Here is a 57,671-nt window from a genome sequence, read left to right as displayed (position 1 = left end):
ATGTAATACTGTTTTAGAAGTCATAATATTCCTTCACTTTTAAATTAACCCATGTGTGTGGGCGTGGCCTCAATTGAATGAGGGGGAATAACATGGTAGCCATTAATACGCCTACCAAATTGTAATCTTTAACAAAAATATGTTTAACGAATTAAACAGCTTAGGTGTTAGTAACACTAAAGCCTTGTTGCTGCATATACTGCTGCCACTTATCAAGCGTAGGCGTTTTAGCAATCACTATAAACTGCTGCTCGTTGTTTTTATCTACCGCGGTAACAAACACTTCGCCACTTTGCGCGCCATAACAAAGCTGCGCATCAGCAAGGCGTAAGCCAGGGGTTAATTTAAACGCATCAACTAAGGTATCAAAGGCGTTGCTACCGGTTAAGGTAAAGGTTGCTAAATCGGTGCGTACCACAAAGTCGATATCGTACCTAAGCTGTTGCTCGTTAATGAGTGCTTGTAATTGCAAGCTGGCATTTACTGAGAGTACAAATCTAAAGGCGGTTTCGCTAAAGTAGTAAACGGCGTAGCTAAAATCAGAATTTAAATCGCCATCCAATGTGCCTTTAAAACCAAAGCCACTGGCGGTTAGTTTGGTGAGGTCATGACCTAAAATAGCACTTAAAAATACCGATGCTTCACTGCCGCTAAAATCAATAACAACGTGGCTGTTATTAGCTTGTAAGGCATTAATAACCGCGCTGTTAGCGTTGCTATGGCGGGCAAACATTATCGGGTTAAAAGTCATAACAAATACCTATCTATCTTTAATAGCAAAAGTATATTGCGCAAGGCTTACAACAACAAATTGTAATTACTTATCAATTGATAAATAATACTTATATATATAGCCATATAAATAGTAATTTTAAATATGAAAAACATTTCAACCGACAGTTTACGCACATTTGTTATGGTGGTTGAGGTAGGTGGATTTGCCAAAGCAGGCGATTTACTTGGCCTTTCGCAACCGGCGGTAAGCTTACAAGTAAAACGTTTAGAAGACTTATTAGGCTATAAATTATTTAAAAAGCAGGGACAACGCCAAGTACTTAATCAATATGGTGAACTGTTACTGCCTATGGCAAAACAAATGGTGCAACATAACGATGCCATTTTACAGTTGTTCACCTCCGAAAGTGTCACTGGTAAAGTGCGCTTAGGGATCCCTAGCGAATTTGCAGCACGTATTTTACCTTCTATTATTGGCGACTTTGTGGCGCTCTACCCTGATGTATCGTTAGAAGTGAAGTCACGTTTGAGTAAACACTTACTTTCGGATGAGCGCCAAGATCAATTTGATTTAGTATTGGCGCTAAATGAGCAGCTTGATTCAGAAAAATTCCCTATTTTTATTCAAGACCAATTAGTGTGGGTTGGCGATCTTTCACTGGCGCAAAATGAAACCGTTACCTTAGTAACAGCGCCTGAGGGCTGTATTTACCGACGCAGAGCAACCCAAGCGCTTGAAAAAGCAGGTATTAAATACCGTATTGTTTACAGCAACGCCGATTTAACCGGTTTAATTGCGGCATTAAAAGAAGGTTTAGGTATTACTGTATTGGCAAGAAGTACGGTGCCGAACGATTTAACCTATCAATTACACACTAAAAATTTACCTGCGCTCGGTAGCATTGGCATTAGTTTAGTTAAAACTGCCCGCGAACCTGAAAACGCCGTGTTTAAACTCGCTGAGTTTATTAAGCTGCGCTTAGGTTACCCCACGGCTTAAATAACCTGAACTCTGAATAATAAATCTATCTCAAGCAGCGTTCAGGTTAAATTAACCGCCACCAGCCAATACATTATCCCTGTTTTTATAAAACAAAAATAAACACCTAGTTAAAAATGTTATAAAAACAGCCTGTTTTTACGACAGATGTAAATTATAGTAAAACTTAATAATATTGATTCTCATTCGTTAACATGTTTAAATTACGCCAATTTCAGTAGTTGAACTATTTTTAGGGTAATCAATGTCACATAAATTTTTAGTTTCTTCGTTAACTGCAGCTGTTGCGCTGTCTTTGAACACAACAGCAATGGCAAAAGATGCCGACAAAGTTGAGCGTAACTTTGAACAAATTACCGTTATTGGCTCACAAGCCGCTATTAACGATATTCCAGGATCTGCTACGTTTATTTCAGATGCAGAATTGCAAAAATTCGAATTTACCGATATTTCTCGCGTATTAGCATCTGTACCAGGTGTATACGTGCAAGAAGAAGATGGCTACGGCCTGCGCCCTAATATTGGTATGCGCGGTACAGGTACTGGTCGTAACGACAAAATTTCTGTGATGGAAGACGGTGTACTTGTTGCTCCGGCTCCTTACTCTGCGCCATCGGCTTACTACTTCCCAACTATGGGCCGTATGGAATCTATTGAAGTATTAAAAGGTGCTGCCTCAGTTAAATATGGCCCGCGCACTACCGGTGGTGTATTAAATTTACTTTCTCGCAGCCTACCAACTGAAGCAAATAGCTCAACAGGCATGCTAGATGCTGCCCTTGGTAGCGATGGTTACTACAAAGGTCACGCTTACTTCGCAAAAGAAAAAAACAACACTGCAGGCTTAATTGAAGTGTTTTCTTACGGCGCTGATGGCTTTAAAGAATTGCCAGTAGGTGATGACAACACAGGTTTTGAAAAAAACGATGTATTGGTAAAGTTTGGCCATACCTTTGGTGAAAACGATGCGCATAACATTGAGTTCAAATTAAAGTACTCTGAAGAAACATCAGACGAAACTTACATGGGTTTAACCGATGCCGATTACCAACAAAACCCGTACCGTCGTTACGCAGCATCACAAAATGATGAAATGAACACTCGCCATAATGCATACCAAGTAAACTATGCATACCGTTTTGGTGAAGGTTATGAAGTTTTAGCAACCGCTTATCTAAACGACTTCCACCGTAACTGGTACAAAGCAAGCAGTGTTGGTTCAAGCACACTTGAGCAATACAGCGAGTTTGAAGCAAACCCAACAGCTGCGGGTATTGAAAACATCGGTGTTAAAGCCAATAACCGTGACTACCAAGCAAAAGGTGTGCAGTCTGAATTACACATCCCAGCGGGCGCTCACTACATTACGGTTGGCGTACGTTACCACGAAGATGAAATGGATCGTTTCCAGTGGGAAGACAAATACACGCTTAATCAAGATTTAAGCATGACTCTTACCTCACAAGGCGCTCCAGGCTCTAACAGCAACCGTTTAGACAGTGCAAAAGCAAGCACGCTATTTATTCAAGACGAATGGACAATGGATGCATTAATAGTGAGTGCTGGTCTTCGTTATGAAGACATAACTATTACCCGTGAAGAGTGGGCTAAGTCAGATCCAACCCGTAGCCTAGGCTTAACGAAAGATATCTCTAACGATACTGAAATTTTAGTACCGTCTTTAGGTGCTACTTACACACTTAACGACAATGTTACGTTACTTGCTGGTATTCAAAAAGGTTACGCCCCTGCAGCACCGGGTAATGCCGACCAAGACGAAGAAGAGAGCGTCAACATCGAGTTTGGCTCTCGTTTTAATGCGGGCGGTTTTAACGGTGAAGTAATTGCGTTTTACTCTGATTACGACAATATGCATGGTAACTGTACTGCATCAGTAGGTTGTAATGACGATAACATTGGTGACCAATACAACTACGGTGAAGTAGAAGTATCGGGCTTTGAATTTAGCGCAGGTCGAACGTTTAATACTGCATCGGTTGCGTTCCCAGTAAAATTAACTTACACCTACACAGATTCAGAATTTAAAAACACGTTTGATTCAGAAATTTGGGGCTCAGTAGAAAAAGGCGATGCAATGCCTTACGTACCTGAGAACCAGGTTGCTTTATCGTTTGGCGCAGAAGTGAATAACTTTGTGGTAAATAGCCAAATACGTTACGTGTCTGATGCACATGCTGATTTAACTAACTCAGGCTTAAATGCGATTGATAGCCGTGTTGTATGGGATTTAGCTGCTAAGTACTTAATCGACGAAAACCAAAAAGTATACCTAAGCGTAGATAACTTGTTTGATAAAACCTACATTGCTAACCGTGCAAATGGCGGTATTCAACCTGGTAAGCCACGTTCAGTACAAATGGGCTACTCTTACAGTTTTTAATAAAGTGCTAACTTAAAAGTACAAAAAAGCCGAGGTTGATTAAATCAATCTCGGCTTTTTAATGCCTATGTAATTAATAGGCTTAATTTGTTTCTGCGCGCTGGCGTAATACTTCAAATAAACAAATACCGGTTGCAACCGATACATTTAAACTTGAAACCGTACCCGCCATTGGAATTTTAACGAGTACATCACAGTGCTCACGGGTTAAACGGCGCATACCCTCGCCTTCAGCTCCCATCACAATCGCCATTGGGCCTGTTAAGCTGGCATCAAATACATGTGTGTCGGTTTCACCGGCTGTGCCTACAACCCATACACCTGCGTCTTTTATTTCACGTAATGTACGTGCAAGGTTAGTAACCTGAATAAGCGGTACTGTTTCAGCTGCGCCACAGGCCACTTTACGTGCCGTGCCATTAAGCTTTGCTGACTTGTCTTTAGGAACTATCACCGCATGAACACCGGCAGCATCGGCGCTACGTAAGCAGGCACCTAAATTATGCGGATCGGTGATGCCATCAAGTACCAGTAAAAACGGGGTGTCTTCGCGTTCAATGATCTCATCAAGATCTTTTTCGTTAAACACACGTGCCGCTTTCACGTTGGCGATAATGCCTTGATGTTGCTCATCTTTCGCTTTGTTATCAAGCGCTTTTCGTTGCATAAACTGTACTGAAATACCAAACTGACGCGCTTGCTCAATCACCGGCGATAAGCGCTTATCATCACGTCCTTTAAGGGCGTATATTTCTATAAAACGCTCTGGCTCTTTTGCCAAAATTGCTTCAACAGAGTGAAAGCCAAAAATTAATTCATTACTCACGAATTGTTTGCTCCTGGGCTACTACGTTTACGGGCATTTTTACCTGGTCTTTTAGGCTTTTTGACCGCTTTCTTTTTGGTTTTTTTCTTAGCGGTGGTGTCATCCGCTTTTACTTTTGATTTGCTCGCTGATTTGCCTTTTGCAGCAGGCTTTTTACTCGCCTTTGGCTTTTTGTCATCACTTGCTGACTTTTTACCCGGGATTTTACCGGCTTTAAGTTGCGAGCGAACACTGGTTGGAGCATTTTTTTTAGGTGCACGACGACGCGCATAACGATCTTGGGCAACATCGCCTTTAAGCGTTAAGTTTATACGACGATCATCTAAGCTTACCGAGGCAACCTGCACAGTGACTTTGTCGCCTAAACGATAAACCGTATGTGTGTGTTCACCCACCAAGCAATGTTTAGCTGCATCATGCTGGAAATATTCATCACCTAAATTGGTAACATGAATTAATCCATCAATTTGTAAGTCATCTAAACGAATAAATAAACCAAAGTTAGTAACCGATGAAATAACCCCGTTAAACTCCATGCCTACATGATCTTGCATGTATTCACATTTTAACCAATCGGCTACTTCACGGGTGGCATCATCTGCGCGGCGCTCAGTGGTAGAACATTGCTCACCAAGTTGATCGACTTCATCATCGCTATAAGCGTATTCACCAGAGGTTTGCTGCCCTTGTGCTTTTAATACTGCTTTAATTGCACGATGCACCACTAAATCGGGGTAACGGCGAATTGGCGAGGTAAAGTGCGCGTAAGCCGATAATGCTAAACCAAAGTGACCTATGTTATCTGGCTGATAAACCGCTTGTTTCATTGAGCGCAGCAGCATAGTTTGAATAAGCTCAGCCTCTGGACGGTCACCTAAACGAGCCAATACATGAGTAATTTCTTTCGGGGTTGGTTCATCACTTAGCGTGCTTTCAATCCCCAGCTCAGTTAAAAACTGAGTAAAGTTACCCAGCTTTTCGCTATCGGGCTCATCATGTACTCGATACAGTGCGCTGGCTTCGTGTTTTTCAAGTAACTTAGCCGCCGAAACATTGGCTAAAATCATACATTCTTCAATGAGCTTGTGCGCATCGTTACGAATAACCGGCACAATTGATTCTATTTTACGCTGTGCGTTAAATACAAAGCGAGTTTCGAGTGTTTCAAACTCAATGGCGCCACGCTCTTGGCGCGCTGCTTTTAATGCCATGTACATTTGCTGCAAATCAGTTAAATGCGGCACTACAGCTGCGTATTCTTTACGTAACTTTTCATCGTTTTGTAAAATGGCATTTACTTTGGTGTAAGTTAAACGTGCATGTGAGTTCATCACCGCTTCGTAAAACTTATAACCTGAGAGCTTACCCTCTTGCGATACGGTCATTTCTGCAACCATACACAAGCGATCAACCTCAGGGTTAAGCGAGCACAAACCGTTAGATAATACTTTTGGTAGCATTGGAATAACTTGCTCAGGGAAATACACTGAGTTACCGCGCTCTATCGCTTCTTTGTTAAGCGGCGTGTTCATACCTACATAATGTGATACATCGGCAATGGCTACCCATAAGCGCCAGCCACCCGACTTTTTAGTCTCACAGTATACAGCATCATCAAAATCACGAGCGTCTTCGCCATCTATGGTCACAAGCGGTAAGCCGCGTAAATCAACTCGACCTTGTTTATCGGCTTCTTCAACAAATTCACCTAAGTGGGCAACTTGTTGCTCAACCTCTTCAGGCCATACGTGTGGAATATCGTGATTACGCAGCGCAACTTCAATTTCCATACCCGGCGCTAAATGCTCGCCCAGTACGTCGATAACTTTACCTACCGCATTCATATTACGGCTTGGATTTTGGGTTATTTGCACTTGCACCATTTGGTTATGGCGCGCGCCTTTTTCGTTACCCGGTAGAATAATAATGTCTTGGGTAATGCGCGGATCTTCAGCCACAACAACGGCAATACCATGCTCAACAAAATAGCGGCCAACAATAGGCGCTCGCTCATTAGTAAGTACTTTGATGATGCGTGCGTCGCATTTTGAGCCTGAGCCGCGTTTAGTGCCTTTGGCAAGAACGATGTCACCGTGAAGCACCATATTCATTTGATGCTTGGCAATAAACCAATCTTTGCTCTCGCCTTCAACTTCTAAAAAGCCAAAACCGTCTCTGTGACCGACTACTTTGCCTTTGGTTAAACCGGCTTCGTCAATCAGGGCATAACATTTAAATTTATTAAAATACAGCTGCCCATCACGCTCCATGGCGCGAAGTCGGCGCTTAAATGCTATTTGTCGTTCTTCATCGTTGACTGCGAGTTCTTCACATAGTTGTGCGTAGTTAGCAGGTTTGGAACGCTCTTGCAGGTGAGTAAGTATAAACTCACGACTAGGGACTGGGTTTTCGTACTTTTCTTGTTCTCGACTGAGATTTGGATCTTGGTTTGACATTCACTATCTTGTTAGTTGGTTATGTAAGTATTTTAACTCATATACTCGCAATGAGACAGGTAAAAGCCATTAAACTTTTAATAAAGCGTTATTACCTTTTGCATTTTGTGAAAATATAAATAAATAACGCTTAACATGTACTTAATTTAAGAGCTTAAAAGTGAGTAAAATAGAAGTGCTGATGTTTACTCACTTTTATATAAACAGCTTACTTTTGCTGTAGTTTCTTCCACAATAGCGTGCTGATGTGTTCAATAAAAGCCGCATCTTGTGCAGCCATAACATCGAGTATTGGTTTGTTCATTTGGGTTTTGTTTTGAGAGTATATCCAGCGATTTTTATTAAAGCTTTGCGCAAACTCTAACACACCCGTTTGCAAGGCTTGCTCATCAGCAAAGGTGGCCTCTATAACGTTATGTTGTAATAATTTTTGCGCATCAACGCGCTCACCGGTCATGGCTAAGCGGTTAAAAAATTGCGGATTAATCGCTTTATTAATAATCGGAAACATAGACGGTACAAACGGCACTAATACATCGACTTCGGGGAAACAAAAGAAGCCTTTGTCTGATTTCATAAAACGAAAATCACAGGCACACGCCAGTACCGAACCATTACCATAAGTGTGGCCGTTTAGCGCGGCAATAATAGGCATAGGAAAAGTAACAATACGTTTAAACAAGGCACCTATCGAGTTCATAAAATCGGCAATTATTTGTGGTGTGTTGTCAGGGTTTGCCATCCACTGTAAATCAATGCCTAACGACCAACTTTTATCGCTGCTTGAAGTTAACACCACCGCTTTAATATGCTCGTTAGCCTCAATCGTATCTAGGTGTTGATTAAACTCGTTTATAAAGGTTGGATTATGGCGGTTTTCTGCTGTATTCATAGTAAGGATAGCCGTGCTTCCTTGCGTGGTAATTTCTATTAATGCTGTCATTAGACCCTCATTTAGTGCTTTTAGCTGCGCTTTTAGCACTTTTCATTACTTTTATAATTATAAATAGAATAGTAATACGTTGTATGAAATTTATAAAGCGTCTATTTTTGTAACCATTAAAGGAGCGAGAGCTTAAGCCATAGCGTTTAAATATTCGCACAATTACAACCACCCTTTTTGTCGGGCTATACGTGCTGCATCAATTCGGTTTGTGGCATTGAGTTTAGCAATTGCATCGGATAAATAATTACGCGTTGTGCCTTCACTTATATAAAGCTGTTTTGCTATTTCGCTGGTTTTTAATCCATCACTTGCAAGTTTTAACGCTTTGCGTTCTTTATCTGTGAGTGGATCGGTATCGTCTAATGCGTTAATTGCCAGCTCTGGGTCAATAACCTTTTGCCCTTGCATTACTTTTTTAAGCGCATTGATTAGCTCTTCGCTTGGCGCTTCTTTTAAAATAAAACCTTTAACACCCGCACTTAAAGAACGCCTAATATAACCGGCTCGCGAAAAGGTGGTCATAATTACCATGTTAATTGCAGGGTGCTTAGCGGCAATTTGTTCACTAAGCTCAATACCATTCATGCTTGGCATCTCTATGTCTGTTAAAACAATATCTGGGTGTAAGTCTTTACTAAGCGCGTTGATTTCATTTAACGCATCTTGGCCATTACTTGCTTGACCAATCACCTCAATATTGAAATCAAGGCTTAATAAGGCTGCAACTGCGTCGCGAACCAGCGCTTGGTCTTCAACTAAATATACTTTGATCATTTTAAATCCTCAGCACTCAGTGGCAGCACAACAGTTAAAGTAAATGTGTCGCCACAGGTAAATGTTGCATTGCCATTTAATTGCTCAGCCCGCTCTTTAATGCCATTTAAACCATTACCTGCTTTTAATGTAGTGCATGGCGCATTATCAATAACGTTAATAACTAATTGCTGCTTTGTTTGCTTTATATTGATAGAGCCGTTTTTTGTACTGCTATGGCGTAATAAATTAGTAACCGACTCTTTAATAATAAGGCTCGCAATGCCCTCTACTTTAACGGGTAAGGTCGCTAAATTAACGTTAAATTTTATGTTAAAACCTTGCGCTATAAGCGTTTGTTTTAGCTGTGCGATTTGGCTCACTAGATCGAGTTGCTTTAAATCGCTTACCGCGTTTCTTACATCACTAAGCAATTGCCTTGCAAGGTTTGCTACTTGGGCAATTTCGTTATTGGCCTGATCGTATCGCTCGCCTTGATTTAGTTTATTCGCAAGCTCAGCTTTTAAAGCTATTGATGACAATGAATGACCTAAAATATCGTGTAAATCTCGGGCTATGCGCTCACGTTCAGCAATGGCTGCTAGCTGCTCTAATTGCTTTGCGCTTTCTTGCTCACGAATTTTATGTAAATGCTCTCTTTTTGCCGCTATGCCATAGCTAAATAGGGCCGCACATAAAATTAAAGCCACCGCTAAAAAGTACTCAAGCTTGGCTATGTCACCCACATATGAACTTAGCAAAACAGTTAAAATTATCGCTAATGCGGCATAAACTCTTTGATAATTGCTATATGTATAGCCCGCTACATAAGCTATAAAGCCAAATAAGGTTGGTGTACCAGCGCTATAAAAAGTGGCACTAAAACACACCAGTAACATAGCGATAAATAACTTAGTTACTCCCCCATTTTTGCAATTTATTGCTTTTACATATAACAATATAAACGCAATATAAAAGGCTAAAGACAAGGTGATTTGATGAGCTGTAAAGTTAGCAAAATCAATGATCATCGGGAGTAAATAAAAACCGGTAAAAACTAAATGACCATATTTCCAAAAATCTTTATCGCTTTGCTGAGAAAACCTGTTAACCGAGCTCATACCAATACCTCTGGCCTATTATTTTTATTTATAGCACTCTTTTTATTAATAAATACAAATAACATAAAAATGCATACGAACATAAAACAATCTACATAAGTGATAGTAAAACTTAGTGTTTCTAAAAAATCGCTAATGCTTAAGCTTGTTAAAATTAAAGAATTCATAACACCCTCCAATATAAGTAAGGTAACTATGCCAGTGGGTAAAATAGATAAGAGTGTGAAGTGTCATTAACTTGGCTGACATTTGTCATGAAATAGAAAAATTCATCTTCTGAGTGTAAAAGCAATGCTAATATAGCCAAAAAAAGTGACCAGGAAATTTAATGCAGTCCCAACAACAAAGCTTAATTTACTTACACATTGCCGTACTTTTATTTGGCGGTACCGCCTTATTCGCAAAGCTAATTGGTTTGAATGCATTAGATATTACCGCTTATCGCGCGGCTATCGCTGGGCTGGCAATTTGTGTGCTGCTAACTTTGCAAAAAAAACCAATTAAGCTGCATCGCGCTAAAGATTATGTGATTGCCATTTTATTAGGCGTTGCCGTAGGTATTCACTGGGTAACCTATTTTGCAGGCATGCAATTGGCGGGAATTACCGTGGGCATGTTAGCCTTTTTTACCTACCCCGTGATCACGGTATTTTTAGAACCCCTATTTAATAAAAGTAAGCCCAAAACAAAAGATATAATAAGTGCTGTGGTGGTGATTTTTGGCATTTATTTATTGATCCCTAACGTTAATTTAGGCGATGACATCACTTTAGGTGTTGTGACGGGCGTGGTATCAGCATTATTTTTTGCTCTTCGTAATATTACTCATAAACGCTACTTTAGCGAGTATGGTGGACCGCAAACCATGTTTTACCAAACCTTAGTGGCAAGCCTGATGCTGTGTGCTTTTATTGAAGTACCCATAACAAAAATTAATGATACTGATTTAATATTACTGCTTATTGCCGGTGTGGTGTTTACTGCGATGCCGCATTCGTTATTTGCAGCGAGTTTAAAACATTTATCAGCAGCAACCGCTGGATTGATTTCTTGCTTACAGCCTCTTTATGGCACAATACTGGCTATAATTATTCTGCACGAACGCCCCTCAGTGATGACCCTGATCGGTGGCACACTGATTGTTAGTGCTGCGTGCTTTGAAACTTGGTCAATTTCACGGAAAAAGCAGCCATGAAAATATTTGCACATAGAGGCGCAAGCACACACTTCCCCGAAAATACGCAAAGCGCCATTATAGCGGCGTTAAAAGCGAATGTAGATGGCATTGAGGTTGATGTACAAAGCGCGCTTGATGATTACGTTATTATTCACGATACCTACCTCGATAGAACCACTAATGGCAAAGGCAAAGTGTGCGACTTTAGTGCCCAGCAAATTAAACAGTTTGATGCAGGAAATGGCGAACAAGTCCCTACTTTGCAGCAATTAATAGACTGGAATAATAACCAAACCTTACTCAATTTAGAGCTAAAGCATACCTTTGAACTTGAAAAGTTTGCAACCGTGCTTGAAAGTAACATTGCGAACAAAAAAATAACCGCTGACAATATTTTAGTTTCATCATTTAATCATCATCAACTACACTGGCTAAAGAGCCGTTTATCGTGGCTTAAAATTGGCGCACTTACTGCATCAATTCCATTGCAGTATGCAAAGTTTGCACAAGACTTACACGCCTACAGCATTCATATTGACAAAAACTTTATGAACAAACCGTTTGTAGACGATGCCAAAATGCGCGGTTTACAAGTATTTGCTTACACCGTAGATGAAGTCGAAGATATTAAACTGATGCTTGCCTGTGGTGTTGATGGTATTTTTACTAACGACCCTGAACGAACTAAGCATTATTTAGCGCAATTAAATGAACTATAACTAATTATTTAATTGCCATTTATGCTATAAAAACAATAATTTAGTAGGTCACTATTTAATGAGTAGCTACATGCGTATTTATAATTTTTTAGAACAAACACTGTTTTATACTTTAACCCGAAAAATAGTTGGGAATTTAAGTTTTGTTTTTTTATTTCAAGCCATTACTTTGTTTTGGTTACACAGTAGTTTAACCGAAAACCAGCAAAGCACTGGCTTATTTTGGGCACTTGCGCTACTTATTATTGCAGGCTTTATTTTTACTATTTTTTATATGCGCTTTTTAATTGTGCGCCCGGTAAAAGCAATGCGCGATACGCTCATTAATATTAATCAACAAGATGCGAATTTAGCAGCCAAATTACCCCATTTCACGTTTGATGAATTTAGAGACTTAAGTGAGCAATACAATCAATTTACTACCCATTTAAATAGTTTATTAAGCACTACCTATACCAGCGCCCAAGAGAGTGTGCAGAGTAACAGCCAAGTAACGCAATCAATGCAACACACTGAACAATTGAGTGAGCAGCAAATTAATTTAAGCCACACCATTATTAATGCCAGTAATCAAATTACCCAAAGCCTGCAGGCTATAGTAAGCAACACTGATAGCGTACATCAGGTCAATAATGAACACCTTAATTTTGTAAAGCTCTCTGCTGGTGAGCTATCAAAACTAGTTGAGCAGGTAAGGCTTATTAATGAAATGCTGGGTAGTTTTTCTAAAACGATTGCGGGCTTGAAAGAGAACAGCGAAAACATTCGCAGTATTTTAAAAATGGTTGAAGAGTTTTCGGATCAAACTAACTTATTAGCACTAAATGCAGCCATAGAAGCGGCACGCGCTGGTGAAGCGGGGCGAGGTTTTGCCGTGGTTGCCGATGAAGTTCGTACCCTATCGGTTAAAGTAAGCGACGCAACACGCCAAATTAGTGATTTTATTACCCAAATGAATGAGCTCGTTAATGAAACGAATAAAGAGTCAGAGCAATTAATAAACCACTCAAATAATGCGCAAACATCAATTAACACCACCTCTGATGGGTTTGGTAAAATGCTCAATGAGTTTGAACTTAATCAACAACAATTGCAGCAAATAGCCAATGCCGTACACTTGCTCGAAGATACCCAAAACCAAACGCATGAATCGGTTGAGCAAATTGTGGCGCTAGGCGAACAAGCCAAGCAACAAATAGATACAGCACTGCATGATTCTGAACAATCACAAAAGCTAAGCCAACAAACCCAACAACAGTTAAAACGCTTTGTAGATTAGGCAATAACAATTTCACCCAAGCCGCGATTATGCTAAATTAAGCGGCTTGTCATTTAACTGTGTGAAGTATGTGAGCGACGTAAAACCAAACTATGAACAGCTAGCCCAGCAAATAAAATTATGGGGCCAACAACTTGGCTTTAGTGAAGTGGGCATTACTGACATTGATTTAACTAAGCATGAAACACAGCTTCAGCGTTGGCTTGATGCAGGGTATCATGGTTCAATGGATTACATGGCTGCACATGGAATGAAACGCGCCCGCCCTAGCGAGCTAGTCCCTGGCACGCAACGAGTTATTTCAGTAAAAATGAATTACCTGCCGCCAGATTCAGGCTTTGCCAAAAACCTTAAAAATAACGAGAAAGCCTATATCAGCCGCTATGCGCTTGGCCGTGACTATCACAAATTAATGCGTAATCGGCTCAAGCAATTAGGTAAAAAAATTGAACAGCAGGTAGGTGACTATGGCTTTAGGCCTTTTGTTGATTCAGCGCCAGTGCTTGAGCGTCAATTAGCTGAAAAAGCAGGGCTTGGCTGGCGAGGTAAACATTCTTTATTAATTAATAAAGAGGCTGGCTCTTGGTTTTTTTTAGGCGAGTTATTTGTAGATTTACCACTGCCTATTGATGATGAAAACACGTTCGAAGGTTGTGGTAAATGTGTTGCTTGTATAACCCTTTGCCCTACCGGCGCTATTGTAAAACCTTATGTGGTAGATGCACGTAAATGCATATCGTATTTAACCATAGAGCATCAAGGGGCTATTCCAGAGCAATACCGAACCTTAATGGGTAACCGCATTTATGGTTGCGATGATTGCCAGTTAGTGTGCCCATGGAATCGCTATGGACAAATTACCGACGAGCAAGACTTCCACCCCCGTACACAATTAAAAAATAAAGACTTACTCGCGTTATTTGCCTGGGATGAAACTACCTTTTTAACAAATACCGAGGGCAGCCCTATTCGGCGCATTGGCCATGAGCGTTGGTTACGAAATATAGCGGTTGGCTTAGGCAACGCAGATTTTAGCCCAGCGATTATTCATGCACTTGAAGATAAACGCAAAACGGTCAGTGACATGGTGAATGAGCACATAGAATGGGCACTTACCCAGCAACATGATAAACAAAGACAAAAGCTGCGCAAAACAGCACGGCTAATACGGATTGTTGAAAAAGGCCTACCCAGAGACGCGTAAGCCTATTGCCTAAAAAAACGCGACATAATGTCGCTGATACAAGCTATCTGCCTAATCGTAGCGACGAGTTTAGCCCGCGCCTCGCAGCCCGTAACCCGCACCTTTAACCTTTCAACAATAAAGCAAGATCTTGCTCTATTTCTGCAAAGGCTTTTTTAACTTGATCCACTGACTCCTGACGTGCAACCGAGTTTTGTATGGTTTCGTCTACTTTTTTATAAATAAAAATTTCTTGGTCTTCATCCAATCCCATAGTTGGGATCCGCTCTTCGAGTTCTTCTTGTAAATGCTTAAATACTTTTTCGTTATTAATACGACTGTCGTTCAACATCCCAATTAAACGATGAAACTTACTATGCACAGTACCGGCAACTTTATTTAACCGCTCCTGCTGCGATACCAGCATCTGCTTGGTGGTAATGGCTCGTAATTGTTGCTCGGTTACACTTACAATAAAGCAAATATGATCACGTATGCGTCCGTGCTTTTGCTCGTCATGCTCTGGCATATTTAAAATCAGTAAACTCACAAGCTCGTAGTTAACCAAAATGCGATGAGAAAACTCATGCAATCGTCCTTTGCTTTTAAGCATTTCAAATAACTCAATTACAATTGGAGAACACACCCCATTGAGCGCAAAGTGCGACTTAGTATCGTTACATCTAAATTCAATATTACTTTGTAGGCCAAATGCCTGTAAGCATTCTACTAATGCTTTGCCAAGCTCTTGTATATCGTTAATAAAACCAATATTTTCAATGTAATTTACTATCTGACCCATTTCGCTGCTATTTGCCATGGCATTAAAGGCGGTAGAGGTCGCTTCTTTTACTTGCTTTTCAAGCTGTTGTTTTTCTATTAAGACTTGATTTAGTTTATTCAGTTTTTGCTTTAATTCGTCGTGCCCAAACGGTTTTACAATATAGTCTTCCGCGCCTACTGAATAACCTTCCATGCGCTCCTCAACCGTACCTCTTGCAGATACAAACATCACGATGATGTCATGGGTAATGGGGTTAGCTTTAAGCTCTTTACATACTTCATAACCATTCATTTTTGGCATACTTACATCAAGTAATATAACTTGAGGCATATACTCTTCAACCATACTTAAGCATTCAGGGCCGCTTGAAGCTAGCTTAAGTTCAAAATCAAGATCCTCTAATATTTCTTCAATTATTTCGAGGTTAAATGGTTCATCGTCGACTGCAAGAATTTTAGTTAAAGCCATAATTTTTCATCCATATAAATTAAAACAATTCGATTGTTAGCCGCTATTTTTCACTAATTGCTCATCAGCTAGGTATTCATCTAAGTTTATTTCTAAAGGAACTTGAATCGAAATTGTTGTTCCACCAAGGCTGTTATTGCATGCTTTAATACTGCCTTGATGCAATGAAACAAACTCACGACACAAGGTAAGACCCAACCCGGTTCCACCTGCACCACTATTCGTTTTACTGCTTTGCTCAAATTTATTGAAAACCGTTTCAAGTTCCTCTTCAGGTATTCCTATACCGCTATCTATCACTGCAATGTTTGCATTGTCATCGTCTCTTTGCATTACAACTTCAACAGTACTGTGCTCTTCACTAAATTTGAGTGCATTACTCAATACATTTCTCAAAACCTGATTTATTTGCTCTTCATCGCACTGTGCAACAATCGGCGCGTTATCAGAGCTAAAAACAATATTTATATCTTTTTCAATAGCAATACCGGCAACATCATCAATACTGGTTTTAACAATAGTCGCTAAATCATAAGCCCGTGGGTTGAATGGAAATTTACCAACATCTAATTTAGAAAGGTCGAGTAAATTATTAAGTAACGATAGTAGTCTTTGCCCACTTGACTCAATACGAGTTAAATACTTCAAAAGTTTATCTTTGCTAAAATCACCCTCTTGTAACTTGCTAATACCAAAACGTGAAAAGCTCAATATAGAGTGCATAGGGGTTCTTAGCTCATGCGACATATTTGCCAAAAACTCTGATTTACTTAGATTAGCCGCTTCGGCAATATTTTTCGCATGCTCAAGCTGTGAAGTACGTGCCCTTACTTGCTCTTCTAAAAGATCTTTGGCTTCCAACAGTAGATCTTCTTTTTGTTTTAAATGGCTAACATTTTTAAAAATAACCGCTAACGCTATTTCGCCATGGTGGTCTATTTCATTAAATGATCCAACTAGCGGAATTTTACTTCCGTCTTTATTTACAATGTGTAAGTCACAACTAAATTGACGATTACTGTTTAATGTAGAGATTTTATCTTTTATTGCCTGCACCGAGTCATCATCTAAAAAATGAAATAACGAGTGAGCAATGAGCTTTTTAAACTTTAAATTAAATAATTTTAAGCAGGCATCATTGGCCTCGACTATCTTGCCTTTGCGTTCAAATAATAAAATAGGATCGGGGGTATTTTTAAAAATGACCTGCAGTAGGCTGTCTTTTTCAATCAGCACATCAACTGTTTCTTGTAATCTTTCTACTAGCTCAGCATTGTGACGTTTTAGCAGCTCGGTTTGCCATAATTTATGTACAGCCTGTAGTAACACATTGTCATTTAAAGGCTTAATTAAAACATCTTCAACACCTTGGCGAATGGCTTCTAACATAGATTGTTCAGGGCGTGAGGTTACTAACAAGCAACGACTATGCGGTTGTATTTTTTTTAAACTCGAAAATATCTCTAAACCAGAACCCGGTTGTAAGCTAAAGTCACTGATTAAAATATCAATACTCCTGAGCTTGGCAATATTAATTGCTTCATCATGGTTTGTTGCGGTGTATACCTCAATATGAGCGCCATAAAGGCTACTTTTGAGTGACTCTAATCGCTCATTAACATGATCAACGAGTAAAATTGTCGGCAGTTTAAAAATGTGATCTGGACCTATCTCTAATAAGGCCTCAATTAAAGACGTTATTTCTTTATTGGAAAAGAAGGGGTAGATAATGGTGGCATTGGGTATCAAGTCATTTAATTTGGAAAATGCGCTAAGCAACTCCCCTGATTCTGCTTTTGGCGCTAATAACAAAAATGATTGATAAGTCGCTTTCTCAACAACTATCGATACAACATCGGTTGGCACGCCTTGAGAAAATACCAACAAGTCATAAATGTCTATGTCTGTATTTTCATCAAACATAGCAAAGTGGACTAATTCAACTTGGCAGCCAATTAGTTCTAATAACACTTTTAAGCGCATAGCAATCATGCTACTGCTATCAATAATAAGTATTTTTCTCGCCATTTAGACACACTTTAAAGAGTTAATTAAACACCTTTTCAGCATAGTCTAGAATTTTTGGTTTAGCATAATCACCTACGTAAAAGTGAATTTTGCTGCCTTTTGTTATGGTACTAGGTTAAATGCTTACCAAAAATAGTCAGGCTGTACAGCTGATTGTCCATTCTTGCTACGTTAGGCAGCTCTCCCCATACTGCAAAATCAAAATGCTTAAATAATTTAATGCTCGGTTCGTTGTGACTAAAAATAAACCCAAGTAATACTTCTATATTAAGCTGCTTGGCTTGTTGTTGTGCAAATTGCATCAGCTTTTTACCCAACCCTTTTCCTTGGGCTGCTGCCGTAATGTAAATGCTTAACTCAACGGTGCCATCGTAAGCTGGGCGACCATAAAACGATTTATAACTAAGCCACGCTAATACTTGGTTGTTCTCACAGTAAACAAAAATAGGGCGTTGAGCAGTATGGCTATCAAACCAAGGTTGTTTATCAGCGACGGTCACCTCTTCGGTATCGGCGGTGACCATTCGACTAGGGATAGTTTCATTGTAAATAGCAACAATGGCAGTTAAATCATCAGGTTTTGCTAAACGTATAGTCATAGAAAATAAAGTAAAATTGATCAATTTAGCCTATAGTAGCGTATGATAAGTTACATAAATACTCTAAAAACGCACTTAAGGTAATAGCATGATAAAAAAAATAATACTTGGTTTAACCCTCGCGTTAAGTTGTGTTTCGCTAAATACATATGCCGCAGACTCGCCCGCCCCTTCATTAGATGCAAACACCTGCAATGATTTCACGAATGTTTCACTTAGAAAGTTGCGCTCAACTGAAACCATTAACTTATGCGATTTTAAAAACCAGCCTCTTTTAATTGTTAACACTGCGAGTAACTGCGGTTTTACGCCGCAATTTGAAGGTTTAGAAGCGCTTTATAATAAATACAAAGACGAAGGCTTGGTGGTATTAGGCTTTCCATCAGATGATTTTTTTCAAGAAGAGAACGATGAAAAAGATACCGCAAAAGTGTGTTATGTAAATTATGGTGTTACTTTCCCTATGCTGGCCACCAGCGCAGTACGTGGTAGTGACGCAAACCCTATTTTCAAGCATTTAAACGCCCAAACCAGTTCACCAAACTGGAACTTTTATAAATACGTGGTATCGGCCGATCGCAAAACGATTACGCGCTTTAACAGCCGCGTAGCACCGGATTCAGCAAAACTAGAAAGCACAATCAAAAGTGCATTTTAACTTTGTGTTTTCAGTTTAACCTTACTAAGATGTTGCTATCAAATTTAAAAAACTAAACTTACAGGTAGGAGAACTTATGGCAGTTGCAAGTGCAAGGCACATACTCGTAGACAGTGAAGCACAATGTTTAGACCTTAAAGATAAAATTGAGCAAGGTGAAGACTTTGCAGAACTCGCTAAACTGCACTCTAATTGTCCATCAGGTCAAGATGGTGGTGCATTAGGTGAGTTTGGCCCAGGTATGATGGTGCCTGAATTTGACAAGGTGGTATTTTCAGCGCCGCTAAATCAAGTACAAGGCCCTGTACAAACACAGTTTGGTTACCATTTATTAGAAATAACCAGCCGCTCAGAGTAAGTAAATCGATTTATTAATAAAGCCGCATCAGCGGCTTTTTATTTATGTGGAGTTGGCAAAAGCCCCATTATGCAACTATTTGGCTCTATTCCTTCCCCTTATGTTCGCCGTATTAGAATCTGGGCACAACAAAACAATTGTGCGCTTGAATTTATTAATCTCGATATTTTTTCTAAAGACGATCGGCCGTTGGTGGTCACAAAAAATCCAGCAGCCAAAATTCCTATATTGGTCGATGACACGCTTACCCTAAGTGATTCAAATACCATACTGCGTTATTTACTTGAAAAAACCCAGCAACCCCCACTTACATGGCCTCAAGAGCACTTTTTAATTAGGGCCTGTTGATCTTTCAAGGTTAAATTTACAGCAGTCTGTTTGGTATTTAGGCAAGGCAGAGCCTATGTGGTGTGGTTATTCCCCATAAATAGGCGATAACGTAGCATTAATGCCAAACAGGCGCTGCCCGAAGGGTTCTGCCTAGGGGCGATTAACTCTTTGTTGCCTACATGGATGTAGGTAAGGGGCGTGAGCAGGACGCGGAAGCTTTGCTCGGTTTTTACTTAGCCCACTAGGTTACAAACCTCGCGCCGCGATTAAATCGCCCCTAGTTTGAAGAAATTTTAATCCGTAAAGGTCAACAGGCCCTAGCATCAATGCCTGCAATGATTCATTCGTTGAATTACTGTTATGCCAACGTTCTGGATTTGATACGCAAGCCGATAAGCTGTTTTTTAATCTGCAAAATGAGCGAGTTGCGCAAACATTACACTATTTAAATGATCATTTATGCGATGATGAATTTAAAAGCTGTGAATGCCTCAACATCAGTTTATACTGCTTACTTGATTGGATATGCTTTCGTGAACTCACTGATTTTAGCGCGCAGCCGCAATTAGTTAAGTTTTATGAAGCGTTTAGTCAGCGTCAAGCGGCTAAAAATACCAACCCTCGACTTAAATTTTAAAAGGTGGATACATGAGCGATATCGAAATTGAATCACAACTAGTTAGCTTTGTAGAAAAAGTACGTGTTAGTGAGCAGATCTGGGCACTGGGTGCCGATGATGGTGGCTTTGTTGTATGTGAGTCAAATCAGTTTGACGACACCGATGTACTTTTACTGTGGGAATCACAAGACGCAGCACAAGCACAATGTAAAGAAGAGTGGCAAGACTACAGCCCTGTAGAAATAAACCTTGATGAGTTTTTAGATGATTGGGTTGAAGACCTAAAATCTGATGATGCATTAGTGGGTTTAAATTGGAATGACGATCAGGTGTGTGTAGAAATTGAACCAGTTGGTTTAGCTCGCGCGCTAAGCGAATAAGTTTTAGGCGTTAGTTCGCTGACATTATCCCAACTAACAGCAACGGTTAGTTGGGGTATAAAAATAATAAAAACTGTCAAGGTAATACGTTGAAAACCCATCTTGGTCGTCGTCCATTTTCAGCTATGGAGCTGCATACGCTCTATAACGGATATATTTATAGTGATACACGGCTTGCCCGCGAACAAGCTAAACACTGGCATTTTTGGCTGCCCTTAATTGCTTATTACAGTGGCGCTTACAGTGATGAAATTGGCTGCTTAACCCTTGATGACCTAATACTTAAAAATAATATTCTCTGTTTTAGTTTTCATACCCACGGTAAAATTAAGCCACGTTTAGTGCCTGTTCATCACGCCCTTATTAGCGCTGGGTTTAATGACTATTTAGCTTATGTAAAAGCACAAAATCACTCCCGTTTAATGTTCGATCTTCCTGCTAAAACAGGGCGCTATAGCGAAAAAGTGCGCATATGGTTTTCGGGAGAAGGTGAACGCGCGGGGTATTTGCAAAAATGTGCAATTCCTTCGGTGGATCAACTCGGTATGAAAACCGCCATTAGTAGCTTACGGCTTAACTTTGAACAGCAAATTCGTATTTATGCCCTGCAAGCAGGCAACAAAGACTGCTTTAATTATTTAATGGGCTTTAATGATTACCCTCATGATAACTTTAACGATATAGCCTTGTTAAATAAGGTACTACAACAGATCCGGGTTATCAATTCCCATATTCATTGGCAGCGGTTTTTAGCCCGAGATAGCCACTGACAAACTTTGTTACTCTTTTCCTTAGCGATCTGCGCTTACTCTAGTAAAAAAAGCTGTTAGGATGAAGTGCCGTCTATATGACTGTTTCTAACAACAAAAAATCTAGGGATAACTATGTTTTTAAAAAGCCTCTTAACCGTGAGCGTTGCGCTTGCGATGAATGCTGCTCACGCTAACGAATTCGTCATTGAAAAACTCGCAAAGCCAAGTTCACAAAAAGTCGCTTTAACGCTCGACCCAAGTCAGGATACCTTTACAGGAATGACCGAGATCAGCTTAGAAGTGCTCAAACCAACACACTACATTGAGCTCAATGGTGTTGATTATGCAACTAAAATGGTGCAACTCCTAGGTGAGCAAAACTGTGATTTAAACAGCGAAATGCTTAAAACAGGTAAAGTTAAATTTAGCTGTGAAGAGCAAATTCAGCCAGGTAAATACACCTTAAAAATAGATTTTTCAGCGCCTTATAACCGCCAGAGTGTGGGGTTATATAAAACCCTAGATCAAGGCGTTCCGTACTTGTTCACGCAATTTGAAATGAGTGATGCGCGCCGTGCATTTCCGGTGTTTGACGAACCAAGCTATAAAATTCCGTTTCAGTTAACCATTACCGCCCCCACCTCACAAAAAGTGTATTCAAATACACCTGAGCTAAAAACGACGGTGAATGGCGATATGACCACCCATTACTTTGATAAAACGCCACCAATTCCATCTTACTTAGTGGCTATGGCTGTAGGTCCATTTGAAGAGCTAGAAATTAAAGGCATGCCTATTCCTGGGCGTGTGATCACCCCACAAGGTAAAATTCATTTAGCGCAATATGCAAAAGAGAACATGCCTAAAGTACTGGGCGCACTTGAAGAGTACTTTGGTATTCCTTATGTATATAAAAAGCTAGATTCAGTGGCTGTTCCAGAGTTTCCGTTTGGCGCTATGGAAAACTCAGGCTTAGTGACTTACCGCGAAGATATTCTTCTGGTTGATTTAGAAGCTGCAACGCGTAGTAAAAAACAACGTAATGTCTCTATTATTGCCCATGAATTAGCTCACCAATGGTACGGTAACTTAGTGACTATGAAGTGGTGGAACGACTTATGGTTAAACGAGGCGTTTGCAAGCTGGATGGCGGCAAAAATTACTAAGCAGCTTAATCCTGAGTTTGAATCACACCTAGATTTACCACAAAACAACGTAATGGCGTTAGATGCACGTTTAAGCACTAAGCCAATTCGTAAACCAATTAAAACCGAAGCCGATATTATGGACGGTTTAGGCCTTGCCTACAGCAAAGGCAGCTCAGTACTGGCGATGGTTGAAAACTGGATTGGCGAAGAGGCATTTCAAGCTGGTATTCAGAACTACTTAAAAGAATTCTCCTATAAAAATGCAGAAGCTGCCGATTTATGGGAAGCACTTGGTAAGGCTTCAAATAAAGATGTAGCGAGCGTTTTAAAATCGTTTATTGAACAGTCGTCATTCCCGCTAATTAACGTTAAGCAGCAAGGTAAAAGCATTACGATTTCGCAAAGTCGTTTTGCCAATGCCGGTGTTGAAGCCCCTGCTCAACTGTGGAATGTACCGGTTGCGATTAAATATGGTGCTGGCGATAAAGTACAAACAGCCAATGTATTATTAAATAAACAAAGCCAAACGCTAGCATTAGACTTTGAACCAGAGTGGATTTATCCAGATCAAGGCGCGCTAGGTTATTACCGTTGGGTAATGGATGATGCGCAATTTAATGCGTTAATAGATAATGCAGCTAGGGTATTAAACGACCGTGAACGCTTAGCCCTATTATCGGCAACAGATGCCCTACTTGATGCCGGTGTCATTTCAGCGGCTAAATTAATGCAAACGCTTGAAGTATTTGCCAGCGATAGTCATCCGCGTGTTGCTAATACTGCTTTAGGTTATTTAGCGTCACAGCAGCGTACTTTTAAAGACGATAGCAATAAAGATTTATGGCCTACGTTTATTCAAAATGCGGTGATGCCTGCCGCTAAAAAATATGGCCTAGAAGCAAAAATGGGCGAAGATGGCGCAGTAGCTCAACTTCGTGCCGCGGTGGTATCACGCTTAGGGTTTGATGGTGAAGATAAAAATGTGATCAATAAAGCCAAACAGCAAACACAAGCTTACTTAAACGATCCACAAAAGGTAGACCCTTATTTAGCAGGTACTTATTTACGTCTTGCGGCTTTTCATGGGGATAAGGCGTTGCTAGATCAGTTTATGACAACCTTTAAAACCACCAAAGATCCACAAGTGCGTACCAATATGCTGGCAGCAATGGGTTACTTTGGTAAACCTGAACTACAAAAAGCGGTACTGGCGTATAGCTTAACAGACGAAGTAACGGCTTCTGATATGCGTACTATTTTATCGGGTCAAAGTTACACCGATGAACGCCAAGCACTGTTTATTGATTGGATTTATAACAACTACGATAAAGTAACAGCAAGCTTGCCACCATTTTTTGTGCCAAACTTACCTTACTTTACTACCGCCAGCTGTGACGCTGACAGTTTAGCTACAACGCAAAGTTTCTTTGACGCTAAACTGGAAGCTGTACCCGGTTATGCGCGTACATTAAGTAAACTTGCAGAGAGTACCAATGACTGTATTGCACTTAAAAACCGTGAACTGAAATCAGTCAATAGCTTTTTAAATAGCAAATAAGTTAAAGTTTAAAGGATGGCGGGCTGCGGGCGACGAGTAACGGGCCGAAAACCTCAAACTCGGGCTAATGGCTGATGTTTTCTCATTTACTTCTCATTGTCTTCTCTTTGTGTAATAAGATCTTAAAAAATTTATTCACAAAGAGGTTAAGAGGCGCTGCGCTTTTAGAGGTAGTAATTAAAGACAAAGGTTAAGGGTTAAGGGTTAAGGGTTAAGGGTTAAAGATTTTATCTTGCACCTTTTGCCTTTAGCCCTGCACCACTCTATTAACCGCCAATAATCATCGTTAGCTTAGCTATAAACTCTTTTGCCGCTTGTTCAGAGTTAATTTTAAAAGCGACACCATAATGAATAGGCTGCGTACTTTTATAAATACGGGTAGGAAAACGGGTCATTTCACTGCTATGAAAATAGCCTTGAGTACGCACAACCCCATCAATATCAGTAAAGTCATCGCTAAACACTTCAAATGCCGGGCGGATCACAATTTTACCTTTACCTGCTTCAGCATGGGTATAAAACGCCTCTTTAGAGTTTACTAGCATATACTCAGCTATGTTTTTTATTTTAAAGTTACTTCTACACTCTAGTTTGATCAGCTGCTCGGTTAACTCGTCTGCACTAAATGCCACGTGACTTTCCTTTTTATTTAATAGGGGGTTAGGATCTGTTGACCTTTCAAAGTTAAATTTGCAGCAGTCTGTTTGGTATTTAGCCAAGGTAAAGCATATGTGATGTGGTTATTCCCCATAAATAGGCGATAACGCAGCATCAATGCCAAACAGGCACTGCCCTTCGGGTTCTGCCTAGGGGCGATTTACTCTTTGTTGCTCAGTTTTGACTTAGCCCACTAGGTTACAAACCTCGCGCCGCGATTAAACCGCCCCTAGTTTGAACAAATTGTAATCCGCAAAGGTCAACAGACCCTAGACTAACTCATGCATGAGTGAAAGTCCGAAATTTATTTATTCACTACACACAAACGCTAATTGCTGATTTTTATAACTCAACCGGCTTATTTCAGTATCGCAATATTGGCTTAAATCAAGCCACTGCGATATAGCAGAGCCGCGTGTTAATTTACGCTGGTAAACACGGTTTTTAATTGCGTAAGCAATGGTATTTTCATCTTTTAAGATGAAGTCTTGTACTTGGTTTGGCAGTCTAAGTATATCGGTAACTTGCTTAGTTTGTGGATCAAAACGCGCTAAGTGATGCTGCCCGTGTTTACTATGGCTAAATAAAAACTCAGCCTGCGCTTTATTATAAATAAGCGTGCGACCAATATCGCTTGCTACCACCTCACCTTTTGCCGCAGCAACCGAGGTATATTGCAAAGTGTGTGGTTCGCCTAAAATAAACATCACTAAATCGTTGTTACTTCCCCAAGCGTGATAGCCTACAGGTTCAATCCAATCAAAAATACGACTTGCAGCCAACTCGGGTGCCAACGGATATTGCCATAGCTTTTGTTTACCATCGTCTTCAACGACAATCGCCGATAAGTGCTGCCCATCCGGTGTTAAAGTGGGCGAGTATTCACTTTGTGGCGTATTAGTGACCATAGACGTTTGTTTTGATGATAAGCTGTAAAGCGCAATATCTGTTTGACTCTGGTCATTACTGATTATTTCTCGGGTATAGTATAGGCCGGTGTCGGTTAAATGGGGTTGATTGTTATAGCTCGTTTTATCACTAACAATGCTTACACGTATACCATGCGGAGTATTTAAATCGGCGAGCAAAATTTGGCTTTTAGGCATACTTGCCTGAGCAATATCTAGCGTTAAAGCATTTATAGCTATAAGCCCTAACAATGGTTTAATCAGTTTCATGCTTTCTCTCGTTTTAATTTTAAGCACCTCATGATAACGTTATTTACTAATGACGTCACTTGACCTAAGTCAGTCAACTCTTTATAACTAACGGGTCATAAAAAAGAGAACAAACATGTCAGCTAAACACCCTATTATTGCAATCACCGGTTCATCTGGAGCGGGCACAACGACCACCACTAACGCCGTGAAGCATATTTTCCGTAGCCTTGATATCAATGCGGCATTTATCGAAGGTGATAGCTTTCATCGTTATACACGTCCTGAAATGGACAAAAAAATTCGTGAAGCACAGCAAGAAAGTAAACACATTAGCTATTTTGGCCGAGAAGCTAACGACTTTGGCGCCTTAGAAGACTTATTTACTAAATACGGTGAAACAGGCGAAGGAAAACTTCGCCGTTATTTACACACCTTTGATGAAGCCGTGCCTTATAACCAGTTACCTGGGACATTTACCCCATGGCAAGAGCTTGAGCAAAATACAGATCTGATGTTTTACGAAGGTCTACATGGCGGTGTAGTTGATGAAGATCATGATGTTGCTAAACATGTTGATTTACTCATAGGCATGGTGCCTATTATTAACCTTGAATGGATCCAAAAGCTCATTCGCGACACCTCAGAACGCGGCCACTCTCGTGAAAAAGTCATGGACTCTATTGTGCGCAGTATGGATGACTACATTAATCATATAACGCCGCAATTTTCTCGTACCCATATTAACTTTCAGCGAGTCCCCACCGTTGATACTTCCAACCCATTTAGCGCTAAAGATATCCCCTCCCTTGATGAAAGCTTTGTTGTGATTCGCTTTAGGGGGATTGATGATGTTGATTTTCCGTATTATTTGCGGATGATTGAAGGCAGTTTTATGTCGCGTATAAACACCTTAGTGGTGCCTGGTGGTAAAATGGGTCTCGCGATGGAACTGGTGCTCACGCCTCTAATAAAAGATATTATTTTGAAAAAACGCGCCTTAGCAAAGTTAGCCCCGCCTGAAATTCCTATTTAGACTCTTTTTTGTGAACCCTAACTCACGTACACTGCTGATTTTAAGTATGACGAGTTTAATATGTCGCAATCAATTAAAATTATTGTTGGGTCTAAAAACCCAGTAAAAATCAATGCCGCTAAACATATTTTTGCGATGTATTTTCCTGAGCGTGTAATCGAATGTAGTGGTGTTCACGCGCCCTCAGAGGTACCCGATCAACCCTTAGGTGAAGAGCAAACCTGCTTAGGGGCACAAAATCGCGTTAATTACTGTAAAAACCACTATCAGGCAGACTACTATGTGGCGATGGAAGGTGGTGCAGCGCAATTTAGCTATGGTACGGCGACCTTTGCCTATGTAGTTATTGATGATGGCGCACAGCAAGTTACAGGCCGAAGTAGTAACTTACCCCTGCCCACTGTGTTTTATAAAGCATTGCTTCAAGGTGAAGAGCTTGGTGACGTGATGGATAAAGCTTTTAATACCACCAATATTAAACAGCAAGGGGGGGCTATTGGCTTATTAACTGATCATCATGCAACACGAGAAAGTACCTATACTCAAGCGCTGACACTCGCCATGGCGCCTTTTCTTAATCCCACTCTATATAATCAATAACGGATGTTTTAATGAAGTATAACTACGTATTATTTGATGCCGACGAAACCTTATTTAGCTTTAATGCCTTTGCTGGCCTTAAAAACATGCTAGCAACCTATGACATGGATTTTACCGAGGCAGATTATGCCCATTATCAAAACACCAATAAGTCATTATGGATTGCTTATCAAAACAACGAGATCACCTCAAGTCACTTACAAGTAACTCGTTTTAGCGAACTGGCAAATAAACTAGATGTGCCAGCTCAACAGCTCAATGATGATTTTTTATCAGCAATGGCCGAAATTTGTATGCCTTTACCCGGCGCCGTTGAATTATTAAATGCCCTTAAACCCCATGCCAAGCTGGGCATTATTACCAATGGTTTTTCTCAGTTACAAGCACGTCGCCTAGCGCATACAGGGCTGCAAGATATGTTTGACTGGTTGGTTATTTCTGAGCAAGTCGGCATTGCTAAACCTGCAAAAGAGATATTTGAGCACACCTTTAACTTAATGGGTAATCCACCGAAAGAGCAAATTTTAATGGTCGGTGATACCGCTAGCAGTGATATTCTTGGCGGTCAAAATGTGGGAATTGACACTTGTTGGCTGCAACATCCTGGCGTGAACTTGCCTGAGGGAATTAAACCAACATATCAGGTAACCCAGCTTAAACAATTGCAAACTATATTAGGACTTTGATAATAAAAGCCTGTGTGTAATTTAGCTGTTTAGCTAATTAACAAACAAAAAAATGACGCTAATAAGCGTCATTTTTTATAACTGTATATAAGTGATTAACTAATTAGGCGTTAGCTAGCTCAAGGCCGGGTGCAGGCATCGTCACAGGCGTTTCAAAGGTTGCCCACTCCCATGCTGACTCAGTTGCCATAATTTTGCGTAGTAACTTATTATTTAAATCATGACCTGATTTAAATGCGGTTACTTTGCCTAAAAGGTTGTGACCTGTCATAAACATGTCACCTACACAGTCTAGAATCTTATGCTTGACGAACTCGTCTGCGTAACGCAAACCGTTCGGATTTAAAACTTTAAATTCATCAAGTACAACTGCGCTATCCATGCTGCCACCTAGTGCTAGGTTGTTCGCATGCATGTATTCAATGTCTTTCATAAAGCCAAAAGTACGCGCACGGCTTATCTCTTCAGTAAAGCTTTGTGCCGTAATATCTAAACCAACACGTTGGCGGCTTTCATTGATTGCAGGGTGATCAAAAGCAATTTCGAAATCGATGTGGAATCCGTCGTAAGGTTCTACTTCGGCCCATTTATCACCTTCTTCAATACGTACTTTTTCTTTAATACGAATAAAGCGTTTTGCAACATTTTGCTCTTCAATGCCGCCTTTTTGTAATAAATAAATGAATGGCAATGCACTTCCATCCATTATTGGTACTTCTGAGCTATCAAGTTCAACAATTAAATTGTCGATACCCATTGCCGCAACCGCCGCAATTAAGTGCTCAGTAGTCGATAAGCGAACGCCATCTTTGTTAATTAAACAGGTACACAATTGCGTATCACCAACGGCTTCAGGTGTTGTTTCAAAATCAACAACCGGATCAAGGTCGACACGACGAAATACAATCCCAGTATTTGCGCTCGCAGGTCGGAGAGTTATTGTGACCTTCTCACCTTTATGAAGTCCAATTCCTATGGCTTTGACTACTTGTGCAATCGTACGCTGTTTAATCATAGGTTCGCTCACTTTAGTATATATTACAGTTAGACGGCGGAGTGTAGCATAAATACGGTATAACTACAATATTCGTTCACATTTCGCACAAAAGTACTGTTTTTTATTAATCTGCTTGTTTACGTAAAAAAGCAGGGATGTCGAAATAATCGCCACCTTCAGATTTATCTGTTTTCTTAGCACTGCTTGACGACGTATTCGCTGAAGAACTTGAAGAGCTCGTCGATGTGCTTTGCTCTTTTGATTCTGTTTGCGTAGTCGTTGCAGGCTCTTCTGTACTTGCGCCTTGGCTTGCAAAGCTAGGAACATACATGCTGCTGCTTGTTTGCGTGCTTGAACTGGCTACATCAGAACCTGATGCTTTTTTAAAGCCATTATCTACAATACCAAACTGTGGACGACGATCGCCGCCTAAGCCAGTTGCAACAACCGTTACACGTAGCTCGTCTGTCATTTCAGGGTCGATTACCGCACCCACAACCACCGTTGCGTTTTCAGACGCTAGCGCCTTAACGTGATTACCTACGATTTCAAATTCTTCAATCGCGATATCCATGCCGGCAGTAATATTAACCAAGATACCTTTAGCACCGGTTAAATCAACGTCTTCTAGTAATGGGCTTGAAATAGCCGCTTCTGCTGCTTCTTGTGCACGATCAGGACCCGAGGCAGATGCAGTCCCCATCATGGCTGTACCCATTGCAGACATAACAGTACGTACGTCGGCGAAATCCACGTTAATTAGACCCGAGCGTGTGATTAGCTCAGCAATACCCTGTACCGCACCAAATAATACGTCATTTGCTTTAGCAAATGCATCCAATAAAGTTGTCCCTTTACCTAATACTTTTAGTAATTTGTTATTTGGAATAGTAATTAACGAGTCCACAATTTCAGACAATTCGCTAATCCCCTGCTCTGCAGCAGCAGCACGTTTTTTACCTTCAAAATCAAATGGACGCGTTACAACTGCCACGGTTAGAATGCCCAGCTCTTTAGCAATTTTAGCCACGACTGGCGCTGCTCCGGTCCCTGTACCGCCGCCCATACCTGCCGCTATAAATACCATATCGGCGCCTTCAAGGCTGGCACGAATGGTTTCGGCATCTTCTTCAGCTGATTCACGGCCTACTTCAGGGTTTGCACCCGCACCTAACCCAGAGGTTATTTGCGTACCTAATTGTACCGTTACATCAGCGGCTGAATTACGTAATGCTTGTGCATCCGTATTCGCTGCAATAAAACGAACACCTTCTATTTGTTGTTTTACCATGTGCTCAACTGCGTTACCGCCGCCGCCACCAACACCGATTACTTTTATTACAGCTTCTTCGCTGTGTTGTTCCATTATATCAAACATATTTACTCTCCGACTTGAGTACTAAAACTCGCCTTGAAACCATTTTGTGATGCGGTTCCACCAATTATTATTATCATCCGCTTTCGACTTTTGTGCATTCATCGACTGCATAGTACGCCCGTATTGTAACAAACCTACAGCGGTTGCGTACGATGGATCATCAACATAATCAGTTAAACCTACTACACCAATTGGTTTACCTATTCTTACTGGCATCTGAAAAATATCTTCAGCCACTTCCATTGCGCCAGTCATTTTAGCAGTTCCGCCAGTAATAACGAGACCTGCTGCAATTTGGTCTTCTAATCCTGAACGACGAATTTCTTCCATCGCCAGTTCAAATAATTCTCTAAAACGTGGCTCAACCACTTCTGATAACGTGTGCCTAGACATCAGTCTTGCTGGTCGCCCACCTACGCTTGGCACTTCAATCGTGTCTTCGCTGCTCGCCATTTGGCTACTTGCACAGGCATATTGTACTTTGAGTGACTCAGCATGTGATATAGGTGTACGAAATATTTTTGCAATATCACCGGTTACTTGGTTACCTGCCACCGGAATAACCGCCGAATGACGCAGCGCACCATTAATATAAATAGTGATATCCATAGTACCACCACCAATATCAAGCACCGCAACACCTAACTCTTTTTCGTCATCCGTCAGTACGGAATAACACGAAGCAAGCGCTGTGAATATAAGTTGGTCAACTTCAAGCCCGCAACGTTCAACACATTTTTCTATATTTTTAGCCATGTCGTTGGAGCAGGTAATAATGTGCGCGCGTGCTTCCATGCGCACACCACTCATGCCGAGTGGGTTTTTAATCCCCTCTTGCATATCAATACTGTACTCTTGCGGCAAAGCATGCAACATTTTGCGTTCAGCTGAAATTGGCACTGAACGAGCAATGTGTATTACATTTTCAATGTCTTCATCGGTTACTTCGGTGTTATTAATAGCCACAACACCGCTTTCGTTCTGACACTGAATATGCTTGCCAGAAATACCCAAATAAACCGAGCTAATACGACAATCAGCCATCAATTCGGCTTCATCTATAGCGCGGCGAATAGACTCAGACACTAAATTTAAATCGTTAACACCGCCTTTATCCATTCCATGAGATACTTGGCTCCCCACGCCAACAATGCTGAGCTTGTTATCTGTGGTGATTTCACCTACCGTGGCCACTACTTTAGAAGTGCCAACGTCTAATCCAATCACTAGGTTTCTTTCTGCTGACTTAGTCATGCCTTACTCTTTATTATAATTGCTGTTCTTGCAGTGGCTTATAGCTCACTGCAAGGCCGGTATCGTAGCGTAAATCAATTGCATCTATCTGTGCATCAGCACGTTTTTCTATACGTGAATAAACGTCTATAAAACGTTGTACACGTTTGGCTTTATCTTTGCGTCCTAAATTTAAACGCACACCGTTATCTAACCAAAGTTGCCACGAAAACCGCTCAGATAGCGCAAGGCTAGTGAGCGTTAATGCATTGACTTTGAGCATTTCATCAAACTGTTTAAACGCTACCCATGCTTCTTTTTCACTGCCCTCTGGCCCATATAGTTGGGGTAAAGTGGCACTTAATTTATCACTTTTTGCTTCAAACGCGTCACCGCTTTGATTAATCAGCAAGTCACTATTCCAGTGAGCAACCGCTTGATGTTCTACCACGTAAACTTGAATGGTATCAGGCCATTGTTTTCTTACCGATACCGTTGCAACCCAAGGCAGCTCTTGTACTAAATGCTGAACTTGCTTTACGTTTAGCTCAAAAAAACTGCTTAAATCTGCTTTTTTTATTGCCGCTGTTATTGCTTTTTCATCGGTGTACTTAGGATTCCCCAACACCGTTAAATGCTTAATTTGTGCATCTTTATTTTCAACTAACCAGTGCGAAACCCCACTGGTTATTTCAATTAACCCTATCACCACGGCTAGAAAAAAACTCACTCCAAAAATCAGCGACCAGTTAAGTTGCTGTTTTAGTTGCTGCGCTTTCTCTAAAAAGGGATGCATATTAAAGGGTTTGCTCCAAAATGCGAACAACTAATTGCTCAAAACTTGCCCCGTTGGCTTTTGCTGCCATTGGCACCAATGATTTTTCTGTCATGCCCGGTACGGTATTCACTTCTAGTAAGTAAAAATGTCCTTGTTCATCTTGCATCGCATCGACTCGTCCCCAGCCACTTGCACCCACTAAATCAAACGCATCAAGCGCCATCGCTTGTAATTTTTGAGTATCCGATGGTGATAAATCAGCAGGGCAATGATATTGCGTACTATTTGACTGATATTTAGCTTGGTAGTCATAAAATCCATTTGGGGTGCTCATTTCAATCACAGGTTGTACTTCATCACCCAATACCGTAATGGTAAATTCGCGACCCGTGATCCACTGCTCTACCAATACTTGGCTGTCGAACTTAAATGCATTAGTGAGCGCATCTTCAAGTTCTTCTGCAGAGCTTGCTTGCGCCATACCGATACTGGAGCCTTCGTGCGATGGCTTAACCATTACCTTTTTAAATTGCGCCATAATGGCATTGGCATCAAAGCCTTTTTTAGCATCAACCACGGCATAAGGTGCGGTGCTTAAGCCTGCCGATTTAAACAAATGCTTACAACGAATTTTATCCATTGCCAGTGCCGAACCCAGAACATTACTGCCGGTATACGGCAGGTTCATAAATTCTAGAGCACCTTGTACCGTGCCGTCTTCACCACCACGCCCATGTAAAGCAATAAAAACGCGATCAACGTTTAACGACTTTAATTCCCATAACGAACGATTTTGTGGATCAAACGCTATCGCATCAATGCCAACTTCTAACAGCGCATTTAATACCGCTTGACCAGATTTTAATGACACGTCGCGCTCTGCTGAGTTTCCACCTAGCAGCACCGCTACTTTACCAAACTGGGAATTTACCTGTGTCATACTTCACCTTGCTTTAATTTTTCTATCGACATATTCGTGGCTGCTAAATTTTTAACAAGCTGACCTATGTTACCCGCACCTTGTGTGAGCACTAGGTCGTTATTTTGTAGGCAGTTGGCAAGTACGCCCGCAAGCTCTGAGCTTGAGGCTACATGTAATGGCTCTTTGCCACGCTGGCGCAAACTACGGCATAAACTCTTACTATCAGCGCCAACAATCGGCTCTTCGCCAGCACTGTAAACATCGAGTAATAAAAGCTGATCAACCTCAGCCAATACCTTAACAAAATCTTCGTATAAATCGCGAGTACGCGTATAACGGTGCGGCTGATACACCATCACTAAACGCTTATCAGGCCAGCCTTCTCGTGCTGCAGTGATAGTAGCGGCCACTTCTGATGGGTGATGGCCATAGTCATCAACAAGCATCACGCTGCCGCGTTCATTTTCAAATTCACCGTAGTGCTGAAAACGACGGCCAATACCTTCAAAAGTATCTAAAGCCGCTAAAATTGCATGATTCGCAATATTTTGATCTTTAGCCACGGCAATCGCTGCGGTTGCATTAAGGGCATTATGTTTACCCGGCATATTCAGCTTGGCGGTTAAACTCTCACCTTGTTTATTAGTCACCGTAAATTGGCATGTGTTCGCTGTTTGGCTAAAGTCACTCATTCGATAATCAGCCTCGTGTGACTCACCATAAGTGATCACCGGACGACCAAAACGGGGGATCAATTCAGCAGCAACGTCTGAATCAATACACACCACCGCTAACCCGTAAAACGGCAGGTTATGAATGAATTCAACATAAGTATCTTTCATTTTTTCTAAACTACCGCCGTAGGTTTCCATGTGATCTTCTTCAATATTAGTGATCACCGACACCATAGGCTGTAAGTGCAAAAATGAGGCATCGCTTTCATCTGCTTCGGCGATTAAAAAGTCACTTTTACCTACCTTAGCATTGCTGCCAGCACTGTTAAGCAAACCACCAATAATAAAGGTTGGATCGAGCCCGGCTTGTGCATAAATGCTCGCAATTAAGCTGGTTGTGGTCGTTTTACCATGGGTGCCCGCAATGGCAATACCGTGGCGAAAGCGCATCAGTTCAGCTAACATTTCTGCACGACGAACCACCGGAATACGCGCAGCTTGCGCGGCTTGAATTTCAGGATTTGTTTTATCTATTGCACTTGAAACCACCACCACATTGGCGTCTTTTACGTTATTTTCATGATGGCCAATAAATACTTCAGCACCGGCTTTAATTAAACGCTCAGTCATTGCGCTGTGAGCTATATCTGAACCGGTAATACGGTAACCTTCAAAAGCAAGTACTTCTGCAATGCCGCCCATGCCTGCACCGCCTATTCCTACAAAGTGAATAGTTTCAATGCGGCGCATCGCTGGGCGTGTATATTTTTCTTTTGCTAATGTCTGTTTCACTTATGTTCTCTTATTTGTTACTTGCTCACAGTGCATCGCTACGCTTGCTGTGGCATCTAAAATAGCCTGCTGTTTTGCTTTGCCAGCCATTTTAGTTATTAATAAAGGTTCGGCTAAATAGGGGCTTAAAAGTTCAACAATACTGCGCTTATTAAATTGCCCCTGTGGCATTAATAACGCCCCCTCTGCCATTACTAAATACTGTGCATTGGCTGTTTGATGATCATCAACCGCGTGTGGAAACGGCACAAATACCGCCATTTTACCCGCTGCGGCAATTTCACTTACCGTAAGCGCACCCGCACGACAAATCACAATATCTGCCCAGCTATAAGCGGTATCCATATCATCAATAAATTCAGCAACGGTCACTTGCTCATTGCCCATTTGTTGCTGCTGGTAACTTTCACTTACACTAGCAAGGTGCCCTTTACCGGTTTGATGCCAAATATTAATGGCACAAGTATCATTCAAGCGCTTAAATGCTTCTGGCAGTGTTTGGTTGAGTACTTGCGCACCTAACGAGCCACCCACAACAAGCATATTGATTGGGCTTGATACTTCCCGCTTAGGTATATCAACCACACTCTGACGCACAGGGTTACCCACCAGCTCAGCCTTTCCACTGGCAAAAGCACTAGGGAAAGCCGCTAACACGCGATTCGCAAATTTCGCTAGCCATTTATTGCTCATGCCTGCTACGGCATTTTGTTCGTGAATCACCAAAGGAATACCTAGGCTTTTTGCCGCAATACCTGTTGGGCCAGTTACATACCCCCCCATTGCTAAAACGACGTCAGGGCGTTGTTGTTTTAATACCTTACGCGCTTGCAATATTGCATTAATAACCATGAATGGCGCTTTAATAAGGCGTTTTAAACCATTCCCTCGCACGCCTTTTACATCAATAAAATCAATTTCTATGTTGTGCTTGGGCACGACACTGGCTTCCATTCTATCTGGGGTGCCTATCCAGCTAACTTGCCAACCTTGCTGTTTGAGATAATCAGCAACGGCAATCCCTGGAAAAATATGTCCACCTGTGCCCCCTGCTACAACGACTATTTTTTTACTCATCGCTTAGCTCCACCTGACGTGGCTTGTTTCGTTGCCATCTTGGTCTCAAAATCTACACGTAATAAAATACCGGTTGCTATGGTCATCATTAATAAACTTGAGCCACCATAAGAAATAAACGGCAAGGTTAATCCTTTGGTTGGCAAAATACCGGCACTGGCGCCCACATTAACCATGGTTTGAAACGCAAACCAAATACCAATTGCTAAGGCTAAGTAGCCTTCATATTCTTTGCCGTTTTTAAGCGCGTTTTGGCCAATGAGTAAAGCTCTAAATACTAAAGTACCGAGTACCATTAAAATGCTCAGCACCCCCATAAAACCTAACTCTTCAGCAATAACAGCAAAAATAAAGTCGGTGTGCGCTTCTGGTAAATATTGTAATTTTTGTACGCTGTTTCCTAGGCCTTGGCCAAACCAATCGCCTTGACTATAAGCCATTAGTGATTGCACTAATTGGTAGCCTTTGCCAAAAGGGTCATCCCAAGGTTCTAAAAAGCCAACCACACGCGCCATACGATATGGCTCTAACACAATAAGCCCAACCACTAGCGCAATACCGGTTAAAATAAGTGCAAAAAACTGCCAAAGCTTGGCACCGGCTAAAAACAACAAACCAACCGTAGTAACAAACATCACCACCACAGTCCCTAAATCGGGCTGCATTAAAATAAGTGCTGCATAAACTGCAAATACCGCTATGGGTTTAGCAAAGCCTTTTATGTTTTCTTGAACTTCATTGCGCTTACGTACTAAGTAGCCTGCGATATAACTAAAGAAGAACAACTTAGCGAGCTCCGAGGCTTGAATATTAAACGGTCCTACGGGTATCCAGCGGGTCGAACCATTGACTTCACGTCCTACAATAAGTACCACTAATAACAGTACTAAACCGATTAGTAATAAATAGGGGTTAGCTTTTTTCCACCACGACATAGGTACTTGAGTACTAATGCAAAATAAACAAAACGATAGCCCTAAAAAAATGCCATGGCGGATAGTAAAATGATAAATATTACCAAACAGTCTATCGGCTGTCGGCATTGAGGCACTGGTTACCATCACAAAGCCCACACCAATCAGCATTAGCATGCAATAAAGCAGTGGCACATCATAAAGCTGCGCTGAAGGTTTAGGGGTGAGAGCCTCTTTAATATCCGCAAAAGCAATCATGACTGCCCCTGCAATACACATTGCACAAAATCATCGCCGCGTTGCATATAATTGTTATACATATCAATGCTGGCACAGGCAGGTGCGAGTAAAACGGTATCGCCCGATTTACTTAATTGCTTTGCAAGCGCCACAGCCTCAGACATATTATTGGTTAAATGACCTTTAGCACTCAGTGCCACTAAATCTTTGGCATCTTTACCAAAACAAATCAGCGCTTTTACATGCTTTTCAATATAAGGCTTTAACACCTCTAAATCAGCACCTTTAGCATCACCACCAGCAATCACCACTAGGTTTTCGTGCTTACCCGCTAAACTATCTATTGCCGCCACTGTTGCGCCTACGTTGGTGGCTTTAGAGTCGTTAAAGTATTTAACGCCATTAAACTCACCCACAAACTGACAACGGTGCGCTAAGCCATTAAATTGAGATAATGCGGTTTTGTAATGCGCCTTAGTAATTGTAAATGGGCTGAGTAACGCCATCACTGCCAAGGTATTTAAATAGTTATGCTTACCCACAACGGCTAAAGTACTTACTGGTAAATAAGCTTCGTCCTTTACCATAAAGTGCGCTTCGTTATTGTGCTGTGCTAAGTGGTAATTGCCTTGTGTTTCACCAAAACTCAGTTGTGGTGCTAACGTGCGACTCACAGGGTGTGTTTGTATGTCATCAGCATTAATCACTAAGTGTTCAGCACCGTTATAAATACTTAATTTTGAATCTATATAGGCTTGGTAACTATCATAACGATCGAGATGATCTTCTGAAATATTAAGCACGGTTGCACTGGTGGTTTTTAGGCTGCGTGTGGTATCAAGCTGAAAACTTGATAGCTCCAATACAAATACATCAAAGTCACCGTCAAGCAAATCCAGTACCGCTGTGCCAATGTTGCCACCGAGTGCCACCTTATAACCTGCGGTTTTTAATACTTCGTAGGCAAGTGTTACTACGGTTGATTTACCATTAGAGCCGGTTACAGCAACGACTGGTTTGCTATTAATGCGCGCAAATAACTCAACATCACCAATCACTTCAACGCCTGCGTTAATTGCCTTAACAATTGCTGGTGTTTTTAAGCCCAGCCCAGGACTAATAATAATCATATCGCAAGCACTGAGCGCCGCATTTTCTAGGTCACCAAAGTGCGTTTTTAATTGAGGTGCGTGCTGATTGAGCCAATCAACACCTGGCGGATTCTCTCTGCTATCGACCACATAAGGCTGTATTGATTGAGATAATAAAAAACGCACAATGCCCAGACCGGTTACACCGAGTCCGAGCACTGTTATGTGTTTATTTTTTATCTCGTTTAAATACTGCATTTATCGGATCTTTAATGTCGCAAGGCCAGCGAGTACCAGCACAATAGAAATTATCCAAAAGCGCACAATAACGCGTGGCTCCGGCCAACCTTTAAGTTCGTAATGGTGATGAATAGGCGCCATTCTAAAAATGCGTTGCCCACGTAATTTGTAAGAGCCAACTTGTAAAATTACCGATAGCGCTTCCATTACAAACACGCCCCCCATAATAATCAGTAACAGCTCTTGGCGAACAAGTACGGCAATAATCCCCAATGCACCACCCAGTGCTAATGAGCCTACATCGCCCATAAATACTTGCGCCGGATACGTGTTAAACCATAAAAAACCTAACCCAGCCCCTACAATAGCGGTACATACCACAACCAACTCACTCGCCAGTGGTAAATGCGGAATATGCAAATAAGCCGAAAAATTAATATTACCCGTTAAGTAAGCAATAATGGCCAGTGCTGCAGCCACTAAAATAGTAGGTACAATGGCTAAACCGTCTAGACCGTCGGTTAAATTAACCGCGTTGGACGTGCCCACCAACGCAAAGTAGGTGATCACGATATAAAACAGCCCCAGCTGTGGCAGTACATCTTTAAAAAATGGCACAACAAGAGATGTTTCTGTCGCTTGTGTGCTGCTCATGTAAAGCGCAGTGGCTACAACCAGTGCAATTACCGATTGCCAAAAGTATTTCCACTTTGCAATAAGTCCTTTTGGATCTTTGCGGATCACCTTACGGTAATCATCAATAAAGCCCACAATACCTAATGAGCCAATTACAAATAAAGTGGCCCATACGTATTTATTAGACAAGTCTGCCCATAATAATGTGCTGGTAAAAATAGCTCCTAAAATAAGTAAGCCACCCATGGTCGGTGTACCCGATTTAGATAGGTGCGATTGCGGACCATCATCACGTACTGTTTGCCCTATTTGCATGCGTTGCAACGCACGAATTAACTTAGGACCAAAATACAACGACATCATCAATGCGGTTAAAATACCTAAAATGGCACGCAGGGTTAAATACGAAAAAACATTAAAGCCACTATAATATTGAGTTAAATACTCAGCCAGCCAAACTAACATGATGATACTCCATTGATGGCTTGTTGCTGGCCATTAACTAAATCGGTTACTAAAAGCTCCATGCGAGAACTGCGTGATCCTTTCACGACAAGGGTAATTTTTTTATCTACTTTGCTAATGCTGTTTTGAATTTGCTGCAGCATTTGCTCACGATTAGAGAAATGGCGATTTGGCAGCCCAAATACATCACTGGCACATTTACTTAATACTCCGAGTGTAAATAACTCATCAATGCCTTGCGCTAATGCGTATTCACCGACTTCTTGATGATATTTACGGGCATCTTCGCCAAGTTCACCCATATCACCGAGTGCCAAAATACGATGACCTTGAATATCACTAAGTAAATCAATCGCAGCTTTCACCGACTTTACGTTGGCATTGTATGTATCATCGATAATGGTGAGTGAATCACTGGCTTCAATTAGGTTAACCCGTCCTTTAACTTCACCCATTGTCGCTAACGCGCTGGCAATGTCCTCAAGTGACACGTCAAACTCACTTGTTAACGCCGCAGCAATAAGCGCGTTACTAATATTGTGTTTACCTGGCAGTGCTAACTTAACCGGCACACTGTGTTGCTTGGTGCACAAAGTAAAGCTTGCGCGAGCTTGTGCATCTAGGCTGATGTCTTCAGCCCAAATATCGAGCTTTTCACTACTCGAAAAACATTTAATATTGCGCGTTGCTAACTTATCAAGCCAATATTGACTAAAGTCACTATCACAATTGACGATGGCGATGCCATCCTCTTTTAATCCGTCGTAAATTTCACCTTTTGCTTGTGCCACACCTTGCAGGCTACCAAAGCCTTCCAAGTGGGCAGCAGCAACATTACATACCACAGCTACATCCGGTTTGGTCATCGCGGTGGTGTACGCAATTTCACCTATGTGGTTAGCGCCTAATTCAATAACCGCAAAGCGATGTTGTGGCTCTAATCTGAGTAAAGTTAACGGTACGCCAATGTCGTTGTTAAAATTACCTTTAGTGGCTAATACATCCCCTTTACTTGATAAAATAGCGGCACACATTTCTTTAACTGTTGTTTTACCTACACTGCCAGTAATAGCGATAGTTTTAGGTGCAACTTGCGCCATCACTGCTGTACCAATTGTGCCTAATGCAATACGGGTATCGGCAACTACAAATTGAGCAATATCGGTATCAACAGCGTGATCGACAATCACGCCTATAGCGCCTTTTTGTTTTGCTTGTTCAATAAATTTATGGCCATCAAAATTTGGGCCCTTAAGCGCCAAAAACACTTCACCATCACACAAAGTACGGGTATCGGTGTTTATATTTATCACCTTGCGATTATCACCTTGATAATCGGTTGCTAGCACATTAGCTAGCCAATCAAAATCCATTGGGATCATGCTTGAGACCCTCTTACTGCTTTTTTTAATTGTTGTTGTACAAATTGGCGGTCGCAAAAATCGATGCGTTTATCGCCTATAATTTGATAGTCTTCATGCCCTTTACCGGCAATTAAAATAACCTCACCGGCTTTTGCGTTATCTATAGCAAATTGTATCGCGGCACCGCGATCGGCCTCTAAATGAGCGTTTTCTGGATGCTCTAATCCCGCAGCTACATCATTAATAATTACCTTAGGGTCTTCAGAGCGTGGGTTATCACTGGTAATGATCACTTTGTCTGCAAACTGCTCAGCAGCTTGTGCCATTAGTACACGCTTTCCTTTATCTCTGTCGCCGCCACAACCAAACACACAACTCACTCCACCTGGTACATGTTGCTGCAGCGCTTGTAACGCTAAAGCCAACGCATCTGGCGTATGCGCATAATCAACAACGCAAGTAGGCATACTTGGCGCTGTAAATGCTTGCATCCTGCCGGCTACCGGCTGTAAATACTCACATCCTGCTACTAACTGTGTTAATGGATAGCCTAGCGCTAATAGCGTTGCTAACGCAGCCGTTAAATTATAAAGATTAAATTCACCAAACAGCGGTGATTTTATGGCAACATCACCCCAGCTAGTAGTTAATTGCGCCGAAATACCGGTTGCTGAATACTGAACATCTGAAAAATACACAAACTGTGCATTTTTAGGGGCTAAGTTTTTACGGCCATAACAAATAAGACTATTAAAGCTGTATTTTTCAATCCATTGCTCTGCTTGTCCGTCATCCTGATTAAGAATGACATGATCAGCATCAAAATCACGAAACAGCATTAATTTAGCATCACCATAGCTTTGCATATCGCCATGGTAATCTAAGTGATCGCGCGACAAGTTAGTAAACACTGCAGCTTTAAAATGACACTGATCAACACGGTGCTGTACCAAACCATGCGATGACACTTCCATAGCAACCAATTGGTGTTGCTCATTTTTTAAGTCGCTTAAAATACGCTGTAAATCGACTGCTGAAGGCGTAGTATTTTGCAGTGGTGTTAAGTTATCTGGATGGCCGTAGCCTAAGGTGCCAATAATAGCGGCTTGGGTATGACAAAATTGCGCTAAATGAGCAATCATTGCTGTGGTAGTCGATTTACCATTGGTGCCCGTTACGCCAACTAAATCTAAGTGCTTGCTCGGTTGTTGGTAAAATTGACTCGCCAATACAGGCAGTTTCTTATTCAATTCTGAGACTAAATAAAGCGGCTCAAAATCACTTTCAAATTCACACAGTCTGTCGGCAATAATTGCACTGGCACCATTTTCAATTGCTTTACTAATAAAGTGCCCACCATCTAACTGGTGCCCTTTTATCGCCACAAACACATCACCTGGTTTTACATCGCGGCTATCTAAACGCAGCTCGCTTACCATTAAACGTGCTGCATCTATTTCTAAATGTTTTAAAATTGTGTGTAAATCACGCACCATCATCTTTGCCCTTTACGTATGCCACCGAGTCTTTGTCTGGGGCAACGTTTAAAATTCTTAATGAATTAGAGATTATTTCTGCAAACGCTGGACCTGCCGTTGCGCCGCCATAATAAACATCTCCACCGGGCTCGTTGATTAATACCACAACGGCTAATCGCGGGTTACTCGCAGGGGCAATGCCCGCAAAATAACCTACATATTCGTCACCATAGCCCCCTGCGGCGGCTTTTTTAGAGGTGCCTGTTTTACCAGCAGCGCGGTAACCATCCACTTTAACGCGGCGTGCGGTACCGCCTTCTTCAAATACGCTTTCCATCATATGGACAACGGCTTCAACATCTTCTTGTTGAAAGACACGCTCACCTTCAGGTATAGAATCTTGCTTTAGTACAGTAAGCGGACGATTAACCCCGCCTGCCCCTAACATGGCGTAAAAACGTGCCATTTGCGCGGTACTCACGGCAATATTGTAACCAAACGAGAGCGCTGCAATTTCGTGATCTGACCAACGGCGATTAGGGTAAAATAAGCCACTACTTTCGCCTACCATGCCAGTACCACTATCACTGCCAAACCCCACTTTTTGATACAAGCCCACAAAGTACTCTTTGGGTACTGTTTGGCTTATTTTGGTTACTCCCATATTACTGGAGTATTTTAAAATTTCGCGCAGCGTCATTTCGCCATGATTACGGGTATCTTGTACTAAGCTGCCCCCTAAGCGCATCCAGCCTGGGTAGGTATCAACTTTGTCATCCGGTTGGATTGTGCCGTAGTCTAATCCAGCTAAAATGGCTAGAGGCTTAACAGTTGAGCCGGGTTCAAACAAATCGGTAATAGCGCGGTTACGACGTTTATGAGGAGCCGCCCCGCTTAAGTTGTTAGGATTAAATGATGGGCTATTGACCATGGCCAAGACTTCACCGGTTTTAACATCTACTACCATGGCAGAACCTGAGGTCGCTTTATAAGTTAATACCGCTGATTTAACTGCTTTATAGGCAATGGCTTGAATTCGCTGATCAATACTTAGTTGAATGCTTTCAGGCTCTACTCGCTCGCGTTCATCAAGCACTTCAACTTCACGCCCTTGCGCATCTTTGCGAATGGTACGGCGACCTTCTTCACCGGTTAACGCGTTTTCATAAAGCTTTTCTATGCCCTCAATGCCTTTACCATCAATATTGGTAAATCCAATAACATGTGCGCTTACTTCACCAGCAGGGTAATAACGTTTTGATTCATCCAATAAATGAATACCAGGTAGGCGTAAATCACCGATGTAATTAGCCACAGCGGGAGTCACTTGGCGTTTTAAATACACAAAGCGACGAGTAGGATCATCAAGTAATCGCGTGTTAATTTTACTAGGCTCAATGCGCAACACATCAGCCAATTCACGCCAGCGTAAATCATTTTTATAATACAGGGCGGTACGCTTATTTAACTCAGCAACATTTTCACGAAGCGTTTGCTGATCTTCACCGTTTTTGCGTGCTTGCCTAAGTACTTTACTAACCAGTGATTTATGCAGGGCTTTAGGATCCGCATACACGCTTACCACAGGCACACTAACGGCAAGCTCTTTACCGTTACGATCGAAAATCATCCCGCGTTGCACATGCAGTTTTTCAATCCGTACCGTACGTTTATCGCTTTCAGAGCGCGCTTTATCAGGTTCAATTACTTGCAAGTACGCAGCACGCGATACCAAGGTCACAAACACTAAAAAAATCACCGCGCACACTAAAATAAAGCGCCATGCTATTAGGTTATTGACTGGTTTTTTGCCTCGCATTCTCATTGTAATATAATTACCTGCTCATCTTGGCTGGTTGGCCGCTTCATTTCGAGTTGTGACGTTGCCACTTCTTCAATGCGCGCATGTTGTGAATAAAACTCTTCTTCCACTAAAAAATAACGCCATTCTAAATCCAATTCGTCACGCTCTTGGAGCAACGAATCTTGCTCAATTAATTGCGCTCGAGAGAGATGAGTTACTTGCACCACACTCAAGCTTGATGCGAATATCACAACCAACAAGGCCAAGGTGATCTTGTTCGCACCTAGGCCTTTAATTATTTCAAGAAATAAATTGGGTTGGCGATAGCTCGCTTTTTTACTCATCCCAACCTCTGTGCGATCCTTAGCACTGAGCTGCGAGAGCGTGGATTACGCGCCACTTCATCAGCACTTGGTTTAATAGCTTTACCCACTGCTTTTAACGTCAGATTTTTATTTATTTGTGCGTCGGTTAAAGGCAGACCTCTGGGTATCGCTTCTCCCTTACTCTGTTTTTTAATAAATTGTTTAACAATGCGATCTTCTAAAGAATGAAACGAAATAACCACTAAGCGACCACCCGGCTTAAGAACTTTAATCGCCGCTTGTAATGCCGTTTGAATTTCCTCTAATTCGCTATTGATATAAATACGAATAGCCTGAAAAGTCCGCGTTGCAGGGTGTTTAAACTTATCTTTCACCGGTACGGCTTCATCGACTAAATCAGCGAGCTGCTTAGTGGTAGTGATTGGCGTGTGTTCACGCACTTCTAAAATTTTGTGCGCAATGCGCTTACCAAATTTTTCTTCACCTAGCTTTTTGATCACATGAGTAATGTCATCTAATTCAGCCTCAGCTAACCACTGCGCTGCGCTGCGACCTGTACTTGGGTCCATTCTCATATCAAGCGGACCATCTTTCATAAAGCTAAAGCCACGCGCTGCGTCATCTAGCTGCGGCGACGACACACCAATATCAAGTAAAATGCCATCAACCTGACCAATAAGATCGTTTTGCTCAGCTACCTCGTATAACTTTGAAAAACGAGAATGAGCAATTGAAAAACGCGGGTCATCAGCAAACTTTTCAGCAGACTTTATCGCTTGTGGATCTTGGTCAATGGCCTGCAAACGACCGCTTTCACCTAAGCGCGCTAATATTTGCCCTGAATGTCCGCCACGTCCAAAGGTACCATCCATGTATATGCCGTCTGGCTTAATTGCAAGTGCATCTATGGTTTCGTCCATTAATACGGATACGTGTTCAAATTGCGCTGTCATTAGCTGTTATTTGCCTTTTATTTTGCTGCTAGAGGGTGAAGTTATCTAAATCGTCATTCGGTTCAAAATCACCGAGCCTTTCAAGCTCAGTGTCTTGGCGCATCTGCTCGTGCCAACGTGCTTCATCCCAAATTTCAAATTTATTCATTAAACCCACCAGCATAATTTTTTTGCCAAGTTCTGCATGTGAGCGCAATGAAGGCGCCAACAAAATTCGACCGTTTTTATCAAGCTGATATTCTGTCGCATTACCTAACAACATACGTTGCATCCGTCGTGCTCTAGGATTCATATTAGATATTTTTGCTAAACGGCTTTCTATTTCTAGCCATTCAGCAAGAGGGTATAACCAAAGGCAAGGCTCATTGAGTGCAACTGTGCAAATTACCGTTCCCTGATCTTCAGACAATAGCGTATCTCGGTACTTTGTCGGTACCGCAAAACGTCCTTTATCATCCAAACTCAGTGAACTTGCGCCACGAAACATAAAAAGCCTATTGTAAATTTATTTTAATCAACTTTTTGATTAACCCGATCCAGTTTGATCCACTAAACACCACTTTTTACCACAGTGCTCCAGTTTAGGGCTTGACAAGCCTTTTTGTCAAGTAAGTCACCCAGCTTTAGCACCCCGCGAAGCCTGAAAAAATAAGGCTCCGATTAAAGCGGTTGAATTGTTTAATAAAAAATCTGATCAGCCAGTAAAAAATTTTTTATCGTGCTTTTTATTAGCTCGTTGGCATTATTTGCTTAATGAATAAACAGTGAATAATTACAATTTATTTGAGCCCTGCTGACCTTTGTGAATTAGAGTTTGGTCAAACTAGATGCGGTTTAATCACGTCGCGAGGTTTGTAACTGAGTGGACAAAGAAAAAATCAATCTCGAATGATCAACACGTCCTAGTTTGTAAAAATTACAAACTGTTGTCGCAATAGTTACAGCTATAAACCCACTCAAAATTCGTAAATAAAATACAATTCATATAAAACAACAGGTTAAAGACTGGTTTAATCATTGCATCTAAATAATTACTTTTAAAAAACTATTAAGGATTGATTATGGCTACGGCAACAAAGAGCAAAACTCCTATTGATGCAAAACAAGAGATTGAAGCACCGCTAACAGATAAAGCGACATCAGCAGCGCATGACGCAGTTGATGCATTATCAAGTAAAGCGGCGGTAGCTGAAAATGGTGTTCGTAAAGGCGCAAGCAGCTCAGCTGAAACGCTTAATGAAAAGCAGTTAGCCGCTCGTGAGAAACTAGCAGAGTGTTCGTCTAAAACGCGTCAACTCGCATCAGAAAACCCATTAGCAACGGCGGGTCTGGCGTTTGCTGCTGGTATGTTAGTTACAGCACTGTTTCGTCGTAAGTAATACTAATGCAAAACCAACACTCAACACCAAGTGAATCACAAGGGACAGATTCGGCGTCATCGGCAAAACACGCCGATGACTGGCAAGATCATGTTGCTAAGCTTGCTGATTATGCAGCGCAGCTCAAGGATGATTATCACCAACAAGGAAAGTTGACACATCAGCTGGCTACAGCTGAGTGGAAGCTGTCGTTAAGATCCTTAGCACTGATCACCATTCTACTAGGATGTTTTGCCAGTGGCTTGGTGTTACTGTGGGTGGGGTTTTTAGGTATTGTAGGCTTTGCCACCTTTGATCTGTTTAGCTCTATCTGGCTGAGCATTGCAGTGGTGATCAGCCTACAAATTTTATGCTTAGTTTGGCTGTGGCGAAACGCCGTTTATCTAAGCAAAAAAATTGGCTTTACTAAAACGCTAAATAGCCTAAAGCAGCTGCTTAAATTATAAGGCACACACAATTATGTTAATCAATTATTTGATCAACTCACCGAACGCTCGCGTGCAACAGCTAGATAAAGAAGTTGTTATGCGATCAGAGCTAAAACGTCAGCATCTTGCAGCTATAAAATACAGAGCCAAGCGCTTTGCAGCAACAAAAGTGGGGCTCGCCAGTGCGTTTGCAGCTGGCGCTGTAGTTGAGTCTGCTAAAGGTGATGCTAACACGATAAAAAAATACACTTGGTTATTAAAGCTACTTGCTTAAAAGTCATTCGCGCATCGATTTATCACGACAATGAGCCAAAAAAACCATTTTGATAATCGCTAACAGCCTGGCGAATTTCAGCCTCGGTGGTCATTACAAAAGGTCCCATGTGCGCAATTGGCTGGTTAAGTGGATCGCCTGCGAAAATAAGAACCCCCGCCGCTTTCTTTGCCTGTAATGCAATGTCACTCAATGGTTCTAATATAAGTAACTTACCCGCATTAAACACGTCATCGGTCTGAGATATTAATGAGCCTGTATGAATATAAATCATCACTTTTTGCTGTTTTAAAGCCGGTAAATTAAGCCCTTCACCCGCAGGCAAAGCTACATCAGCTATAGCACCATTAGCAGCTAAATTTTGTAAGCTTGCAGCCAATTGGTGTGATTCAAATTGCCATGTACCTGCTAAGGCTTTAAGTGAAACACCTTGTTGATTAGTAAAACTCGGTGCTGGATGCTCTGTGGTATCTTGGTATTGAGGCTCACGCATTTTTTGAGCACTTGGCATATTGAGCCAAATTTGAAAACCATGTAAGCCTTGTTCAGCATCGGCAAGGGGCATTTCACTGTGCATAACACCGCTACCGGTACTCATCCATTGTACGTCACCCGCACGAATCGCCTTTTTGTTACCCATTTGGTCTTGATGTTCAAACCCGCCTTTTAAAATATAGGTAAAGGTTTCGATCCCCCTATGAGGATGAGGAGGAAAGCCACCAATATAATCACTTTCATCGTCAGATTTAAGTTCATCTATCATTAAAAATGGATCTAAATATTTACCATCAAATCCTGGAATACGACGAATATTAACACCATCCCCATCTTGGGTAGCATAAGCAGTTAGTACTTTGGTTATTTTCATTTTTGTTGCCTAAAATAGGTTAAGTAAAAGTATAAAATATTAATTTATTATTATGACTCTACCCGAAAATTAATTAATAAATTTCAGTTATATACAATAAAAGTAAATTTAATATTTGCGATATAACCTTAGTACATTAAAGGTTATTTATAGTAGAATTATTGGTCAGAGTTTTACCCTATATTTATTTGGATACGATTATTTTTACTGCATCATTAAAACATCAGCTTTATCGACTACTTATGCTAATTTGCATGCCTGTAGCTGCTGTCATTTTAGTAACCTTGTGGTTTAGTCGTGACGCGGCTATTAAAGAGCACGAGAAAAAAGTGCGCTCTATCACTGAGCACCTAATTATCAAGCAGCAAAGCATGATTAATGATGTAGAGCATATTACTGAGTTTTTAGCAAAAAAGCAGAAAGACATTAAGTCTTTATCTTCTCGCTGCCCTTCGTATTTTTTAGATGTTAAGGCACTCAATGGCAATATCGCGAATATTGGTTTAGTAAACAAAGACGGCGATTTAATTTGTTCCTCAAATAATGGTGCCCCTAATATCAACGTTAGTGATCGTCCCTACTTTAAAAACGCACTCGCCAGTAAAGAGTTTAGTATTGGCCATTTCCAGCACGATCGCAGCCTTGAAGCCCAGAGCATTAACTTTGCTTCCCCTATTCTTAATGAAAACAATGATATTGAAGGCGTGATAGTAACTGTAATTGCTTTAGACTGGTGGAGCTCGGCACTTAATAGCTTGAATTTACCGACAGAAGTTCGAGTCGCCATCACTGACTCTAATAATCTTATTTTAGCCAACTCCCCTTTTTCAGCCGATAGATTAGGTTATAAATTGGAAGAGTTTGATTTAGAACATAATTTACAAGCAGGTGTCATTTTTAAAGGAAAAGATGGTATCCGTAGAGTTTTTCATCAAACGACTCTCTATCGAGATGGCAATGACAATAAGCTCTCTATTTATATTACTCAACCAATAGATAAAACACTTGAGCGGATAGATATTAACTTTGTAAAAATGGTTTTAGGATTTTTAATGACCATTCTTCTTTTAGCTGTATTAGCTAGACGACTGGTCAATAAAAGCATTTTAAATCCGATTAAAAGTTTAACGCAGGCGGTTAACCGCTTAGCGGCCGGTAATATGCCTCATGACGATGAGCAGCCCAATAGTCCTGAGCTAAATAGACTTTACCATCGTTTTAAATACATGGCCGAGACTCGCTTAACGGCTGAAGCATGCCTTAAACATAAGCATGACGAGCTCAATAGCCTGCTTAATGCATTACCCGATGCTTTTTTACGCGTAGATGCCAATGGCAATATTCTTGATACCGGTGGACGTATTAAATCGTTAAATTATAGCCATTCAACACCCCCTAAAAAATTATCGTGTTTATTCTCTGATGCTAATTTAAAACAAGTGCAAGGGTACTTAATACCCCTGAACGCCCCTGTCACTGTTGAGCTTGAACATAAACAAGATAATCATTTTTATGAAGCTAAAATTAGCCCAATGAAAAAAGCCGATGAGTTTATTATCGTTATTAGTAACATCACGCAACGAAAGCAAAATCAAGAATCGTTGCATTTAGCGTCATTAGTTTACAACAACAGCAGTGAAGGCATGGCAATCACGGATGAAAATGGGGTTATTTATGATGTGAATCCTGCGTTTTGTGAAACAACTTTGTATTCTCGAAAAGAAGTACTCAATCAAACTATTGGTATTTTATCATCGGGTAAACACGATAAGCAGTTTTATAATTACATGTGGCAATCGCTCAATAAAACAGGGCGTTGGCAAGGTGAAATAACCAATCGTCGTAAAAATGGCGAGCTGTATGTTGAATGGTTAACCATCGATACTATTTACGATAAAAATAAAGCCCCGACTAGTCGTATTGCTATTTTTACCGACCTAACCGAGAAAAAACAAGCAGATGAATTAATTTGGCGACAAGCGCACTTTGATCATTTAACCGACTTGCCTAATCGATTAGAACTAAAAGAGCGCTTAAACCTACGATTCGCAAACCTTACCAATGCAGATCAAAAACTGGTCATTATGCTATTAGATATTGATCATTTTAAAGATATTAACGACACATTGGGCCACCATTACGGCGATAGATTACTTAAGTTAGTATCTGAGCGAATTGTGCAAACGGCCAAAGAGGCTGACTTTGTAGCACGAATTGGCGGAGACGAGTTTGTTGTTGTATTTAGTGATTTACATGGCAGCGATAATATAAAGCAAATGGCAAAATCACTTTTGCTTAGCCTTGCCTCCACTATTTTTATTGAAGATGAAAAAGTGTATATCAGTGCCAGTATTGGTATTGCCTGCGCGCCAGATGATGGCCAAAATCCAGAGCAATTACTTAAAGCCGCTGACCAAGCTATGTATAAAGCAAAAAATAGCGGTCGCAATGGCTTTGAATTTTTCTCACATGATATGCGTGAAGATGCAAACGCAAGAATGCAACTACTCAAAGAGCTTCGCTCAGCTATAGAGCTAGAACAATTTGAGTTATATTATCAGCCTATTGTATCCCTTAATGATTTACACGTTCATAAAGCTGAGGGACTTATTCGTTGGCAACACCCAGAAAAAGGCCTGATCAGCCCTGCTGACTTTATTCCTCTTGCTGAAGAAACCAGACAAATAAATGCGCTGGGTCAATTTGTATTTGCTGAGGCACTACAAACACTTAATGATATTAAAAAACACATTCAAGATGAATTTCAAATAAGCATTAACGTTTCACCAGTGCAATTGGCAACCGTCGATAGCGGCATAGACGAATGGTACGATATGCTAGCAACGGCAAATATACCAGCCTCAGCGATTGTGGCCGAAATTACTGAAGGCTTAATGGTTAACCCTGAAGAACTTACCCAAAGTCGTTTGAAAGCCTTGGTTAAGTCAGGGATGCAATTGGCCCTTGATGACTTTGGCACCGGTTATTCATCGCTTGCTTACTTGCAAGAAATGGATACCGACTACCTAAAAATAGATAAACGCTTTGTTGATAATATTCAAAAAGGCAGTCAAGAGCTGGCTTTGTGTGAAGCAATTATCATGATGGCTCATCAGCTTGGTTTAAAAGTGATTGCCGAAGGCATAGAAACAAAATTACAAATGGATTTATTACTTGAGGCCGGTTGTGATTATGGCCAAGGCTATTTGTTTTCAAAGCCGCTGCACAAAGCCTCGTTTATGCAGCTGATAACAACAAATCAAGTAATTAGTTTGAAATAAAAGTCATTTAGCCCTAATACTGGTTATTTTGTGTCGAGGTGGTCTGCTACATACGCACCTCGCTGCCCTCTTTTTTTATCTGGTCCAATGGTGCTGTCTTGAGCGGTTTGCTGCTCTAACGCTGAATTAATTGTAGCTCCTAAAATAATGATATAAGCGCTAATAAATAGCCACATAAGCATAATAACCACTCCACCTAAAGAGCCATATGTTTCGTTGTAACTAGCAAAATGAGATACATAAAATGAAAAGCCAAAAGATGCCACAATCCATAATACGGTGGCGGTGAATGAGCCCACGGTAACCCAGCGCCATTTAGCTGCTTTTCTGTGAGGCGCATAACGGTATAAAATTAATAATGCAAAGTTAAAGGTCAATGCCAGCAACGGCCATGATATAAGCATGATTAAAAAATCAATACTCTCTTTAATTCCGAGTAAATTAAGCGCTAGCGGTAATATACCTATAATTACCAGTGCTATTACAGCCACCACAATTGCACCCACTGAAAATAACAAACGCACAAGTTGCGCCTTTAAGAATGAGCGTTTTTCGTATTCGTGATAACTAATATTACATGCTGTGATCAACGCTTGGCTGCCCTTAGAGCTACTCCAGATAGTTAACAGTAAAGTACCCAGCGCACTAAGGCTTAAACTAGTTTGTGACTTTTGCGCAAGACTTGAAACTTGAGATAAAATAATTTCTTGAGTGCTTTGTGGTAATAACGCCATAAACTGACTTAAATACACACTAATATCATTCGGTGATGCAAAATAAGCATACACAGACACCAATGCCGCAATGGCGGGAAAAATAGCCAGTAACGCATAAAATGCCACGCCAGCCGCCACTAAAGATAAATTATCACGGCTCATTTGTTTTACTATTCGCCTTGTAATATCCCACCAGCCACGCAGAGGGATATGGTTAGGCTGCTTGGCTCTTTGGCCACGCTTAAAGTCACTCATAGTTAACTCCCTTTTTCTAATTAAGTAGCAAAATGTTTGCCAAACAAATACTGCTTGGTATTAGGGTCTGTTGAACTTTCAAGGTTAAATTTGCAGCAGTCTGTTTGGTGTTTAGGCAAGGCAGAGCCTAAGTGGTGTGGTTACTCCCCATAAATAGGCGATAACGTAGCATTAATGCCAAACAGGCGCTGCCCGAAGGGTTCTGCCTAGGGGCAATTAACTCTTTGTTGCTCGGCTTTTACTTAGCCCACTAGGTTACAAACCTCGCGCCGCGATTAAATTGCCCCTAGTTTGAACAAATATTAATACGCAAAGGTCAACAGACCCTAGACTTGCTGCTATTGTTTAACACAGACCCTAATTACTTCGACCTAACACGGATGACCTCTATGCTCAGTGCTTTAATTGCAACACTCGCTAATAACACATCAATTCCAGCAATCGACACCGTTAAGCCAAACTCAATTTCTTGGAGCTTTTTAAAAGATCAAAGCGTGCAATTACTACACACATTCATGCAATTACTGCCCACTTTATTATTAGGGATTGTTATTTTGGTGATTAGTTATTTAATTGCCACACCATTATCACGCTTGTTAATAAAGCCCGTTACTTACATGACCAACAGTAAATTAGTACACCTAGTTGCTAGGCGTGGTATTAGTACCTTAATTATTTTACTTGGGTTTTACCTATTCTTACGTTTGGCTGGCTTGACTGAATTCGCGGTCGCTATTATGAGTGGCACTGGGTTAATAGGGCTTATTTTAGGGTTTGCCTTTAGGGATATTGCTGAGAACTTTATTGCCAGTTTACTTTTGAGTGTACAACGTCCATTTAAAATTGATGATGTAATAGAAGTAGATGGCAGAATAGGTATAGTTAAAAAAGTAACGGCAAGAGCAACTACTTTAGTTGACTACGATGGCAATCATATTCAAATACCCAATGCGACGGTGTATAAAAATACCATTAAAAACTTAACCGCTAATCCAAAGATGCGCGGTCATTTCACAATTGGTATTGGCTACGATAATGACATTCGCGGCGCACAAAGTCTTGCTATTAGTGTTATAAAAAATCAAAACTCCGTGCTTAGCGATCCACCTCCCCAAGTATTGGTTGATAACTTAGGCTCCGCCACTATCAACTTTACCGTTTACTTCTGGGTCAACGGCGAACAATACAGCATTGTTAAAGTAGCCTCACAGCTAATGCGAGAGTTAATTAACAGTTTTATGCAACATAATATAAGTATGCCTGACGATGCTAGAGAGCGTGTATTACTCAATAGCCAAGGTGAAGATATTTATCCCATAGCAAACGAAGCTAAAACAAAGATAACAGAAAAAACTAAAGAGAAACCACATACTCAAAAACATAAAACCACAGAGCATGAACACAGTATTGATGATGTAAGTAGTGATACGGATGATATTCGCGAGCAAGCCGATGAATCACGCGACCCAGAGCAAGGTAAAAATATTATATAGAGAGGTTCGAGGTTCGAGGTTCGAGAAATTTAAAAGCCTTGCGGTTAACATTACAAGGTTTTTTATGCCTGAAGGCGATAGTTAGTCTCGCGTCGAGTTTAGGTTTTAAGCCCGCAACCCGAAGCTCGCCGCCCGCAACCTGACAGCTTATTCCAAACACAAAAAAGCCCGCAGCGTTAACTGCGAGCTTTTTTATTGAATGAGTGAGTCAGCCGGTAAGCCGGGTTCTGTCCTTTCCGAAGAAAGTGATAATCATTCGTCTAGGCCATAAATCGCTCTATGGCTCAAGCAACCTACCCGGTTCCAACGTGGGCCACGCCATAAGGAACCCTATTTGGTCTTGCTCCGAGTGGAGTTTACCTTGCAACCGACTATTACTAGCGGCCCGGTGCGCTCTTACCGCACCCTTTCACCCTTACCAATCCGAAGATTGGCGGTCTTCTCTCTGCTGCACTTGTCGTGGGCTCACGCCCCCCAGCCGTTAACTGGCACTCTGCCCTGTGGAGCCCGGACTTTCCTCCCCCTGCGCATTTTCGTTGCAGGCAGCGATTATCTTGGCTAACTCGGCGCGCAGTATACATGAGAGCACAACACTACGCAGTAAACATTTACTGTTTTTCTTCAATAATTGTTTTATACAGCGCGTTTTTCTTCATACCAAAGTAATCGGCCACCACGCCACAGGCTTTTTTCATTGGCATTTCGTTTTCAAGTAGCGCTAACATTTTGCGTGCCTCTGGCGGAATATCGTCAACTACCTTAGGTTTACCCGGCAGCATGAGTACTATTTCACCGCGCTGTTTAGTAGGATCGTCAGTTAAAAACTGCTTTAACTCAGTCACTGTGCCATTAAAAAAGGTTTCAAATGTTTTAGTGAGCTCTTTGGCAAATACCACTTGCTGCTCACCACCTAGCGCTGCTTCTAAATCGTCTAAGCTTGCCATAATACGGTGGGTACTTTCATACATAATACTGGTAATACTTGAGTTAACCGCATCAATAAAAAAGTCTTGGCGTGCTTTACTTTTAGCGGGCGTAAAGCCAACAAACTGAAAACGGTCGGTTGGCAGCCCTGAACAACATACCGCCGTAATAGCAGCGCATGCACCAGGTACAGGTGTGACAAGTGCGCCCTGCTCACGGCATAAATTAACAACGGCATAACCAGGGTCGCTTATAAGCGGCGTGCCGGCATCGGATACTAACGCAATATTTAACCCTTGATTAAGTTGGTCGATAATTTGCTGCGCTTTTTGCTTTTCATTATGGTCATGTAACGCAAAGGTTTTAGCCTTAATACCAAAGTGGCTGAGTAGCTTGCCAGTATGGCGAGTGTCTTCAGCAGCGATTAAGTCAACCTGCGATAATGTCGCGATTGCACGCTGACTTAAGTCGTCATAATTGCCGATTGGGGTGGCAACAACGTAAAGAGTGCCAATTTTCTGTGAATTCTCCTCATTTAACATTGAGGTCTCCTGCGTCAGTCAGTAATATAAGCAAATCGCGTTAACGTATGGGAAATCATTGTGCGACTTAAACTAGTTAGTCTATTAATTATATTGTCAGGGTTATCGGCGTGTAGCACAACCGAAAAACCAACTAAAACCAGCGATAACTTAAATAGCAGTGCCAATACGCTGAAAAATGAAGCACTGAACGCGCAATCGATTTATCAATTAGCGCAAAACCGTTTTGGTGCAGATAAAATTCAACTGCTTTACAGTGCCCGTGATAGCGCCATTACTGAAGAAAACTGGCCGCTACTCGAAACAATATGTAGCGAACTTGCACTTACTGCCAGTGTTGATCAAATTCAAAACCGTTTATATATTGCCTTTGCACAAAAAGAGCAGAATAAAAACCAGCAAGCACTTGAAGTATTAAACTCACTTGAGGGACAACTCAAGCAACCCGAACATTTTGCCTGGCACCAATTTTTAACTGCCAGCATTTTTGCTTCTCAAAACTTGCCAAAACGTGCTGCACCCTATTTTTTTGCGGCGTCAGAATCTGCAACTAAAAACACTATTTCAATTCCTCAGCTTAGTGATGCACTTTGGAAAAATTTAAAGCAACTCTCATCTTACGCATTAGAACGATTTAACCGTGGTTCTGTGATCCAACAAGGTTGGGTTAACTTAGCTTTGTATCATCAAGTTTACGCCAACAGCTCGGTTGATTTAGACCAAGCCATTAATAATTGGCGCCGCCGTTACCTGGGGCATCCTGGTAACAATGTACTGCCAAAACAAGAAACGTATGCTAATGAATTAGCGCCAATTAATATTGAGCGTTTGGTTGTTTTACTGCCTCAGTCAGGTGCTAATAAGCGCCTTGGGGATGCCTTAAAAGCCGGTATATTGGCAGCGCTTGATAAAAAAGAGATCAACGAAACACTGTTTATAGATGAAAACACTGAAACAGAAGCGTTGAGCGCACAAATTTCTCAGTTACAGCCTGACTTTGTTATTGGTCCACTATTAAAAGCCAATATAGATAAGCTCGCTAATACCAATACATTACTCGATATACCCACCTTACATTTAAATACCTTTGATGGCGAAAGAACCTCGCTGCAACATTACTTTTTTGCGCTTAATCCTGAACATGAAGTACAGCAAACGCTAGAGCACTTTTTAGCACAGGGTTATCAAAAGCCGATGTTGCTAGCGCCAAATAATACCAATGGCCAGCGCTTAGTTGACTACTTTAATCTGCAGTGGCAACGCTATAGTGAAACAACCACGCAAGTTGGTTTTTACAACGATAACAAAGATATGCCCAATACGATTACTAGCTTGTTAGAAGTTGATAAGTCAAAAGAGCGTATTAAATCTGTTAAAGCACTTTTTAATAAAGAAGTTGAAAGCGAAACACGCTCACGTGGAGATATTGATGCCATTTACATACTCGGCGACGCCATTGAAACCCGATTAATTAAGCCTTACCTTGATGTTAATGTGAGTACCTTTGCCGATAGAATTCCTATTTACGCCAGCTCTAAAAGCCACAGTAAGCAAATAGATACCACTGACAAAGGTGATTTAGACGGACTCTACTTTACTGAACTGCCTTGGATGTTAGACTCACAAATTAAGCAACATAATCTGCGTCAGCAATACAATGATTTATGGCCTGAACAAGCCGATATAAGCCAACGTTTATTTGCGATGGCTTATGATTCCGTCACCATGCTTAACG

General features: G+C 41.2%; 52 protein-coding genes, 1 other RNA gene and 1 pseudogene (2 of these 54 cut by a window edge). 22 read left to right on the top strand and 32 right to left on the bottom strand.

What is annotated here, in order from left to right; all coding sequences use genetic code 11:
* Together gcvT and AAGD16_RS02680 are read right to left on the bottom strand one after the other, a co-directional pair.
* On the bottom strand, positions 1-24 hold the 5' portion of the coding sequence (gene gcvT, locus AAGD16_RS02685) for a glycine cleavage system aminomethyltransferase GcvT (RefSeq protein ID WP_013464090.1). Its footprint begins 1,059 nt before the window's first position; the window shows 24 of its 1,083 coding nt (coding positions 1-24); it begins with the start codon at positions 22-24; the stop codon falls past the left edge of the window.
* Positions 25-160: 136 nt separating this feature from the next.
* Positions 161-751, bottom strand: a complete 591-nt coding sequence (locus AAGD16_RS02680; RefSeq protein WP_013464089.1) for a hypothetical protein — start codon at positions 749-751, stop codon at positions 161-163.
* A gap of 126 nt (positions 752-877) precedes the next feature.
* On the opposite strand from AAGD16_RS02680, the gene AAGD16_RS02675 reads away from it, so the two are divergent.
* Positions 878-1,735: a LysR family transcriptional regulator gene (locus tag AAGD16_RS02675; RefSeq protein ID WP_013464088.1), complete on the top strand. Its 858-nt coding sequence runs from the start codon at positions 878-880 to the stop codon at positions 1,733-1,735.
* 244 nt (positions 1,736-1,979) lie between these two features.
* Positions 1,980-4,136 (top strand): TonB-dependent receptor domain-containing protein, encoded by a 2,157-nt coding sequence (locus AAGD16_RS02670; RefSeq protein WP_013464087.1) that lies wholly within the window; start codon positions 1,980-1,982, stop codon positions 4,134-4,136.
* 82 nt (positions 4,137-4,218) lie between these two features.
* Here the strand turns inward: AAGD16_RS02670 and rlmB are convergent, their stop codons facing one another.
* The 5 genes from rlmB to AAGD16_RS02645 all read right to left on the bottom strand — a co-directional run bounded on the left by rlmB (position 4,219) and on the right by AAGD16_RS02645 (position 10,238).
* The gene (rlmB, locus tag AAGD16_RS02665) at positions 4,219-4,962 is read right to left on the bottom strand and encodes a 23S rRNA (guanosine(2251)-2'-O)-methyltransferase RlmB (protein ID WP_008112440.1); all 744 of its coding nucleotides are present in this window, start codon (positions 4,960-4,962) and stop codon (positions 4,219-4,221) included.
* Positions 4,959-7,418 (bottom strand): ribonuclease R, encoded by a 2,460-nt coding sequence (gene rnr, locus AAGD16_RS02660; RefSeq protein ID WP_377113457.1) that lies wholly within the window; start codon positions 7,416-7,418, stop codon positions 4,959-4,961. The genes rlmB and rnr overlap by 4 nt, the downstream gene beginning before the upstream one ends.
* A gap of 208 nt (positions 7,419-7,626) precedes the next feature.
* Positions 7,627-8,361, bottom strand: a complete 735-nt coding sequence (locus AAGD16_RS02655) for an enoyl-CoA hydratase/isomerase family protein (RefSeq protein WP_024601222.1) — start codon at positions 8,359-8,361, stop codon at positions 7,627-7,629.
* A 162-nt stretch (positions 8,362-8,523) separates the two neighbouring features.
* Positions 8,524-9,138, bottom strand: a complete 615-nt coding sequence (locus AAGD16_RS02650; protein WP_213610787.1) for a DNA-binding response regulator — start codon at positions 9,136-9,138, stop codon at positions 8,524-8,526.
* Positions 9,135-10,238: a sensor histidine kinase gene (locus AAGD16_RS02645; RefSeq protein WP_377113452.1), complete on the bottom strand. Its 1,104-nt coding sequence runs from the start codon at positions 10,236-10,238 to the stop codon at positions 9,135-9,137. The genes AAGD16_RS02650 and AAGD16_RS02645 overlap by 4 nt, the downstream gene beginning before the upstream one ends.
* Positions 10,239-10,566: 328 nt before the next feature.
* Between AAGD16_RS02645 and AAGD16_RS02640 the strand changes: the two genes are divergently transcribed.
* From AAGD16_RS02640 to queG, 4 genes are all read left to right on the top strand, one after another.
* A complete protein-coding gene (locus tag AAGD16_RS02640; protein ID WP_377113449.1) occupies positions 10,567-11,433 on the top strand; it encodes a DMT family transporter in 867 nt (288 codons plus the stop codon).
* Positions 11,430-12,134 (top strand): glycerophosphodiester phosphodiesterase, encoded by a 705-nt coding sequence (locus AAGD16_RS02635; RefSeq protein WP_377113446.1) that lies wholly within the window; start codon positions 11,430-11,432, stop codon positions 12,132-12,134. The genes AAGD16_RS02640 and AAGD16_RS02635 overlap by 4 nt, the downstream gene beginning before the upstream one ends.
* Positions 12,135-12,192: 58 nt before the next feature.
* A complete protein-coding gene (locus AAGD16_RS02630; RefSeq protein WP_033104345.1) occupies positions 12,193-13,413 on the top strand; it encodes a methyl-accepting chemotaxis protein in 1,221 nt (406 codons plus the stop codon).
* Between the two features lie 70 nt (positions 13,414-13,483).
* Entirely contained in the window at positions 13,484-14,617 is a 1,134-nt protein-coding gene (gene queG / locus AAGD16_RS02625) for a tRNA epoxyqueuosine(34) reductase QueG (RefSeq protein WP_377113441.1), read from the top strand.
* 103 nt (positions 14,618-14,720) lie between these two features.
* Here the strand turns inward: queG and AAGD16_RS02620 are convergent, their stop codons facing one another.
* The 3 genes from AAGD16_RS02620 to AAGD16_RS02610 all read right to left on the bottom strand — a co-directional run bounded on the left by AAGD16_RS02620 (position 14,721) and on the right by AAGD16_RS02610 (position 18,475).
* Positions 14,721-15,848 (bottom strand): PleD family two-component system response regulator, encoded by a 1,128-nt coding sequence (locus AAGD16_RS02620; RefSeq protein ID WP_024601216.1) that lies wholly within the window; start codon positions 15,846-15,848, stop codon positions 14,721-14,723.
* Between the two features lie 36 nt (positions 15,849-15,884).
* Positions 15,885-17,876: an ATP-binding protein gene (locus tag AAGD16_RS02615; protein ID WP_013464076.1), complete on the bottom strand. Its 1,992-nt coding sequence runs from the start codon at positions 17,874-17,876 to the stop codon at positions 15,885-15,887.
* A 110-nt stretch (positions 17,877-17,986) separates the two neighbouring features.
* A complete protein-coding gene (locus AAGD16_RS02610) occupies positions 17,987-18,475 on the bottom strand; it encodes a GNAT family N-acetyltransferase (protein ID WP_013464075.1) in 489 nt (162 codons plus the stop codon).
* A gap of 88 nt (positions 18,476-18,563) precedes the next feature.
* On the opposite strand from AAGD16_RS02610, the gene AAGD16_RS02605 reads away from it, so the two are divergent.
* The 7 genes and pseudogenes from AAGD16_RS02605 (at position 18,564) to AAGD16_RS02575 (ending at position 24,278) form a co-directional block, all read left to right on the top strand.
* A complete protein-coding gene (locus AAGD16_RS02605) occupies positions 18,564-19,133 on the top strand; it encodes a glutathione peroxidase (protein WP_024601214.1) in 570 nt (189 codons plus the stop codon).
* Positions 19,134-19,209: 76 nt separating this feature from the next.
* Positions 19,210-19,491 carry a peptidylprolyl isomerase gene (locus AAGD16_RS02600; protein ID WP_013464073.1) on the top strand — a complete coding sequence of 94 codons (282 nt, stop codon included), beginning with the start codon at positions 19,210-19,212 and terminating at the stop codon, positions 19,489-19,491.
* Between the two features lie 69 nt (positions 19,492-19,560).
* Complete coding sequence (locus AAGD16_RS02595; RefSeq protein WP_013464072.1) at positions 19,561-19,839, top strand: glutathione S-transferase family protein; 279 nt, start codon at positions 19,561-19,563, stop codon at positions 19,837-19,839.
* A gap of 301 nt (positions 19,840-20,140) precedes the next feature.
* Positions 20,141-20,458: pseudogene (locus tag AAGD16_RS02590) on the top strand (glutathione S-transferase family protein); the annotation flags it as partial.
* Between the two features lie 11 nt (positions 20,459-20,469).
* Entirely contained in the window at positions 20,470-20,820 is a 351-nt protein-coding gene (locus AAGD16_RS02585) for a DUF2750 domain-containing protein (protein WP_013464070.1), read from the top strand.
* Between the two features lie 89 nt (positions 20,821-20,909).
* On the top strand, positions 20,910-21,590 hold the full coding sequence (locus AAGD16_RS02580; protein ID WP_013464069.1) for a hypothetical protein: 681 nt from the start codon (positions 20,910-20,912) through the stop codon (positions 21,588-21,590).
* A 114-nt stretch (positions 21,591-21,704) separates the two neighbouring features.
* Complete coding sequence (locus tag AAGD16_RS02575; RefSeq protein ID WP_036956010.1) at positions 21,705-24,278, top strand: M1 family metallopeptidase; 2,574 nt, start codon at positions 21,705-21,707, stop codon at positions 24,276-24,278.
* A 266-nt stretch (positions 24,279-24,544) separates the two neighbouring features.
* On the opposite strand, the gene AAGD16_RS02570 is transcribed toward AAGD16_RS02575, so the two are convergent.
* Together AAGD16_RS02570 and AAGD16_RS02565 are read right to left on the bottom strand one after the other, a co-directional pair.
* On the bottom strand, positions 24,545-24,910 hold the full coding sequence (locus AAGD16_RS02570) for a hypothetical protein (RefSeq protein ID WP_013464067.1): 366 nt from the start codon (positions 24,908-24,910) through the stop codon (positions 24,545-24,547).
* Positions 24,911-25,243: 333 nt separating this feature from the next.
* Positions 25,244-26,113 (bottom strand): hypothetical protein, encoded by an 870-nt coding sequence (locus AAGD16_RS02565; protein WP_013464066.1) that lies wholly within the window; start codon positions 26,111-26,113, stop codon positions 25,244-25,246.
* 115 nt (positions 26,114-26,228) lie between these two features.
* Between AAGD16_RS02565 and AAGD16_RS02560 the strand changes: the two genes are divergently transcribed.
* From AAGD16_RS02560 to yjjG, 3 genes are read left to right on the top strand one after another with little or no spacing between them, the layout of a single operon-like run.
* A complete protein-coding gene (locus AAGD16_RS02560) occupies positions 26,229-27,128 on the top strand; it encodes a phosphoribulokinase (RefSeq protein WP_008114793.1) in 900 nt (299 codons plus the stop codon).
* A gap of 60 nt (positions 27,129-27,188) precedes the next feature.
* Positions 27,189-27,728 carry an inosine/xanthosine triphosphatase gene (gene yjjX, locus AAGD16_RS02555; RefSeq protein ID WP_377113432.1) on the top strand — a complete coding sequence of 180 codons (540 nt, stop codon included), beginning with the start codon at positions 27,189-27,191 and terminating at the stop codon, positions 27,726-27,728.
* Positions 27,729-27,739: 11 nt separating this feature from the next.
* A complete protein-coding gene (gene yjjG, locus AAGD16_RS02550) occupies positions 27,740-28,414 on the top strand; it encodes a pyrimidine 5'-nucleotidase (RefSeq protein ID WP_013464063.1) in 675 nt (224 codons plus the stop codon).
* 103 nt (positions 28,415-28,517) lie between these two features.
* On the opposite strand, the gene lpxC is transcribed toward yjjG, so the two are convergent.
* The 16 genes from lpxC to mraZ form a co-directional block, all read right to left on the bottom strand.
* Positions 28,518-29,429 (bottom strand): UDP-3-O-acyl-N-acetylglucosamine deacetylase, encoded by a 912-nt coding sequence (gene lpxC / locus AAGD16_RS02545; RefSeq protein WP_013464062.1) that lies wholly within the window; start codon positions 29,427-29,429, stop codon positions 28,518-28,520.
* Between the two features lie 106 nt (positions 29,430-29,535).
* Entirely contained in the window at positions 29,536-30,789 is a 1,254-nt protein-coding gene (gene ftsZ, locus AAGD16_RS02540) for a cell division protein FtsZ (RefSeq protein WP_377113428.1), read from the bottom strand.
* Between the two features lie 21 nt (positions 30,790-30,810).
* The gene (gene ftsA / locus AAGD16_RS02535; RefSeq protein ID WP_013464060.1) at positions 30,811-32,043 is read right to left on the bottom strand and encodes a cell division protein FtsA; all 1,233 of its coding nucleotides are present in this window, start codon (positions 32,041-32,043) and stop codon (positions 30,811-30,813) included.
* Positions 32,044-32,056: 13 nt separating this feature from the next.
* The gene (locus AAGD16_RS02530; protein WP_013464059.1) at positions 32,057-32,818 is read right to left on the bottom strand and encodes a cell division protein FtsQ/DivIB; all 762 of its coding nucleotides are present in this window, start codon (positions 32,816-32,818) and stop codon (positions 32,057-32,059) included.
* Position 32,819: 1 nt separating this feature from the next.
* Entirely contained in the window at positions 32,820-33,740 is a 921-nt protein-coding gene (locus AAGD16_RS02525) for a D-alanine--D-alanine ligase (protein ID WP_028834436.1), read from the bottom strand.
* Positions 33,737-35,146: a UDP-N-acetylmuramate--L-alanine ligase gene (murC, locus tag AAGD16_RS02520; protein WP_216712925.1), complete on the bottom strand. Its 1,410-nt coding sequence runs from the start codon at positions 35,144-35,146 to the stop codon at positions 33,737-33,739. The genes AAGD16_RS02525 and murC overlap by 4 nt, the downstream gene beginning before the upstream one ends.
* Positions 35,147-35,188: 42 nt before the next feature.
* The gene (gene murG / locus AAGD16_RS02515) at positions 35,189-36,265 is read right to left on the bottom strand and encodes an undecaprenyldiphospho-muramoylpentapeptide beta-N-acetylglucosaminyltransferase (RefSeq protein WP_128583519.1); all 1,077 of its coding nucleotides are present in this window, start codon (positions 36,263-36,265) and stop codon (positions 35,189-35,191) included.
* Positions 36,262-37,437: a cell division protein FtsW gene (gene ftsW / locus AAGD16_RS02510; protein WP_008465286.1), complete on the bottom strand. Its 1,176-nt coding sequence runs from the start codon at positions 37,435-37,437 to the stop codon at positions 36,262-36,264. The genes murG and ftsW overlap by 4 nt, the downstream gene beginning before the upstream one ends.
* Positions 37,434-38,768, bottom strand: a complete 1,335-nt coding sequence (gene murD / locus AAGD16_RS02505; protein ID WP_377113421.1) for a UDP-N-acetylmuramoyl-L-alanine--D-glutamate ligase — start codon at positions 38,766-38,768, stop codon at positions 37,434-37,436. The genes ftsW and murD overlap by 4 nt, the downstream gene beginning before the upstream one ends.
* Positions 38,769-39,851, bottom strand: a complete 1,083-nt coding sequence (mraY, locus tag AAGD16_RS02500; RefSeq protein ID WP_008110692.1) for a phospho-N-acetylmuramoyl-pentapeptide-transferase — start codon at positions 39,849-39,851, stop codon at positions 38,769-38,771. It lies immediately after the preceding gene.
* Entirely contained in the window at positions 39,845-41,233 is a 1,389-nt protein-coding gene (gene murF / locus AAGD16_RS02495; protein ID WP_008110694.1) for a UDP-N-acetylmuramoyl-tripeptide--D-alanyl-D-alanine ligase, read from the bottom strand. The genes mraY and murF overlap by 7 nt, the downstream gene beginning before the upstream one ends.
* Complete coding sequence (gene murE / locus AAGD16_RS02490; protein ID WP_377114763.1) at positions 41,230-42,708, bottom strand: UDP-N-acetylmuramoyl-L-alanyl-D-glutamate--2,6-diaminopimelate ligase; 1,479 nt, start codon at positions 42,706-42,708, stop codon at positions 41,230-41,232. Before murE ends, murF begins: the two co-directional genes overlap by 4 nt.
* On the bottom strand, positions 42,701-44,518 hold the full coding sequence (locus tag AAGD16_RS02485) for a peptidoglycan glycosyltransferase FtsI (RefSeq protein ID WP_013464053.1): 1,818 nt from the start codon (positions 44,516-44,518) through the stop codon (positions 42,701-42,703). Before AAGD16_RS02485 ends, murE begins: the two co-directional genes overlap by 8 nt.
* Entirely contained in the window at positions 44,515-44,841 is a 327-nt protein-coding gene (gene ftsL, locus AAGD16_RS02480) for a cell division protein FtsL (protein ID WP_008110697.1), read from the bottom strand. The genes AAGD16_RS02485 and ftsL overlap by 4 nt, the downstream gene beginning before the upstream one ends.
* Positions 44,838-45,776 (bottom strand): 16S rRNA (cytosine(1402)-N(4))-methyltransferase RsmH, encoded by a 939-nt coding sequence (gene rsmH, locus AAGD16_RS02475; RefSeq protein WP_008110698.1) that lies wholly within the window; start codon positions 45,774-45,776, stop codon positions 44,838-44,840. The genes ftsL and rsmH overlap by 4 nt, the downstream gene beginning before the upstream one ends.
* 28 nt (positions 45,777-45,804) lie before the next feature.
* Positions 45,805-46,263, bottom strand: coding sequence for a division/cell wall cluster transcriptional repressor MraZ (gene mraZ, locus AAGD16_RS02470; RefSeq protein ID WP_008110699.1), 459 nt, complete (start codon positions 46,261-46,263; stop codon positions 45,805-45,807).
* Between the two features lie 574 nt (positions 46,264-46,837).
* Between mraZ and AAGD16_RS02465 the strand changes: the two genes are divergently transcribed.
* From AAGD16_RS02465 to AAGD16_RS02455, 3 genes are read left to right on the top strand one after another with little or no spacing between them, the layout of a single operon-like run.
* Positions 46,838-47,155, top strand: coding sequence for a hypothetical protein (locus AAGD16_RS02465; protein ID WP_013464052.1), 318 nt, complete (start codon positions 46,838-46,840; stop codon positions 47,153-47,155).
* Between the two features lie 5 nt (positions 47,156-47,160).
* A complete protein-coding gene (locus tag AAGD16_RS02460) occupies positions 47,161-47,601 on the top strand; it encodes a hypothetical protein (RefSeq protein ID WP_377113413.1) in 441 nt (146 codons plus the stop codon).
* Between the two features lie 13 nt (positions 47,602-47,614).
* Positions 47,615-47,857: a hypothetical protein gene (locus AAGD16_RS02455; RefSeq protein WP_008110702.1), complete on the top strand. Its 243-nt coding sequence runs from the start codon at positions 47,615-47,617 to the stop codon at positions 47,855-47,857.
* Positions 47,858-47,879: 22 nt separating this feature from the next.
* Here AAGD16_RS02455 and AAGD16_RS02450 read toward each other — a convergent pair whose 3' ends face one another.
* Entirely contained in the window at positions 47,880-48,725 is an 846-nt protein-coding gene (locus tag AAGD16_RS02450; protein WP_058154147.1) for a pirin family protein, read from the bottom strand.
* Positions 48,726-48,979: 254 nt separating this feature from the next.
* Between AAGD16_RS02450 and AAGD16_RS02445 the strand changes: the two genes are divergently transcribed.
* Positions 48,980-52,006 carry an EAL domain-containing protein gene (locus tag AAGD16_RS02445; protein WP_013464049.1) on the top strand — a complete coding sequence of 1,009 codons (3,027 nt, stop codon included), beginning with the start codon at positions 48,980-48,982 and terminating at the stop codon, positions 52,004-52,006.
* A gap of 23 nt (positions 52,007-52,029) precedes the next feature.
* On the opposite strand, the gene AAGD16_RS02440 is transcribed toward AAGD16_RS02445, so the two are convergent.
* The gene (locus AAGD16_RS02440; protein ID WP_377113409.1) at positions 52,030-52,977 is read right to left on the bottom strand and encodes a YihY/virulence factor BrkB family protein; all 948 of its coding nucleotides are present in this window, start codon (positions 52,975-52,977) and stop codon (positions 52,030-52,032) included.
* Positions 52,978-53,366: 389 nt separating this feature from the next.
* Here AAGD16_RS02440 and AAGD16_RS02435 point away from each other — a divergent pair, with 389 nt between their 5' ends.
* Entirely contained in the window at positions 53,367-54,470 is a 1,104-nt protein-coding gene (locus AAGD16_RS02435; protein WP_377113406.1) for a mechanosensitive ion channel family protein, read from the top strand.
* 200 nt (positions 54,471-54,670) lie between these two features.
* On the opposite strand, the gene rnpB is transcribed toward AAGD16_RS02435, so the two are convergent.
* Positions 54,671-55,036, bottom strand: an RNA gene (gene rnpB / locus AAGD16_RS02430) — RNase P RNA component class A.
* Between the two features lie 42 nt (positions 55,037-55,078).
* On the bottom strand, positions 55,079-55,936 hold the full coding sequence (gene rsmI, locus AAGD16_RS02425; protein WP_008468384.1) for a 16S rRNA (cytidine(1402)-2'-O)-methyltransferase: 858 nt from the start codon (positions 55,934-55,936) through the stop codon (positions 55,079-55,081).
* Positions 55,937-55,996: 60 nt separating this feature from the next.
* On the opposite strand from rsmI, the gene AAGD16_RS02420 reads away from it, so the two are divergent.
* Positions 55,997-57,671 carry the 5' portion of a penicillin-binding protein activator gene (locus AAGD16_RS02420; protein WP_013464046.1) on the top strand. The gene runs 206 nt beyond the window's last position, so the window shows 1,675 of its 1,881 coding nt (coding positions 1-1,675); its start codon is at positions 55,997-55,999; its stop codon lies off the right edge, out of view.

The organism is Pseudoalteromonas sp. M58, from assembly GCF_042604605.1.
In the GTDB taxonomy this organism is placed as follows: domain Bacteria; phylum Pseudomonadota; class Gammaproteobacteria; order Enterobacterales; family Alteromonadaceae; genus Pseudoalteromonas; species Pseudoalteromonas tetraodonis.
The sequence above is the reverse complement of the archived record's forward strand: the minus strand, read 5'-3'. Positions and strand labels throughout refer to the sequence as shown.

Coding starts and splice junctions, on each gene's coding strand:
- AAGD16_RS02680 (WP_013464089.1), bottom strand. CDS start 751: ATGACTTTTAACCCGATAATGTTTGCCCGCCATAGCAACGCTAACAGC.
- AAGD16_RS02675 (WP_013464088.1), top strand. CDS start 878: ATGAAAAACATTTCAACCGACAGTTTACGCACATTTGTTATGGTGGTT.
- AAGD16_RS02670 (WP_013464087.1), top strand. CDS start 1,980: ATGTCACATAAATTTTTAGTTTCTTCGTTAACTGCAGCTGTTGCGCTG.
- rnr (WP_377113457.1), bottom strand. CDS start 7,418: ATGTCAAACCAAGATCCAAATCTCAGTCGAGAACAAGAAAAGTACGAA.
- AAGD16_RS02655 (WP_024601222.1), bottom strand. CDS start 8,361: ATGACAGCATTAATAGAAATTACCACGCAAGGAAGCACGGCTATCCTT.
- AAGD16_RS02650 (WP_213610787.1), bottom strand. CDS start 9,138: ATGATCAAAGTATATTTAGTTGAAGACCAAGCGCTGGTTCGCGACGCA.
- AAGD16_RS02645 (WP_377113452.1), bottom strand. CDS start 10,238: ATGAGCTCGGTTAACAGGTTTTCTCAGCAAAGCGATAAAGATTTTTGG.
- AAGD16_RS02640 (WP_377113449.1), top strand. CDS start 10,567: ATGCAGTCCCAACAACAAAGCTTAATTTACTTACACATTGCCGTACTT.
- AAGD16_RS02635 (WP_377113446.1), top strand. CDS start 11,430: ATGAAAATATTTGCACATAGAGGCGCAAGCACACACTTCCCCGAAAAT.
- AAGD16_RS02630 (WP_033104345.1), top strand. CDS start 12,193: ATGAGTAGCTACATGCGTATTTATAATTTTTTAGAACAAACACTGTTT.
- AAGD16_RS02620 (WP_024601216.1), bottom strand. CDS start 15,848: ATGGCTTTAACTAAAATTCTTGCAGTCGACGATGAACCATTTAACCTC.
- AAGD16_RS02615 (WP_013464076.1), bottom strand. CDS start 17,876: ATGGCGAGAAAAATACTTATTATTGATAGCAGTAGCATGATTGCTATG.
- AAGD16_RS02610 (WP_013464075.1), bottom strand. CDS start 18,475: ATGACTATACGTTTAGCAAAACCTGATGATTTAACTGCCATTGTTGCT.
- AAGD16_RS02605 (WP_024601214.1), top strand. CDS start 18,564: ATGATAAAAAAAATAATACTTGGTTTAACCCTCGCGTTAAGTTGTGTT.
- AAGD16_RS02600 (WP_013464073.1), top strand. CDS start 19,210: ATGGCAGTTGCAAGTGCAAGGCACATACTCGTAGACAGTGAAGCACAA.
- AAGD16_RS02595 (WP_013464072.1), top strand. CDS start 19,561: ATGCAACTATTTGGCTCTATTCCTTCCCCTTATGTTCGCCGTATTAGA.
- AAGD16_RS02585 (WP_013464070.1), top strand. CDS start 20,470: ATGAGCGATATCGAAATTGAATCACAACTAGTTAGCTTTGTAGAAAAA.
- AAGD16_RS02575 (WP_036956010.1), top strand. CDS start 21,705: ATGTTTTTAAAAAGCCTCTTAACCGTGAGCGTTGCGCTTGCGATGAAT.
- AAGD16_RS02565 (WP_013464066.1), bottom strand. CDS start 26,113: ATGAAACTGATTAAACCATTGTTAGGGCTTATAGCTATAAATGCTTTA.
- AAGD16_RS02560 (WP_008114793.1), top strand. CDS start 26,229: ATGTCAGCTAAACACCCTATTATTGCAATCACCGGTTCATCTGGAGCG.
- yjjX (WP_377113432.1), top strand. CDS start 27,189: ATGTCGCAATCAATTAAAATTATTGTTGGGTCTAAAAACCCAGTAAAA.
- yjjG (WP_013464063.1), top strand. CDS start 27,740: ATGAAGTATAACTACGTATTATTTGATGCCGACGAAACCTTATTTAGC.
- lpxC (WP_013464062.1), bottom strand. CDS start 29,429: ATGATTAAACAGCGTACGATTGCACAAGTAGTCAAAGCCATAGGAATT.
- ftsZ (WP_377113428.1), bottom strand. CDS start 30,789: ATGTTTGATATAATGGAACAACACAGCGAAGAAGCTGTAATAAAAGTA.
- ftsA (WP_013464060.1), bottom strand. CDS start 32,043: ATGACTAAGTCAGCAGAAAGAAACCTAGTGATTGGATTAGACGTTGGC.
- AAGD16_RS02530 (WP_013464059.1), bottom strand. CDS start 32,818: ATGCATCCCTTTTTAGAGAAAGCGCAGCAACTAAAACAGCAACTTAAC.
- AAGD16_RS02525 (WP_028834436.1), bottom strand. CDS start 33,740: ATGACACAGGTAAATTCCCAGTTTGGTAAAGTAGCGGTGCTGCTAGGT.
- murC (WP_216712925.1), bottom strand. CDS start 35,146: ATGCGCCGCATTGAAACTATTCACTTTGTAGGAATAGGCGGTGCAGGC.
- murG (WP_128583519.1), bottom strand. CDS start 36,265: ATGAGTAAAAAAATAGTCGTTGTAGCAGGGGGCACAGGTGGACATATT.
- ftsW (WP_008465286.1), bottom strand. CDS start 37,437: ATGATTGCTTTTGCGGATATTAAAGAGGCTCTCACCCCTAAACCTTCA.
- murD (WP_377113421.1), bottom strand. CDS start 38,768: ATGCAGTATTTAAACGAGATAAAAAATAAACACATAACAGTGCTCGGA.
- mraY (WP_008110692.1), bottom strand. CDS start 39,851: ATGTTAGTTTGGCTGGCTGAGTATTTAACTCAATATTATAGTGGCTTT.
- murF (WP_008110694.1), bottom strand. CDS start 41,233: ATGATCCCAATGGATTTTGATTGGCTAGCTAATGTGCTAGCAACCGAT.
- AAGD16_RS02485 (WP_013464053.1), bottom strand. CDS start 44,518: ATGAGAATGCGAGGCAAAAAACCAGTCAATAACCTAATAGCATGGCGC.
- ftsL (WP_008110697.1), bottom strand. CDS start 44,841: ATGAGTAAAAAAGCGAGCTATCGCCAACCCAATTTATTTCTTGAAATA.
- rsmH (WP_008110698.1), bottom strand. CDS start 45,776: ATGACAGCGCAATTTGAACACGTATCCGTATTAATGGACGAAACCATA.
- mraZ (WP_008110699.1), bottom strand. CDS start 46,263: ATGTTTCGTGGCGCAAGTTCACTGAGTTTGGATGATAAAGGACGTTTT.
- AAGD16_RS02465 (WP_013464052.1), top strand. CDS start 46,838: ATGGCTACGGCAACAAAGAGCAAAACTCCTATTGATGCAAAACAAGAG.
- AAGD16_RS02460 (WP_377113413.1), top strand. CDS start 47,161: ATGCAAAACCAACACTCAACACCAAGTGAATCACAAGGGACAGATTCG.
- AAGD16_RS02455 (WP_008110702.1), top strand. CDS start 47,615: ATGTTAATCAATTATTTGATCAACTCACCGAACGCTCGCGTGCAACAG.
- AAGD16_RS02450 (WP_058154147.1), bottom strand. CDS start 48,725: ATGAAAATAACCAAAGTACTAACTGCTTATGCTACCCAAGATGGGGAT.
- AAGD16_RS02445 (WP_013464049.1), top strand. CDS start 48,980: ATGCCTGTAGCTGCTGTCATTTTAGTAACCTTGTGGTTTAGTCGTGAC.
- AAGD16_RS02440 (WP_377113409.1), bottom strand. CDS start 52,977: ATGAGTGACTTTAAGCGTGGCCAAAGAGCCAAGCAGCCTAACCATATC.
- AAGD16_RS02435 (WP_377113406.1), top strand. CDS start 53,367: ATGCTCAGTGCTTTAATTGCAACACTCGCTAATAACACATCAATTCCA.
- rsmI (WP_008468384.1), bottom strand. CDS start 55,936: ATGTTAAATGAGGAGAATTCACAGAAAATTGGCACTCTTTACGTTGTT.